Genomic DNA, 49,523 nt, shown 5'->3' with positions numbered 1-49,523 from the left:
TACGGTACGATTTAAAGTCGGTGTATGTATGCATCATGTTGAATATGCTGAAATATCAAGAATTTCAGAAATGAAGTGGAGCAGACCAGGGGATATAAATAGTATTTGTAATAATGCGCATGTAGTTTTTATTAGGCGGATAAGATTTATAGCTAGCGAGATTAATTTGCTAATCTAGCTAGCTCATCAGTAAAAATTTAATTATGAAAGATTTTGTCAGCAGATTGAGACAGATAATTTTATCTGCCTTTTGCTATTTTTACATAAGCCTTGTTATATAAAGCAATGTCCTAAATTGATTTTGAAAAATTACTAATTGCTTTTATAATTGCTTGAGCCATTTCTTTAGGGGATTCTCTTTCTTTATTGTCTATCCATTTAGATAATACATTCCAAAGACCACCTATGTTATAAAGGCCTATATATTCTTCTTCAATATGGTTATCGTAATCGTGCCATTGAACTTCTGAAAATTTATTTATATCAGGTATAAATGAATTTATTTGTTCCATGATCAAGTAAAATAAATTATTTTGTTTAAGTAATTCTAATTCCTTAATATGTTTATTCCAAAATTCAAAATAATGAATAAGTGTGCTATTAAAAGAGAAATCAGTATTTTCTTTTATAGATTTTATATAGTCTTCGAATAAATAATAAGTATATTTAGATAGTAGATCTTCTTTAACTTTAAAATTGCGATAAAATGTTCTTCTTGATAACTGTGCTTTATCGGCTATTTCTTTAACTGTAATAATAGAGTATGGTTTTTCTTTCATTAAATCAAATAGGGCTTCAATTAACCATTTCTTAGATTGTTCAGCAATTCGATTTGTTTTTTGTTTCAAAGTATCCCTCCTAAAGTGTCACAATTTCTTTTATATGTAGCACTTATCTAAATCGTATTGATATTATTTATAAATGTATTATACTATATTTAAAGTTACATGTCACATGTGTGCATTAGATTCTCATGTGTGACTAAATACTAAAATTAATTTAAGGAGTTGATTTATATGAATAGTATGAATGTTATTGTTTGGCTATTTCCTATTATCTTTATGACCCACGACTTTGAAGAAATTATATTTATTTCAGCTTGGAGGGAAAAGTATAAGCATTACCTTGACACTTGCACAATGAAAAAGAAACCATTTGCAGATTTTAAAAGTACAGATTCTTTCTCAATTGGAGTAGCAATCCTATTTCTCATTTTTTCGTTTGCTGCCTTGTTTTCAATCATTTTTAATAGCTATTATATTTGGTATGGGCTTTTCTTTGCCACTACAGCTCACTTTATTACAGCTCATTTTAATTTGACCTTAAAATTTAAACATTATGTTCCAGGTATTATAACTGCAATTTTATTTTTACCTTTAAGTATCTATATTCTTTATACTGCAACATTAATATTAGGATTTAGCGTAACTGAAATAATCCTATCTTGTGTTGCTGGTTCGTTATTTGGATTTGTAATTTATGTTTTCCTTCACAGTGTAGAAAAAAACTTTGAAAACCAATTATGTAAATTCTCAAATAAATGAAGTATTATAATTAGTTAATCTACGAAAAGTCAATAAGATGGGCATATACAAAAAAGACAACCATAAATAGATAATAATAATAAAACAAATTTTTGATTTTGAAAAAGCAAATTCAAGTAAACATAATTCTTAAATTGTTCACAACAAGAGTAGAAATGTTCTTGTTGTATTCTTTTTAAAGGTACCATAAACGTGCGTTTTATAGACTATAGTAAATATCAGCATTCTAAGATCAAAAAGTTTGAAAAACAATCCTAAAACTCATATTAAAATCAAAGTCTATAAATATATAATGCTAAATGAGTTGTCGGACTATAAGCAAGCAATTTCAATAATTTCAATTCAACTTTGCACTTATAGCAGCTTTGCTGGTTCTACGCCAAGAAAGATTAGGGACAAGTTCTTCAACTGTTAGTCGAATTGTTAGAGGCTTAGTTGACAAAGGTGTTATTGTTAGAGCTAATGGCCATAGACAAGAAGGAGTAAAAGCTCGTACATATGCTTTATTTATTAATTCAAAACCATTGTTTAAAAACTTTCCAGTAACTCTTTTTTAGAGATACTTTGTTTTGATTTTAATAGTTAAATCTACATAGAGAGTGAAAAGAAAAAGAAAGGGCGAGAAAGGGCGTTGCCTTCGTCTACGCCTTCACCCACAAGCCTCTTTTAAAGGGGTACCGCCGAGATACCTATAAACTGTATTTGTCTCCGACGGCACTCGGCATGAGCCCAAGGGAGTAAATTTATTTTTTCAGATTACAAATTTCTACTCTTTTCACTCGTTTAATATGTTAAAATTACCAAGATATGTCAAAAAAACAAAATCAGAATACAGAAGGGTTTTTTTTTATGAAAAAATTTGCAACAATTTTAATGATTTTTTGTATGATATTTAGCATGAACTCAATGGCTTTTGCAGCAGATAATGAAGCCATTGAATTATCTAAAAGTCAAGTTGAAGAAGTGAAATTGAAACTGTCAAAAGTAACACCAGAAGAAATGGAAAGAGCTGTAAAGCAAATTGATAGAACAAAAAAAGGAATTCAAAAAATAAAAATTAATAAAGACTTTTTTTTAGAAAGTGAACTAACTGAAACTTTTGTTGGTAGTGTTAGATTATTTAAAAGTTCAAGTTTACCTGATCACAAATGGGCTACAAGACAATATGTTATGAAAAGTACTATGTGGCCAAATCCTAAAATATGGACATCAAAAATAGAAGCTTATTTTGAATACGATGAAACAACTGCAGAAGCTAAAATTGTATCAGCTAAAGCAGAAACTCATTTACCAGGTTTATCGGGTACAGAGTATAATATACAGAAAACAACCCTAACTAACAACAAAGGCTACAAAATGGGTGTAGCAGGGGTATGGCCACGATTCGTGTAAAAAACTATAGTAGGAGTAAAAATTTTACATTTACTATGGTTTTTTAACATAACTAAAGTCTCTATGGGTAAGAAAAGTACACATGAATAAACTAAGTTTTTCTAAACTTCTATATAAAATTTCAATTCTGGGATTTTTATATTCTTATCAATACTATACTTTCCAAATCTATTAATATGACTCGTCATATACGGCGCTAATGACGATATAATATCCTCATTTATATCATAACCTTCTGATGAAAGATCTTGTAGAATGGCTGACATATGATAAACATTATAAAATATAATAGTATTTGCAACTAAATGATTATACTTTATCATTTTTCTCTGGACTTCACGGTTATTTGATCCAATAACTCCATTATTACCGAAATTTATCCACTTCGTAAATCCATTAAAAGATTCATTCTTATTTGTACATCCTTGAATAATTCTTCTTAAATCAATATCTGATATATACCTTAAAAGGAATCCAGTCCTTACAGCTTTTCCGAGCTCACTAAATGCTTGATATAACTTGTTTTTCCTACTGTAACTACCAAGCTTACGGAGTATGGTAGAAGGGGTGATTCTTCCCATTTTTATTGAAAGTGCAACTCTGAGCATGTCTGGAAGATATGTTTTAATTAACTCCCAATCAATGTTTTCTGTAAAAAGGTCGTCGATGTTTTCATAAGTGTTTGTTTTATCAGGTTTATAAGACTTTAGATGTTTCCAATTACGTATACGTGGCATGAGTTCTATTCCTAGTAAAAAACATAAACCAAAGATAGTTTCATTTTGTCCCTGAGTATCTGAATGAATAATGTGAGGGTTTATATCCACATTCTCATTCATCAACAAATCTAGAATATATACGCCTTCCCACACTCCACAAGGTATAAACTTACTAAAAAGAGCTATATACAAATCAGATATATGATAATAACCAATGGCACCGTTTACTCCATATCGGATATGTCGTTCTGATAATATATTTCGTTCAAATATTTCCCATATTGTTCCGTCAGCAGCCACTCTTTCTCCTGTTCCCCAATATTTCAAAATAGAAAATTTTTTATATAGATTGATGATATGATTTGTTGTATTATCTATCTTATCGCTACTTATATGCCATTGATTTATGTATGAAACTTGCTTTCGTGTAATGGTATCTAGAGAATTTGCTGTTTGAGAAGGACCTAAGTTGCACCCATAGCAAAACACTGTTGTTAAATATCTTTCAACTGGATCATCTAACTTGGAATCGAATCCAGACAAGGGTCCGAAGAACTTTGTCCAGTTATACCATTGCTGGGAGGTATATAGAATATCGAGAATGCTAACCTGTTTCATTCTGTCTTCCAGTAAAGATTTTATTAAATTTAAATCTTTTGGTTCCTCTTTCTTTTTTAAGCGGGTTAAAATTGGTTCGCCCTTTTGTATCCTTAAATATTGGTTAGAAGGAAAAGATTTAGACGTATTATTAGCTGCTGTATTTAATAATGTTTTAACATGCTCAATGAAGTCTACGCCTGTGATTGGAATACCTACCTGCTCACCATAAGTCTTGATTTCTTGATCGTATTCTTCTAGGCTTATAAGTTGTTCCCTATAGTCTGAATATTTATCACTTCCCTTAATACAAAGATCGCCAGACTTTAAATCCTGCATCATTTCATAAAAAACACATACTTCAAAATGTCTTCTGTTTATAGATTCATTATTATTTACTTTACCAGTATGACCTGTAAGTAATTTTGTCCATTTTTCTGAAATCCAGGATAAATCTATATTTTTAAATTCTTCCTTCAGTATTTTTTCTAAACGAGCTGATTTTCTATTTTTCTTAATAATATTTATTACGTCTTCCATTGTTTTATCTTGATTTGTAGAATATAACTCTACATTATCTAAAACTTTAAAAAGAGTTACCCTACACTTTCCTTTTATGCAATCCCATGCAAATGGAAAATAGTTATCTCCCGCGTATGTATTATGAATTTCACATTTATATATAATTTCATCTGGATTTACTGTATTCTGTGCTTTTAAGGCTTCAGCTATTGCGTCAAAACGCTCTTCTTTATTTCCTTCTGTTGTATATGGGGTATCGCCACATACCCATCAAGCTAAGGTTCTAGATAACAAATTCATTGCCCCCATTCGACAAAAAATAGTATACTAATGCTACTTACGTATCTAAGGAGGCAATGACATAGAATGGCAAAAGCAAAAGTCCTAAAAAATATAAATACTATGAAAAGCAGCATGCAGCAAATGATTAAAGAAATACTTAAAATAATCTCAAAAGAAGAAATAGAAAAAATCGCAAGAGACGTTGGTTTTGTTCAAAGGCAGGGGAAAATTCAAGCATGGGAATTTCTTTATCTATGTGCATTTTCCGGACTAGATGTATCTAAAAACACACTTGTGGCAATGAGTGCTAACCTAAATTCAAAGATAGCTACTGAAGTATCTACACAGGCTATACGGGGTAGTACCAGCGAAGCTGTCACCAGGGGCAAAGTAGCTTACATAAAATGTAAAAATGGTCTCCAGATATTTCGGAGACCATTTTTATTTCTTAGCTTGCCAATATATCCAAAGGTAATCGATCATTCATATTTAAATCAAAATTACCGTATGGATTGATATGTGAATAGATCAGTGGTGTTAATGCTCTAAAATCTTCTTTTTCCATGATATTATACCACTTCTTTTGTGATAATACTTGTTGGAGCATCAATGTGTTTATATATACTAAGCAGTTTTGAAGTAGATGTAAACAAAGTACAGATACTTCTTGGTCCTCAATGCGATTTGTTGATATTTCTCCACCCTTACCATAGAAAATGAATGAATTCGCACTATTCCAGTTTTCAACTGTATTGAGCCCTTCATGAATTTCTCTTCTTAGATCTTCAGAATGTAGATATTCACATAGAAAGATTGTTTTCACTGCTTTTCCTAATTCAGCCAAAGCTTGGTATGTAGGATGCTTTAAGTTATTCCTTGTAAATCTTTTCATAATAGCTTCCGTTTCAGCAGTACCTAAACGCAGCGCTGTAGCATATTTGATCATCTGATCATATTGCTGCCGAATTAAATCCCATTTGATGGGTTTTGTTAGCACAGGTTGTAAATTTTGATAGGCTTCTGGCATGCCTGTGTCGGGTCTGTATAGTTTCTTTGAATGGAGAGATTTGAATCTAGGCATAAGTTGAAATCCTAGGAGATTACAGAATGCAAATGCTACTTCACTTTGTCCATGAGTATCTACATAGTTTTTTTCTACTTCCATATCAGTACAATGTTTTAATAACCCATCTAACATAGACGCTACTTCAGAAGATGAACATGCTTTTAATTGTGAATAGATGCATGTAGAATTTTTTTCAACGTGCCAGTAGATCATTACACCACGGCCGCGATAACGAATATGCCACTCTGTCATTAGATTTTGATCCCAAGCACCAAATTTTTTTGAATCTGAAGCACATGTTGTTGTACCATTACCCCATATCTCCTGCATACGACACTTAAGTATGGCATTAACTACTGAAGCTGTAGCATTTCTTAAATTATCTTTATTGATAAATTTACGCCTAATGTATAAAAGATCCTGATAATTTTCTCCATGATTCCCTGTTGAGATACGTTTCAAGCCTGTATTGGTTCCTAACCCATAAAGAGATAGAATCAGTCGTTTTTGGATAATTGATCGATCTAATTGTTCTCTGGAAGCCATTGTTTTGAAATGATCTGTAAAAGACAATCTTAAATCAGTTTCTTTTAATACATCCAGTAGATTTGTCATGGGCCATATGCGAGAAACTTCTGATTTTAATCGAAAAAGATTTTGAGGTTCTGGCTGCGCATCTAATGGAGAAACTGTTATTCGCCCCCCTGCTCTATCAGAAATTTTAACCTTTGGGTTCTTAGGTAATCCATTGTTTAACTTACTAAGGGCTTCGTGCATGGATTTTTTTAAGCTTGATATAAATGATTCTGCATCTAATGGCTGTTTCAATGCTTTATAATTTTCTTCTCTACGCGCTTCAAAGTCAGTTGGAAGATCTTCGTCAGGATTTCTATATTTATTAGCTCCCTTAACCCATATTTCTTTGCATCTTAATTTATCCCGCAGAGCTTGCAATGTAACAATTTCATAGTTTATTCGATTAATCCGTTCTTCACCATTATCATCTTTTTCGATTACAGCTTCTCTCAGTACAGGACGTATAACACCATCAATAGGCATGTATTCAGAACTAGGAAAGTAATGTATGTTTGTAAAAGAATATGTTTGTATAATTTCTAGAGCTTGTATAACAGGTTTATGCACATCATTGTTGGAACAAAATTCTAAGGTGTTCAGTAATCCAGGTACCATTCTTCTATAATGATTTCCGTAACTTCCGCGCATTACAGTATATACTTTTTTTCGATAGGCTACCCCGGTGTTTTTAAATTCTTTAATCAACGCTTTTAAAGTTTGTTCACTAACAACAGGGAATAGCACATCCTTGACAATTCCATCTGGATTATTCAGCACAGCTTCAGCCATATTAAATAATATTCCGTTTTTTCCATTAATTTTTTTAAAGTCATTTAATAATTCTTTGTCTACTTTTCGTTCAGCCCTTACACTTATCCGATGAATGATTTGTGTTAATAATTCAATGAGATTATCTGTAATTTCTTGACCTCTCAAATAAAAGAATGCAGCAAGAAGGGTATAGCGTATAGATTCAGGATGCCTTCTTAATTCTCGAATATCTTCTGTAACGGCTCTGTGCTTATATTTTTTGATAATCTTTTGTGGAATACCCCTAAATAAATCTGGTGGTAGATTGAGTTGTTGTATTGTCTTTAGCTTAGTAATTTCTTTAAAGACACTCTCAAGGCCAATGCGTCCTGGGTCTGCTCTTAATTGACTAAAAGAAAGCGTATCATCTTTTGAATTATCAAAATTAGATTCTTCATACTTAGTCAGATCATTTATTAGTAAGTCAATTTGAGATAATGATTGCTGGGGTATCTTTTGGAAGGATTCCTGAAAGAATTGATTTTCATAGGCATGAATTGCAGATCTAACCAAACGATCAAAACGGTCAGTTGTAGGAGGTTCGATCTGGAGTTCCCGAAAACGATTGTATGCTTCTACTTTTACGTGTTCGTACTCAGTATCATAATAGAGAACGTGCTGCTGAAGCCAAGAAGTAACAGCTTCCATATTTTCAACTGTAGATTCCTTAAATCCAAAGTATTCTCTTATTTGAGCACGATGATATTTAATTGAACGACCATTCCAGTTATAGCCATCAAAGAGTTTACTATCAAGGTTAAACTGCTTAGATATATAATGTATTACATCCTTGGGTATTTCATATTTATGGTTTGGAAATCTGGCTTTATATTGAAAAAATTTAAATAAAATTGCAAAACCTAATCGAGTCGATCCTGTCTTATTGCTTAGTAAAGCATGTTCATTGGGTAAAAAAGTAAAGTACTCGATTAACTCATCCACTTCCCAGTTACGTTTCACAAAGCATCTCCCCTTAGCCTATTATAGTTTGGTATTTATAATGTTTTCGGCTTTTTCCGACAGGATGAATATACCTTTTAAATTTGAAAATATGTTAATAACTGGAATGGGTTTGTGATATAATTAGATATTGATTATTCGCTAAACTAATGGGTAATGGATAAAACAGCATAGAAGAACTCACAGAATATGTTTTATTCACTCATGGGAATTGCATTGAGTAAGGTCATAACCAAGACGAAGATAATTTAGGTAGCAATGGAGATGTTGGGAATACTCCACAGCTACCTACAGAAAATCCATACAAAATTAAGGACGGTGAAACTTGTGAATTATGGGAAAAAATATTATATAATAATAGGGTTTATTACGACTATATTGATAATTTTAACCATATATAAAAGTACATTCAATAAATATAAATATGAAGATGCTAAGACTTTTTTGCATGGACTTGCAGCCGTTAAAATAGATGGTAAATATGGATTAATAAATAAAAATGGTAAAGTAGTTTTAGATCCTCAATTTGATGAAGTAATTTTTTTCTCAGGAGAATACTTACAAGTAAAATCAAAAGGTAAATATGGACTTATAGATAGAAAAGGTAAACTAATAGTAGAACCCATGTATGATGAAATAGCAAGTTTTTTTAAAACGGATATTGCAAGAGTAAAATTAAATGGAAAATACGGATATATAGATAAGAAAGGAAAATTAATTATACCCTTAATATATAGTACTGCGGACATGTTTTTTAGTGAAGAATTTGGCAAAATAAAAATGAATGGTAAATGGGGTTTTATTAATAAAACAGGAAAAATAATTGTAGAGCCCAAATATGATAACACTTATGGATTTCATGAAGGGCTTGCTTCTGTAAAAATCAATGGTAAATGGGGTGTTATCGATAAAAAAGATAAATTGATTATAGTGCCTAAATACGATGAAATCATTGATTTTCACGAAGAATTTGCTTCTGTAAAAATCAATGGTAAATGGGGATGCATCGATAAAAAAGGAAACATGATTATAAAACCAAAGTTTGATTCTGATTTTGTTTTTTCAGAAGGGCTTGCCAAAGTAAGGATAAAGGATAAATTGGGGCATAAAGAAGGATATATAGATAATACAGGAAAAATCGTGATAGAACCAAAGTTTATTAAAGGTCATAATTTCCAAGATGGAATTGCACAAGTATATTATAACTATAAATGGGGGTGTAAGTGGGGATATATAGATAAAAAAGGTAAGATCATAATTGAACCCAAATATGACCAAATAAATAATTTTGATGAGACCTCGGCAAAGGTAATGATTGATTCCAAATACGGCTATATAGATAAAAAAGGAAAAATAGTCATAGCGCCTAAATATGATGAGATTTTATTTTGGAATGATATTGGAAGAATCAAATTAGACAATAAATATGGATTGATAAATAAATATGGAAAAATTATTCTAGAACCACAGTTTGATGAATTCAAAGGTCATATTTCAGAAGAATATATCAGCGTAAAATTAAATGGCAAATATGGATATATAGATACACACGGTAAGCTTATAATAAAACCTAAGTATGATAAAATAGGAGTATTTTCAGAAGGATTCGCAAATGTAAAAATTGATAATAAATGGGGATTTATTGATAAAAAAGGCAAATTAATTATAGAAGCAAAATTTGATGAAGTAAAATTTTGTTCAGAAGGTCTAATTCCTGTAAAAATCAATGGTAAATGGGGATATATAAATAAAGCGGGAAAAAAAATTTTATAACTCTAGTGGATTTACTAATAAAATAGGGGTAATACTCAGAACTTTAATATAAAGTTCAAACAATCTCAATGTAAAGTAACAAGTCAATAATATGGGGAAAAATCCCCTATTTTATAATACAATAAGGTGCAAATATATTGTTTGATTTTCATTCCCTCCTTAGACTGGGGGGATGTTAATATGAGAATAACAAATAGTGCTCACCATTAGGTAAACACTATTTGTTTTACACTAACATAATTGTTTTATATTAATGTTGGTTTATTTGTCCAGTTGGAAGTTTTCTAGGGACCCATCCATTATAACCGTTACCAGAAACAGATTCCCATTCAATAGTAATTGTAATTGATTCACAAATACCATCTTGTATATAGTCTTTATACGTTTCAAATTGTCTTTCGTAGGCTCTACACATTCCTGCTAAATTACTTATTTTATTGCTATGATATGTAGAAAATGCACCCAAAGCAGTTCCAATAATTGGATTAACAAATCCTACGAGTAAACTAACACCTCCAATTATTGTCATTCCTTTTGAAATTGAATCTGATTGGTCTTGAGCTCTTTTAAGCTCTTTTAGAAAAGCGTGAATTTCTTGACGTCCTACAGTATCTATAGTTGTTTTCCTTGGCATAAAATTATCCCCCTTTTATTTTTAAAATAATTTTTAATACTTTGATTTTGATAAATTAAACTATCTTACATTTCATTCAACTACATCAGTTTATCAACTGACATGTTAAATGATTTTGCGATAGACCATAGCGTATCTCTTTCCTTCACAGTATAAGTATCAAAGTTACGATCGCTACCTAAGTTACTTAGTACTGTATTTTTAACCTCCACTAACGGAAAGTTTTGTCCAGGACACGTTGTTGATCTTAATTCCCTATGGCCTTTTATAGTGTTTATACCGTATTTGTTACATAGGTACTGGCATAGTTGTATAAGAGCTTCTAATTGGATCTTATTTACTTTTTCTACTTCAAAGTTACCTTGTAGGCATATACCTAAAGAACTTTGATTGTAGCCTTTACAATGAGCTCCTATGGTGTTTTCAGGCCTGCCCCTGTAGATTTGTCCATCCTTTGTTATTAAAAAGTGATAACCAAATCCACGGAATCCTTCTTCTTTATGCCACCTATGTACATCATCTACAGTCGCACTACTATGTGCTGCATGATGAATAATGATCATAGAAGTCTTATTCATTTTTTTAAGATCATTTAAGCAACGGAAATCAGAATTGATTTCGTTGGCGCCATCCTTTTTAAATGTTAAGTTTGTTTCTATAATCTTCATCCTGCTCACACACCTTAAAAATATATCTTGAGAATTTTTAACCGGTTATTTACTTCTCACTATATATAAGCGAATTTAGTACCCAAAATGTAAACCTGTAATTTGAATTTTTTTCAAGAAAGTTTTTTGAAATTTCCTAAAACAATGGAATTTCAAGTGTTCAAGCTTCTTTTTTGAACACATAATTTTTTATTTCTTCTACATCTTCTTTTACATCTTCAATAATATTTAAATTTTCTGTTAAATTAGATATAATGGTTTGATACTTTACTTCTCGTTCTTCTTGGCGCAGATCTCTTTTCTCTTGGTTCTTGAGAATATAAAATATTAGTGCTACTGTTAGTACTGTCCATATACCTTGACTGGAGGCAAGTTCTATTATCTTTTCTTCCAACTATTTCACCTCCATCTTTTATTAATATCTTTTTCAAATTATCTAAAGCTCTATTTTTAATTCTATTAATAGCTTGTCTAGATACGCCTAATTGCTTTGCTATTTCAGCGTCTGAAAATCCATATATGAACTTTCTAAGAATAACTTGCCGTTGAAGTGGAATTAAAGCGTTTAGTAACATAGATATAAAAACTGTACTTTCTATATCTGGTGTGTTTTCATCACTTAATATGTCATAATTCATTTCAATCCAAGGCGTATGTCTTAATTCATATTTTCTAAATAAATCTAATGATCTATTTCTTAAATACTTATGTATAAAACTAGCAATTTGTTTATCATCAGCATCGTAAAAATTTTCAATATTTATGTTCTTTATCAATTCTAAGAAAAGTATAATCATATCTGTTTCTGCTTCTTCATAATGAAGCCCTTTGCTAAGTTTTTTTATGGTTGGATGAAAATGAGAAAATATATTAGCAGTAGATTCCTTATTTTCTTTTTGAGCCGCTTCGATTAAGGCATATAGTTCCATAATAATCCCCCTTTTGTGAAAAATCTGTCAAGCTACAATAAACTTAAGCGAATTTAAGGGTGAATTTGTAAACGGGTATTTTTTGACTTGTTTTGTAAAAATTTGCTAATTCAGAATATATCTACACGGTAGCTGAAATTTATTTATGAATTAAATATGTTTTTGTCAAAAAACGAACAAACATCATTATACTCCACATAAGATAACTTATGTTTAACTAAAGGGTGGATTATGCTATAATTTAGGTATTAAGTTCTACATAATTTAATCGAAATGGGCGTTTTTATGTTAAACATAATTTATGGGAGGTATTTATGTTAAATTCATTTGAAGAATATTTAAGGAAAGATGGTAGAAGTGAAAACACCATTAAAAGTTATCTAAGGCATATGAATCTTTATTTAAATTGGTTTATGGAATCCTTCGAAGTGAGATTTCAGCAATTATACAGGGAAAATGTTTTAGATTATAAGAGTTATTTGAAAAATATAAAGACAGATTCTGCTAGAACTATTAATGCTAAACTAGCAGCGCTTATTAAATTTAATGAATTCTTGGTAGATGCAAATATTCAAGACAATATTGTTGTCTTAAAGAAAGATCACATAAAGATCCAATCCACCGGAGCTAGTCCTACGGATATTAGTAAAAAGGATGTAGAAAATTTTAGGCAAACTATATTAGAGAAAGGATATAAAAGAGATTATGCCATCGTTACGCTACTAACTTACTCAGGACTTAGAATATCTGAAGCTTTGAACTTAAAAATAGAAGATGTAAATTTGACAGCAAGAGAAATGATTATTAGAAGTGGGAAAGGAGATAAAGAAAGGCTTGTATATATTGGTGAAAAAATAGTAAATGCTTTAAAGTCATATCTTAGTGAGAGAGTAGAGCATGGAAACTATTTATTCAATAGTAGGCAAAGCGAAAGATTAAATCGAAGTAGGATCAATCAAGTATTTAATAAATTCAGCAATAAAATAACTCCCCATAAGCTAAGACACTTTTGGTGTACTCATGCCTTGGAGAGTGGATATTCAGTCCATGAGGTAGCTAATCAAGCAGGTCATAGCAATATTCATACAACTTTGCTTTATACGAATCCTTCTAAGGAAAAAATGAAGGAGAAGGCTAATTTGTTATAAATTTAGATTTTTACATTTTATGTAAGCTACTTTGCCCCTGGTGACAGCTTCGCTGGTACTACCCCTATCCGAAATAACCTCTTATCCTCTGTACCCGATACATTAATATATAAGTCACTATATGAAATACGTTTGGCGGTTCGTAGGTTTATCAACATGATAAACCTGACTACTGTATTTACCATACAAAGGTTATTCTTCAGAATGTAAATTACTTAGTACAATTCATATATTTCATCTCTTTAAGTATCTCAAGCAGGAACTCCCATACCCTCTCGGCTGAAGAAATGCTTAAATGTTCATCTGGAGTATGTACATCGAACAGATTCGGGGCAAGAGAAATAGCATCCAGTTCCTTTATTTTACTCATAAAAACGCCGCATTCCAGTCCGGCATGCATCGCTAATATTTCAGCTTCCTTACCATACATCCTTTTATATACTTCAAAACAAACAGACCTCAGTTTTGAATGCGGATTATAGGTCCACTCAGGATAGTCTGAATCGACTTCTACGCTTCCGCCAAGTTTCCCGGCAATTGTCCTGACCTGGTTGAAAATGTTGAGCTTCAGACTAATAACAGAACTTCTTATTTCATTATAGAAAAATATCTCATCCTCATTTCCTGACCCCCTTGGAATAGCGGAAATTTCTTCAAAGTACTAAAAAATCTCTTTGTGTTTTACTCCATTCCAAATACTCATTTTTTTCTCTCCCTTCTATTTTTATAATACTGCTGCATAGGATGATGTGAAAGACCTTTTGCATAATTTACAAATAGAAAATCATCTTAAGCAGTTTTATGAATAGATACCCACACCACCTCTTTACAGCATAAAAATTTAAAAAGTGTTTCCTATAGTATGATTTATTATTTCTACAACTTCTTTTGCGGTTTCTTTTATAAAGAAATGTCCCCCTTCAAACGTATAAAATAAACATTTCTTATTTGTATAATCCTTCCATTCCTCAGGATTGAACTTCATTGCAGCATCATCCTGGAGTCCGTTTAAAATTGTAATATCACATCCAAACTTACTATCCTTCGGCTTATAATTATAGGTACTAAGCAATTTATAATCCTCTTTTAGTATAGGTAGTAAAAAGTCCAATAATTCTTTTTCTTGCACATCTTGTTGTGTAAATCCCCCATACTTGAAAATTTCTTTCATAAATTCGTCATCATGCAGCAGATGCAGCTTTTCATTATCTATAATATGCGGAGGGTATCTACCAGAAAAAAATATGTGCTGGGGCTCTTCATATCCAAATGCCTTTAATGCATGAACAAGTTCATAGACGATAAGACTTCCCATGCTGTGTCCGAAAAAAGCATATTGTGAGCCGTCCAGACTATCGACTATTTGACTTAACAAGTCCTCAACCGCAGCAGCCATATCTTTATAAAAAGGTTCCGAAAAGCGGCTCCCCCTGGCGGCCATTTCCACAGGACAAATTTGTATGGAACTATGCATATACTTCTTCCATTGCCAGTAAATCGTAGCTGATCCACCTGCATACGGCAGGCAAAATAATTTAATTTTATTTATTCCTCCCTGCTTTGCTTGAAAAGTATACATTCCTTACATCGACCTCTCTTCTTTGGATTTGTATAAACCGCACTAAATAATGAATATCCTATTGTATATCGCGATTGTGTCTGGTTATATACTTTTCCGTTCTTTAACCCATCTTCCCTTTTTTTCATGATACTTGAGGTTTGCTGTTTGTTGTTTTCTGTTTCTGTAAAGTATACTTTGATCCAAAAGCATCTGCCAACATTCTTCCATAGACCTTGTTAAACCGAATATAGAGTACTAAACATGTACTTGCCAAACCAAGTAGCTGCCCGATCCATACGCCCAGCCCTTCAAGATGGAAAATAAATGCTAACACATATCCTCCGCCAATACCGACAACCCAGTACAAAACCAAGCAAATCCACATAGGAACAAATGTATCCTTCATACCTCGTAAGCTGCCGTTAATAATACTCACAAGATAATCCACCAATTGTATAACCGCACCGATATATATGTAAATTTTTGACAGACGCAACACTTCTCCATAAGAAGCTTCACTTTGGCTTATAAACAAATTGACAATCTGTACGGAAAACGTAGCAAAAACAATTCCCAAAATGATGCCCATCACTGATCCTAAAAGTAAGTTTGCCTTGAGGGTGGCGCGCACGCTTTTATATCGCTTCATTCCAACCTTTTGGCTCACCCGGATCGCCGAGGTAATGCCAAAAGCCATTGGAAACCTACAAAGTATAGTCGTTGAAACAATTATGATTTGATGCGCTGCTAAGGTAGTCGTACCAAATCTCCCCATCATCAGGGCTGCTGCAAACATCATACCGGTTTCAAGCAGATTTATAAACCCTGCTGGCAATCCTATCTTGATAATCTCTCTGGCAGCATCCTTTGAAAAAAAAGTTTTAGCTGAAAATTTAATATACTCCCTTAAATCTTTATGCCATAAAACATATAGGTAAAAACCGATACAAATCATCCATTGTACCAAAGCAGTACTAAGACCAATGCCCACGATCCCCATTTTTGGCAAGCCCAATCTTCCGTATACGAAAATATTATTGGCAATTGCCACAAGAGGAATGGAAATGAACGAAAAAACCATGGCAATCCTCGGATGCTCCAAGGAAGATGAAAATTCCAGCAAAGCAAAGAAAGCCATTAGTGCCGGCAATCCCCAAATAACGGTATGCATGTATTCTATCGTTTTCCCAACAACTCTGGGTTCTTGCCCAAAAGAAACCAAAAAAGTGGGCGCAAACCATAAAATTATAATTGTCAGCACACAAAATACAGCCGTAATACACACACTGCTGTAAAAAACAATCCCTGCTTTCAAACTGTTTTTCTCTCCATAAGCCCGTGCAACCAGTACCCCCACTGAACTTAGAATACCTAACCCCACCGTAGCGAAAAAGCTATACAGGGAATGCGCAAGAGAACTTGCGGCTAAAGACTCGGGACCTAAAGAGCCCATAAACAACGCATCTACCAGCGACATGCCTTTTTGCGATAGTAACGCTGCTAGCAACGGACCAAAGAGCATCAATGTTTTTTTAAACTCAATAAAATAAATTTTTTGTTTATAATTCAGTTTTATTATCATTGTTACACGATCCTCTCATTCTAAATTATATCCAGTAAGACTGCCGTTGCCATGCATAATTGGGTAATTTCACAAAGGTACCTTTCTGAAAAATATTTTCCCATTTTAGCGGATATCCCCTAACATATAGCTCTGCAATCCCCTCCTTTATACTATCCTCCAAGGATCTGCTCTTTTTCAGCGAACTAATTACTGCTGGGCTTAGACATACGTCCTCCAAATGCATCTGGTCCCACGTATCGGAAATATAAAAGCTCAGCAAAGACCCATCGCCAATCTCAATAAATTTATCACTGCCCGCTTCAATCCGTTCTCTAATTCTTCCTGCAAAATCAATCCTCCCTGTAATCTGCTGCTCCCAATACCCAGGTGAATATTCCCGGTAGACTCCCGAAGAATCAATAGCAGTTGAATAGAGCGGGATTTTTGCTTCACCCATTTCCACACGAAGGACTTCGGCAAAAGATTTTTGATTGCTCGCCATAAGAGGGCAATACATCCCCCATTTTCCGGGTAATTCTCTGAAGAAATAGCCTTTCCTTTCCATTTGTTCTGCAACCTTTTCCATCTGTGCCACTTCACCGGAGAGGGTCAATACCGTCGGTGAATTTGCTGCTGCAATATAGACATTGCTATGATACGCATCAATAAATTCCTTTATTTCTTCCACTGAGGCCATAACATTAAACATCTTCCCCGATGTCAAAACAGCATCCATACGCTTTGCCCGATCGTAAACCAACTGCACAGCAGTATCAAGCGCCAACATCCCGGATAAATATGCCGCCGCTATCTCCCCCTGTCCGTAACCTAATAGTCCGCCAGGAGACACGCCATTTTTCTGCCACAACTTGTACAAGGATACTTGAAAAGCAAAATATAAAACATCGGAAAGTATAGCATTTGAATAGATCCTTTCCAAAGTATTCGCTGCTACGACAGCCAGGATGGAAACTCCTGTAATTCCATTATATACCATATCCATTTGCTGCAAAACCTCTACAAACAAAGGAATTTTAAATAACTGCAGCAAATCGCTGTTGAGCCACTTTTCATGGCTGTCCGAAAATACAAATACAACCTTCGCCGACTTTCCGTTAACGCTTTCGCCATAAAAAACATCTGTATTATTCTGCTTTTGAGAAATACATTCGCTTAATTTATTCATTAAATCTTTTTTATCCCTGCAAAGAATCGCAAGACGATGCCTCAAATGATCCTTCCGTTCACTCGCTGAGTAGCACAAATCATAGAAGTCAATCTCCGGATTCTTTTCAATAAAAGAAAGATAATTTTCAACATTTTCCGCTAGGGCATCTAAGTTATGTCCTGAAACAGGAAAGATACTGCCCTGAAGCTGTTGTGTATCTATACGCTTTTTACTGTTGACAGTCCGTGTTGTTGCAAAATTCTCCACACTTTCCAAAACCATGTGCAGATTGGCACCACCAAGACCAAACGAGCTGATGCCCGCAATGAGCTTTTTGTTCTCAGGCCACGCTTTCAATTCGGTTTGTACCCGTATCGGCATGTTTTCTACATCGATATTTCTGCTGAACTGCTTAAAGTGCAAACTTGGAGGAATTTGTTTCTCCTTGATGATTAAACAGGTTTTAATAAATGCAGCAATACCTGAAGCACTTTCCAAATGGCCTATATTCGTTTTTACCGTGCCGACCATACAGTAATCTCCGCTTTTACGACCTTCAGATACTACGCCATTGATTCCATTCAACTCAATCTTATCACCCACCGGTGTTCCTGTTCCATGTGTTTCAATATAGTGGACTTCACTTGGCAATACACCGGCATTTCTGTAGGCAGTCTTCAAGAGTTCCCGTTGCGCATCGGCATTCGGATAAGTAAATCCTCTGCCATTTCGTCCACCGTGGTTGAAAGATGCACCGGAAATAACAGTCCAGATGTCATTGCCATCCTCTATCGCTTTTTCAAGAGATTTCAGTATAACTACACCTATTCCTTCACCACGGACATATCCGTCTGCATTTTCATCAAAAGCTTTGCACAAGCCATCTGGAGCAATCAGACGGGCCTTTTGAAAAAGATCTGTAAAATCAGAGGAAAGCAATAAGTTGGCACCACCCGCCACCGTAACAGAGCATTCACCGCTGCAAATCCGTGTGTATGCCTCATTGATCGCAATCATTGATGTAGAGCATGCAGAATCAACCGCAAAACTTGGTCCTCGGAAATCAAAAATATAGGAAATACGATTTGCCGCAGCAAATGGTTGTGCACCCGACACTGAGTAAATATCTGCCATATTTCCGGAAAATTGATGCTCGAAATAGTGAGAAAACGAAATCCCTGTTCCGATAAAAACACCCGTATCGCTTCCTGCAAGTTCTTTTACTGCTATTCCCGCATCCTCAAAGGCCTCCCAAAGTACCTCCAAGAGTAACCTATGCTGCGGATCCATTCGTGCCGCCTCTCGGGGCGTGATGCCGAAAAAAAGCGGGTCAAACATATCAATATTATCTAAATAACCGCACTTGTACCTTCTATCGGAATCTTTTGAATGCCGAAAATCCAACTGCGTCCGCGATGCCGGTAATTCGCCTATCGTACATTTCCCCTTCGCTAATAGATCCCAGAATTCCCGCCAGTTCTTTGCACTGGGAAAGCGGCAGCCGATTCCGACAACCGCCACTTTATTTTTTAGTATATTATCCATCATATCAACCCTCATTTTTATACATTATTAGTATAATGTTTATTTTCCAAGTGTTTAATATTCCCATCACCCATTTAAACGGCAGATGAGGACAAATGTTTAAAACAGGCGCCCCATCTGCCATATCAAAGGATATCCTAAATAGTTCATGCCGCTTAACAAGCATATTGAAGACCTTCTAGCGCTGTTTTATTTAACGTATAGCTTCTTTTCTAGCTGAACGATACGTTTTCTTTTTCAGCCGGCACTATATCTTTTTGCGTGTGGCCAGATAAACTTTCAATATAACGAGCCAGTCCACGAATACTTGGGTTGTTGAATATCTCCTCTAGCGGAATATTGATGTTGCATTCCTTCCGCAATCGCATCATCATCATTATTGCGTTAATGGAATGACCGCCAATTTCAAAAAAGTTTTCCTGTACCCCGATCTTCTTATGCCCCAATAAATCCCGCCATGTCCCTGCAAGTTTTTGCTCTGTCTCACTTTCTGGAGCTGTATATGCTTCCAAAGGAACGACCGTATCGGAAATCTTGTCTGAAGGCTCCGGAAGCTTCTCAATATCAATTTTACCGTTGATCGTTTTTGGCATCGTTTCTATAAAAACAAAGTGGGCGGGAATCATATACTCAGGAAGCTCACTGGATAGATATGTCCGCAATTCGTTTACCGGTATCTCCCCCTCTGCGGATAAATACGCACACAGGTATTTCATACCGTTTGTATCTTCCAGCACCTTTACCGCCGCCTCTTTCACTGCACTATGCTGTAAAATCCTGACCTCGATCTCCCCAGGTTCAACCCGGAAGCCTCTTATCTTAACCTGGCGATCCTTCCTGCCCAAGTATGCTATTGTACCGTCCGGCATCCACTTCCCAATATCACCGGTTTTATACATCCTTTCTCCACAAAGAAAAGGATTGGATACAAATTTTTCTGCCGTAAGCTCCGGATTATTAATATAACCCCTAGCCAAACCTATTCCCGATAGGCAAATTTCACCCGCAATATTGATAGAAACAAGGTTTTGTGACTTATCCAGAATATACACGCCCATATTGGCAGCAGGCGTTCCGATTGGAACCTTACACTGCACTTTATTTCTGTCCAACTTATAGGCGGTTGCATACACCGTTGATTCTGTTGGACCGTATTGATTCACCAAAAGCGTTTTATTTGTAAGCTTATGGAATTTATCAACTGTTGTAGCACTTAATGCCGCTCCGCCCACGATGGTATATTTTAGGTCCTTCAAAGCATGAAGGTCCTGTTCTTCTATTACATCTAAAAATGCATTAAGCATAGAAGTGGGCAAGAAAATGTAAGTTACATTATATTTTTCGATAGCTTCCAAGATTCGCAGGGGATCTTTCTCTGCCCCCGGTTCCAATATTGCAAGCCGCGCACCCTCAAAAAACCAGCTATATATCTCCAGTGCCGTACCATCGAAGCAATAAGCTCCCTTTAAAAGAATGGTATCATTTTCGTAAGTGGGACATTGTGCATGTGAATATTCTATAATATTATATAACGATCTATGCTCAACCATGACCCCCTTTGGCTTTCCTGTCGAACCGGAGGTATAAATAACATAGGCTAAATCATGTCCGTCAATCTCCACTACTAGGTCATTATCGTCATACTGCAAAGTTTCTGTGCTGTCTAAAACAATCGTCCTGACCGGTTTTGCAGCATTTATACCTGCCAAATCTTCAAATTTCTTCTGCACAAGCAACACTTCTACACCGCAATCTTTAAGCATGTACTCTATTCGATCCGCAGGATAACCAGGATCAATCGGCAAATAGGCACTGCCTGCCTTCAATATGCCTATAAGACCTAACATCATTTCAAAAGAATGTTCCATTATAATGCCTACGACACTTTCTCGTTTTACACTGTGGTCTAAAAGCATTCGTGCTATTTGATTCGTTTTTTTGTTAAATTCTCGATAGGTAATCACGCGATCATTCGAAATAAGCGCCGTATTATCCGGTGTTTTCTCCGCCTGTTCATATAACTGCGTCACAATATTTCTTCCTGTACTTTTCTCTTCCCCTTTTGAACGGAGATACGGCATGATCGCCGGGTTAAAGTTTTCTAAAATCTTCTGTTTTTCCTGTTTGGTTATTATTTCTAATTCTTTTATTTGTTTTTGAGGATTTTCCACTCCGTCCTCCATATAAATAATGAAGGAGTCCAACATGCGGTTTATAGTCTCAGTCGTAAATAACTCTGCACTATATTGACAATCAAGAACCAATCGATTCTGTGTCTCTATAAAATTGAAAAATAGGTCTTTATCAACATAGTTGACTACAGATGACATGTAAATAGAAGTTTTTGCATCCGATAAATCAGGAATATGCCCCATTTTGTCATAGTTAAACAAAATAGGCGTAATAGGAAATTTATTGACATTTAATAATTCTGGCCAAAGACTCTTTATACTTTTACACAGCTCAGGAAAAGAAAAATTCTGGTATTCAAAAGCTTCCATAAGGTCTGCCGCAGTTTTCTTTAAATGCGCCTCAAAAGAACTCTCAGCATCAACCCCGGCGCTAACGGGAAGAATCGATGTATAGTGACCCATAAGCCTCTCCGATTCGTCAGTATATCTGCCTGAGGTAGGCATTGCCACGATAATTTCATCACTTTTGGAAATCCGCTGCATAAAAGAAGTAAACAGAGAAAACAAAACCATATAAAGCGAAACATTGTTTTTCAATGCCAATGCAATCAATTTCCGATAGAGTGATTCCTCCAAAATAATTTGCTTATCCGCACCGCGCTGAACCCTGTTTTTGGGTCTTTGATAATCATACGGAAGGCTACAAACAGGACCTGGCGTTGAAAACCTGTTGATCCAATAGCTCAAATTGGTCTTTCTTTTTTCTTCCTCTTGTTCATCAAAGGCTAAAGCATTGACACTCTCAAATAACTGAGGGGTTCTGATTTCACAACCCGCCGAATATATCTCCGCTATTTCCTCCAAAATGATTCCTAAGGAAATTCCATCCACAAAAATATGATGCGCTTTTAATACCAGAAGATGCTTCTGTGGGGAAAGCTTTAAAATAACCGCCGCAAAAGCAGGTTTTACAGAAAGATCAAAAGCTTGTTTATTATACGCCAATATCCACTGATCCACTGCTTCTTTTTGCCTTGCTGCCTCGTAGGAAGTAAAATCCACCACCGGAAGCTCACTTTTAAAAGTCGTATGTATCTTTTGAACAATCCTTTTCACATCAATCGTACTTCTTAATACCTCGTAGCGGTCAGTTACCTTTTGTAGCGCATTCTTCATCACTGTATAGTTGAGATCACCATCTATCTGTAAATTGAAAATAACATTATACGCACTGGCACCTTCTCCGTTCATACCGATTTGCGAAATCGCCCATAACTGCTTCTGTTCTTCGGTTAGGAATTTAATTTCTTCCATGGGGCTGTAGACAAGATTCCTTGGAACCGGTGTATCCTCAGGTAAAAAGCCTCCTCTGCGCAAATCCTCGGCACTTTCCTTGGCTGCCTGAATAATATAATCAACATCTTCCTCTGTATGAGCCGTTGTAAGGAAACAAAGACGCCATTCCCAGATATATACGCCTCTTTCGATCATATGATAATAGAAAAGATCCAAATTTCCAATCATCTCAAAACGGAAAACCGATGCAAAATTAGCAATTCGAATGGGAATCTTGTTTTCTTCAAAGTATGTATTTAACGTTTTGGCCATGCGATCCGTCTTTTTATTCAAATTCTCCTGCAATTGAGGCCCCTGCGCCTTCATATACTTCAATGCTGCATTGGCAACAGGAATCACCATTGGATGCTGGCAAAAAGTTCCTCCAAAAAATGTCCGTTCCGCCTGTGGGAACGACTGGTCTCCATATTGCCAAAACCCACCGTCAATTCCATCCAAATATTTTGCTTTTCCGGCAATTACGCCAATGGGTAGTCCACCCCCGATTGCCTTGCCGTATGTAGTAATATCTGCTTGAATGCCAAACAAGCCTTGTGCGCCTCTAGGATGGCAACGGAATCCTGTTATCATTTCATCGAAAATCAGCGGAATATCTAGCTTCAAGGTTATTTCCCGCAGCTTATGCAAAAATTCAACGGGCTGTAGCAATGGGTTTCTGCTCTGGACTGGTTCTACTATGACACCTGCCAATTCGTGGCGATGCTCCATAATCTTATCTAGTGACTCTAGCTCTCCATATTCAAGAATCAACACTTCTGGAAGAACACTTTGGGGAATACCGGGCGTCACAGAAATAAGTGTCCCGTCGTCCATCTCAAATTGCCCTTCTGCTAACGTATAATCGGAATGTCCGTGATATGAATGCCGGAACATGGCTATTCGAGATTTGCCTGTAGCAGCCCTTACTAGACGCAGCGCTGCCATATTTGCTTCCGTTCCGGTATTCGCAAATGCCACACGCTCAAATCCGGTAAAGTCGCAAATCATTTGTGCAGTTTCGCCTATCATGGAAGATCGGGGACCCATCTGTGCACCATTGTCTACATAATCTTTGAGAGCATCCATTATAAAATCTGGTCGATACCCAAACATATGTACACCAAAGCCCATAGTAATATCAATATATTCATTGCCGTCGATATCCCATAGTCTGTCACCTTCGGTTTTAGCCCCGATAATTGGATACAGCATTTCCTTGACGGACATTCTAAATCCCACAGTAGCCTTACTGTCTGCCAAAACAGGTCTATATTTTTGTGTAAGGCTCTTGGATTTTAACGTTTTACGGTTATAACGCCTGATTAAAGCTTCCGAGTGCTGCTGCTGCTCCAAGGAATAATCTCTCATGGTCACTTCCGGCTTAGCCGTTTGCCAGGATGCTTTCTCCTCTTTCTTCACAGGCGCCTCTTTTACCTCACGGTGCACCTGTTTTTTCTGCTCTTTTGATATTTCTTTCACAACAGGCTTTTCTTGCATGGGTACCGTATGCGTTTCACTTTCGCAGTGTACTTTCTGTGCAGAATGTTTGACAATGTGTTTCGCCAGAGCACTTAGATTGTTATATTCTTCATACAATGTCCGTATGGTAATTTTAACACCATACACTTTCTCAATTTCACGGATAGCCCTAATCAAAATCATGGAATCTGCTCCCATTTCTAAAAACGGAACATGGATATTGATTTGCTCTCTGCTAAGTCTTGTATATTTACCGATTAACCCACAAAGTTCTTCTAAAATAATATTTGCAGTTTTCATAACTCTTTACACAACACACTCCGGTTGAGCCTCGGAGTGTATGTGCCACACCTCCCTTACTTTTATGTATGATCTGTTTTTATTTAAAAAAACTATTCCAGTCCACCGGTACACCATTACCCCACAGCTTACAAAGGATATGCAGCAGATAAACAGTATCGGGCGTACTATCATTCACATTTTTTAAGGCTGAATGAACCATTACATTGGAATTGTCATCTTTAAAAGGATGTTGATAGACAAAACCTGTTAAAGTCTGTCCAGGACCGATTTCTACAAAGATACAGTCTTTAATATCCAACAATTTTTGAATTCCTTCAGAAAACCGTACTGTTTTACAGGTATGTAAGAACCAACTGTGTGCATCGAAAATCTGACGTTCTGTCGCCCAATCCCCAGTAAGGTTTGATAAATAAGGAATTTTCGGCAAATGAAACGCGATATTTTCAAACGTTTTTTCAAACGCATTTTTAATGGGTTCCAAAAGAGGCGAATGAAATGCTCGATCGGTCGGAAGTCGGAAAAAAACCACATCTTTTTCCTCTAATTCTTCCTCCGCCCAGACAATATCTTTTTCAGAGCCTGAAATCGTACAAGAAATGGGACTATTTTCCGTTGCCAGAAATAAACGATCATTGGCGTTCAAAAGCGGTTCAATCTCCTCCTTGCCCGCAAGTACCGTAAGCATACATCCGGGCTGTAGTTTTTCAATCAGCAATGCCCTTTTGGCAATGAGCAGCAATGCATCCTTTTGCGATAATACGCCTGCCACTGCTGCTGCCGCATATTCACCAACACTATGGCCTATCATCGCCTTCGGCACAATCCCCCATTTCATCAAAGTTTTGGCAAGACAGTATTCAACAACAAATAACAAAGGATGTAAATACTTTGTCTTATTAATCAGGATGTTTTCTGCTGATGCAGTTTTTGACTTGGAGAGAAGTATTCGTAAATCAGCCCCCCCTTTTTTGCAATCTCCCCCTGCCATGTCAATTTTGAGGTCCTTTTCCTCATCAAAAACAATTTTCTTTAAATCTAATTCAAGAATAGGCTCCAAAAAGCAACAGCATTCATCAAACAAGTCTTTGAAAAACGGAATTTGCTTATATAATCCCGCCGCTATATTCTTGTATTGGTTACCTATACCGGCAAACATAAAAACGACAGGGGGTTTTTTCAGTTCCCCCACTTCGGATAATATAGAACCTTCAAAGAGCATCTCTGTTTTTTTTGTTTTTTCATTAAAAATAGCAACGCCCCTGTAACAGCCAGAATTATCTCGTTCCGCCAGTTCAAGCGCCAGCTTTTTTATATTGTGATGGATTGATAGCGTTTTGTTTAGTGTTTCATATTGTCGATCTATATCTTCTTTACTATCCGCCACAAGAAGCAGCGGAATGAAAGGATAAGTAGAATATGACATCTCTGTCCTCCCCTATATTTAGTTGTACAGTATTTTATATTTTTATATAGCCCTTAAACCAACCGCTTCGTGCAGTAGCTTTCATGCTAAAATGCTAAGTTTGTAGCCTCTTGTCTAAATATCAGCTCGATATAATCAGGATAAGGCGGTATATTTAAAAGATCGTTTTCAAATATTACCATGTCTCCATCTTTATGCATCTCTTTGAATCCTGCAAATTTGTACGTAATATACATCATGCGGTTCCGATCCGTTGGAATAAATTCCGCCTTCAGTTTTTTATTTGCAGCTTTTGCCTCACGCATAATATGGTTGAGCATAATTGTTCCTACTCCCCTTGACATTACACGGCAAGACATCAGCAATAGCTTCAATACCCATTCATCCTCCTTACATTCAACAAGCGCTAATCCTATTTTTCCATAGATCCCGTATGTATCTTCTAGCCCTGCAATAAGTAGCTTATGGTTGCTTGATTCTTGTAGGGTCCTCAACGCTTCTAAAGAATAAGTATATCCCGTCGAATTAAGCTGGTGTGTTCTTACTGTAAGTTCCTCTGCCCGCTCTAGGTCTCCTTCTTGAGCACTAGAAATCGTTAACACCATTTCTAGTGAAGCAAGGAATTCCTCTTGCGTCCCAGAAAAAGATTCTTCCTTATTTTTTCGCAATATATCATTTTGGTACATAGATCTTCGGAGTTTTGAATCTTCCGTAATAAAGCGGGGATTCAACTCTGGCATATCAAGAATAGTGCCTAAGCATCCGGCATCAATACATGAAACCTGGGGTAAAACAAAGCGTACCTCGTCCCGCTCAGCAGGCTGATCATCAATAAATGCAAGTGTATCAATACCAATGTTAATAAGCTGCGCAATCTTTTTTATGGAATGGGACTTTGCATTCCAATTAATTTGCGGATATATAAAATATTCATCCAGATTGAATTCCTTCAATTTTTCCATTGTATCTTCATAGTTGTTCTTGCTTGCAATAGATTGAAGAATTCCTCTTTCATCCAGTGTTTTTATTACTTCAACTACGCCTTTGCGCAAAGTAACCTGCTTGTCTTCTGATAATATTCCATTCCACAAAGTATTGTCTATATCCCATACAAGACACTTGATATTTTTGCCTGTTTCCTCTTTGTTTTTACAGCTCCCGTCTGCCATTTCTTTCACTCCCCGTCTATTAATAATTTCTAACTGCATTGCTAGAAATCAATATCTCATGCATTTGGGTTGTACCCTCAATGATCTCCGCGATCCTTGCATCCCTCAGATATCTTTCGATAGGGTATTCCCGGCTGCATCCATTAGCGCCATGGATTTGTACGGCATTATTAGCCACTTTATTTGCCATAATAGAAGCAAAATATTTAGCTGTCCATACTTGCATAATGCTGTCGGGATCACCAATATCCCTAAGATATCCGGCCTTTTGGCACAAAAGCCTGGCCGCATCTGTATTTACCACCATCTCCGTTATCATTTTTTGAATAGCCTGGTATTTCCTGAGGGGTTTTCCAAACTGTATCCGATCCCTTGAATATCGGATGCTTTGCTCTAGGCAAGCCTGGGCAATTCCTATACAGCCGCACGCAACGGTATAACGGCCGTAATCCAAGGAAGACAGCGCTATATGGGATAGTCCCGTACCGATTTTTCCAATTATATTAACTTCATCTATTGAACAATCTTCCATTTTGAGTTCAGTCGTCATCGAAGCTCTCATACCGATCAACCCGCCTAATGGCTTAATCAGTAAGCCAGGTGCATCCCTCGGTACCAAAAACGCCGTAACTTTTCCTTCACACTGGGCAAAAATCAAAAATAAATCGGCAATTTGGCCCATTGTAATCCATTTTTTAGTTCCATTCAATATATATTTACCATCAGTTTTAACTGCTGTTGTCTCAACACTTTTGGCATCGCTGCCCACTTGAGGTTCTGTAAGTCCAAAGGCCCCAATCACTTCTCCCTTTGCCATACGCGGAAGCCAATAGTCTTTCTGTTCATCACGCCCCCATCTTTGAATAGCGAGTGCAACCATACCATGTACCGTAAGAATACTTCTTACGGAAGAACATGCTTTTCCAAATTCTTCGTTCAGCAATCCGATAGTAATTGAATCCCATTCCATTCCGCCATACTTACGGGATATCATGGACCCAAGATATCCTTTTTCCGATATTTTCTTTATTACCTCATCAGGTATTTTCTCCTCCTGGTCAAACTGCTTTGCACCCTCTGCAATTTCAGCACTTACAAATTCTCGGAACTTTTCCTGATGCTCCATTTGTTCGCGAGTTAATTCAATTCTCATCCTACCACCCCCGCCTTCCGTCTTATTACGCCACCCTCTTATCTTGAATCAATTGGCTAATACTATTGATGGAACTGAAATTTTTCAAATCCATATCATTATTATCAACCTGAATGCCAAATTCCTTCTCAATAAACAACACCAATTGCATGGCAAATAATGAATTTACAAACCCAAGAGAAAATATATCCTCGTCATCTAGTAGTTCGCGTTTCCTGAAAAACCGGCTCAAAAATTTCCTTATTTTTATCTTATCTTTTTCCATGCTGCAACCCCCCTCTTAATATTCATAAAAACCTTTACCAGATTTTTTTCCATGCAAACCCGCATCCGTCATTTTGCGAAGCAGTGGGCAGCACCGAAATTTAGAGTCCTGATAACTTTCATATAGAACTTTCAAAGACTTTACAACCGTATCCAATCCGATTAAATCGGCTGTTTCAAGCGGTCCCATTTTATGACCATAGCACTTTTTAAAAATTTCATCTATTTCCTCTGGGGCTGCTATTCCATCTTGGACGATAAATGCCGCTTCATTCATCATCAGATGCGAAATACGATTGGAAACAAATCCTGGATAATCATTGATTACAATGCTTTCCTTACCCATTTTTTTCAACAGACATTCTGTTTCCTGTATTGTCTGTTCCGAAGTATGGTACCCTCTAATCACTTCAACTGCCGTCTTTAATGGAACTGGATTCATAAAGTGCGTTCCTATGACCCTTTCCGGATGATTGTATACCGCGGCCACTCTTGTAATAGAGATACAAGATGTATTTACTAAAATATTGCAATTTTCAGGACAAATACTATTTAACATCTTGTGTACCTTTTCCTTTTTACCCCAATCTTCTGTTATATTTTCAATGGCAAAACTTGCATCGTTCAATAAAGTTATATCTGTAGTAAAGAAAATTTTGCCAAGCACCTCTTGTGGACTTTCTGTCACTTCTGCTTTCTTAAAAAGGGATTGCAAGCGGACGGAGTTGTAGATTTCTTCCTTTGCCGCCTCCAAAATTTCTTCGGACAAATCCACCAAAACAGTGTTCACTCCTGATTGTGCAAGGTTCTGCGCTACCCCCCTTCCCATTACGCCTGCTCCGATAACTCCAACTTTTTCCATAACCACTTCACTCCTTTATTTTGTTTTCAATATAGTCGATTTTCAAATAGCATAAGTATTGAAAATACTGACTTTTAACAGTTAAACTTTATTATTTTACTTCCCTTATGGGTATATATATAATATGTCTCACCAAATTATAAATTCTACCGAATCCATATTCTCTGCTCTGCTGCTTATGCACTTTTGAATATTCCTACTTTTACTTTGTTTTGGCATTTTCTAAGCTTTTCAAAAGAGTTAGGAGTCGAATTCTGTGGATTAGGGACAGTTATCAGCAAAGCTTTCACCAGGGGAAAAGTAATAGAAGCGTAGTTGTGATGCAACTTACACAATCATCGAACAAATCACACGTGTCATTTGGCATCAGATTATTTAAATTTAAAATGTATTATGCATAATAGTTCTCCATTTTTTTTATTTAACCTATAAATTTTCCTTATTTAGCCATATATATAATCCAAATAACCATATTTGTTACACGAATAACCAACCGAATTAAAAAGAAGATTGTCACTTATTTTAAAAAGTGACAATCTTCTTTTTCAATTCTTCAAATTTATATCTACTCATTAACGCTACTTTTTTAGAACCTATAAATTCAATTTGATAAGATCTGTTCCCCATGTTTTTAATTGTTTTTATTTTTTCTATATTTATTATAAATGATTGGTGTACTCTGAAAAAATTACTATTGAGTTTATTTTCTAGTTCAGCTAATGTTTTATCTAGCGTATAAATTTCTTTATTTGTATATACTGATACATCCCTACTCACCTTTTCAAAATATAATATATCTTCTAGTGGAATAACAGATATTTTGATTTTATCTTTTATAATAATTTTATCAATACCATTCTCTTTTAAATTGTCCATACTAATTGTTATAAGGTTATTCAATGTATCTTTGAATTTTGAAATATCTATTGGCTTTAAAAGATAATCATATGGATGCACACTAAAAGATTCAATAGCATGCTCCATATAAGCAGTAATAAAAACAAATCTAGTTTTAGAAGACAGCTTACTCATTATTTTGGCTGCATCTATTCCATCTAGATTAGGCATACCAATATCCATTAATGCAATGTCAACTGATTCTTTTTTGATAATATCAACTGCTTGCACTCCATCTTCTGCAGTAAATACTTTATCAATAAAAGGATTTTGTGATATTATTTTCCCTAGCATTTTTCTTGTATATTGATCATCATCACATATTAATATATTCATCATATCTATTATAAATATTAAAGCTCCTTTCTAAGACTTTCAGGTATTTCAGGTTCGAAAAGTCCCCATGTACATGCAGAACTTACGCCACTCATTGCTACTACCGTAATGAGTGCAGCAACAAGTGCTACTAACTGTCTTCTTATTGATTTAAACATTTTGTTCATGACCTCCTTTCATTAAAGAATTTAAGTAAACTTCTAAACTGTTAATGATTCTATAACTAAAAGGGGTACTAAAGAAAAATGCAGCAATAACCCCTAATAAACTAGAAAATATATGGTTTGGAGAAAATCTATCTTGTAAAAATATAATGATTACTATCCAAAGATTTAAAAGTATCATTGTCTGTATTTTTATTTTCAAACGTGTAGTTGTATTTTTTATCATTTTTTTTTCTGTTCCCATTGGAATATATACAATGGTTTGTATGATAGTAAAGATATAGGTCATTCCAATCATAATGAATAAGATTTTAGGTTGTAAAATCAATTTAGCACCTAAAAAACTCACTACGATTATCGTAAATCCACTAGCAAAAAAACAATGATTATAAGTGCTGCAATGGGTACCTCCTATTAAACGTCTAAACATAACAAAAGATATGAATACAATGAGTGTGGATTTTAAGATATTGAGAAAGCAAGCAACAATGATAATTGCTATTATTTCAAATACTGTTCCTAGCAATATTTGTAACCCATATGAAAATATCTCTGTTTTATCCATGTCACTTTGTAACTTTTCGCTTATATAACCAGCAATTACATCAGCTAATTTTTTCAACATCTTCTTTTACCCTTTCTGGTAACACCAATGTCACTAATACAGTTTTATTTTCTGTTTCTTCTATGCTTACAGTGCCATTATATTTTTCAACGATTTGTTTTACTATATGTAGACCATACCCACGACCTACTGCACTTTTGGTAGAAATACCCGGCTTAAATAAATCTGCTATAGCAATATTTTTATCTAATTTCCCTACATTCTCTATTTGTACTACATGCTTATTTTCAGACCTATCTATCTTAACTTTTATCCATTTTTTGGAATTCGTAATGAACATAGTAGCTTCAATTGCATTATCTATTAGGTTTCCAACCATATCACAAAGATCCCAGGGTTTAATCCATTCAAAATTTGATTTGTGTTTACACTTAATATATAAATTGATGCCTTTTTTTTCTGCAATTTCCTTTTTTATATTCAGTAGAGCTGTAAGGGCTGGATTCCCTACTCTGATTAATTCAGAAACGCTTCTATATTCTTGTGAAACACCTTCTAAGTAATCTATTAAATCATCATATTCTTCTAAATAGATCATGGCTTTTATCGTCTGGATATGGTTGATATAGCTATGTCTTTGTGTCCGAAATAAAGTAAGTAGGCTTTTTGTATTGTTTAAATGATTTTTTAATAGTTTATTTTCAATTTCTTTGTACCTATATTCATTTGTTTTTTTTATAGAAAAAATAACAAAAAAGGTTAAGAGCATTATTAATAAGTTAAAAAACGGTATGCATCTTTTTAGCCCTTCAAGGGATGTAGCAATTACAATAGATGTATTAAATATTAGAATCAATGTTAGTTGTAAAAAAATGGTAATAATAAGTGTATTAATATTAAATATTTTCAATATAACACCTTCTATTTTTCAACATCCCATATTAAGATGTTGAATTTTTTAATAACCAATATAAATAAACATGAAACAATGAAAATAGGTATAAAGCAAAGGGGTACATATTTTGAATTTTGTGCCAAACTGGATGCATCAATGCTATAGAAATTAAAAATGCATGGTAACATGATGCTTTGAACCATCCCTTCTAATACTGTACCGATTAGAACAGATATCACAGCTTTATGAAAACTTATATTTAGGATAAAATAAACCAATAAACTTAGCGTAACCATATGTATAAGGGTATGTATTCCAAATACTAAGGAGAATTTTCTTGTCTCATAAGTGATTATAGCTTGTATACATGCAATTAATGTTATTTTATATATATTTAATTTTCTTATATTCGATAAGTAACATCCCATTAGAAGTATTATAAATACTTCAGGCCAACCTACCACTACAGCAGTTACCAATGGTATTGTGAACATTAAAATACCCCTTTCTCATTATATAGAGAGATAAAAAAGTGTGTATTGCTATTACTATATGATAGTACAAATTATTTGAAAATAATGTAATATATTGTAGGATAAGTAAAATTTTTATATTTAAAATATTCCGACTTTTTCATTGCTGTGACCAAATAGTCCATATGCAGAATTAACATTGTTTTTTATTATTTCATATACATCTTCCAATTTATCATATAACGTTTCATTAAATATTTTTCCTCTTTCCGCTAAGTCTACAGGAACTATCTCTATTCTATCATCAATATTTTTTCCATTTATTGTATATAATAGCCGAACCTCCAGCATAAGGCGAACAAAATAAAGTGATTTTATCCATGCTCATTACCTCCTTGAATTTATGGAATACTTTCTAAAGTCCTTAAGCTCCATAATATTTATATCCATTGGAAAATTATTATTCATAGCACATACAGACAGTTTATAATTTTCTGCAATATCATATTGTTTAAAGTAATAGCTTTTATCAGCACCCTTTATGCTAATCACCTCACCTTTTTTTCTGATAGTAAATGAATCTAGTGGTATAGACATCCCCTTTCCTTCCGCTTTAATATAGCTCTCTTTTAAAGTCCAAAGATCAAAAAAACGACCTAGTCTATGCTCTTTATTTAGTTCCAGTAGTTCACTATATTCATCCTTAGAAAAAAAACGATCTGCTATATCTAAATCAATATCATTTATCTCTTCTACATCAATCCCAATGGAACTACGATCTATTGCATATACAACCCATTCTCCAGAATGTGAAATGTTAAAGTGTAAGTCTTTAACACCTTTAACATAGGGCTTACCAAATTTATTTACTGAAAAATATATATCTTCGTTTTCAAGTCCATAACTGTTACAAATTAGACTTTTAATTGCTATTTTTCCAATTAAGTATCTCTGGGCATCCTCCCATCTTTGATATCTTTTTATCTTATCCCCTTCTTCGTAGGAAAGAAAACGCATTAAAGTATCAAAGTAATATGAATCCATTCTATAGCTACTTCTAACAGCATGTATCTCCATATTATCACTCTTTCTTTATATACAAACCATCCGCTGACTCATTATCAACGATTATTATATTTTTTTCTTAGATTTCACGTATTGCTATATCCTCTATCATCTCAATTTTTCCTAGATACATCTTAAAAATTTTATCTGCTACATCAAAGTAATGATCATCATGGGTAACAGCTATAATTATTTTCCCTTTCTCCTTCATCTTAGGAAGTAACTTTCTATAAAAGAATTTTCTAAACTGTGGGTCTTGGTCTTCTACCAATTCATCGAATAGATATATAGGTCTATTTTCTAAATTGGCGCTACCCCTAAATAACATCTTAATAAAGCTAGTCTCTTTTTCTGCCCCGTAGACAAATCAGTTGTACTGAAGCAGCCTTTTCTTCCCTTCTAAATCCAAAAGATTTAAATACGCTTTTATATCTTCTTCTCTTTTACTACAGTCAACATCATATAATCTTTCAAACAAATGAAAATCACTGAATATTACGGATATATATTCTTCAATTTCAAATCTTTTATGTTCTTCGCCTTCTTCATATTTGAAAATAATATTTTCTAGTTTCATACTCTCTATGCTATTGAAAATTTCTCTCTGGGTTCTCTTCTTCTTGTCTTGCTGGAATTTCCTTTGTGAGTTTCTCTATACGCTTCCTCGCAATATTCATTTGAACGATCTGAGGTACTACCCTTAATATCGCATTTATCGGCCCGAGTATATATAGCAGTACTATTATAAAGTTTACTAGTATTTCAGCCCTAATATTTGGAAATGTTATTGGAAATCCAAAGCCAATTGTCTCCAACACTACTATAAATAAGGATTCTCCTATTAAGAATGCATTGATGAAGTTCCTCATTCCAGATATACTTTTATTTCGGAATTCTGCACTAACTCCCTCTACTTCATTTACTACGAATAAAACAAGTTTTAGATGTTATAAATTTCAAATTACTTATTAGAGTATAATTTCCGCATTTTGATGCTGATACCCCTTGTATAAAACATGGCCATCTAAATAATTAGAAATCATATCTAATGGAATGAAAATTGTGTTGTTATGAATGATAGGTTTTTCAGTTAGTATAATAGGATTTTGATAGTTATAAGCTGTCCCTTTATCTATATATACTTTGATTTCTTTACTTCCATCATGAAAGAGAAAAGTAATGGTTCTTTCTTCTGGCTTCCAACACATAGTAAATCCTAAATATGCACACGTAGATCTAGCTGGCACAAAAATTTGATTCTTCTCATTCATAAATGGATGAAAATCTTCTGTTTCAATAATTCTATCATTAATAATTAATTTCATATTTTGATCTTGCGCATATGAAAAAGAAATAGAAAATGAAAGTATAATCATAAGTAGAATGACTTTTTTAAAAAAATAATGCATAAAATTTAACGCTCCTTTCTATCTTTTGAAATTGAAAAAATAACACATCCCATTCACCTAAACATTAGTTTAGCGTATAAATTATTTAGGTCTATTTTAACATTATTTAGTAAATATGGATATAGTTATATGTTTTCATTTAACTTTCAGCTATTCCTCAAATATATGTTTAGCCCATAGTTAAGCTCCTGGATCACACCAGGAGCTTTTTAAAAACGTTCTTAGTATTTATATGAAATTTTACTTACCAAAAATTCTGCTCCAAAATCCTTTTTAAATCAACACTGATATACTTAAAATTTCATATAAATTCATCGGTATTTTGGAAATCTATCTTTACGATCTCAAATGTAAAGCCTGTGAAAATAGAGAGATTCAAATGTCAGCTTTATCGAAAGCTTATTTTATTGGTATTAAGTTCAGCAATAATGTTTAAAATAAGAAATGAACGCCTACATAAAGAACAGCTAGAAGTAAGTGAAATCAAAAGTACTGAGATCATAAAACAGTATATTGAAAAAATATATTCAAATCGCATAAAAGCATCGTCAAAGGTTTATAAACTATTGATAGAAATATTTAATTGTATAAAAAAAAAATGGGCGAAAATCACACCGTAAAGGCATGTAGATTCGCCGCATAAAGCAATTTAATTATAATCTATTTTGAGCCCTATGTCTTTAAAAAACCCAATTTTTCCGTAGGTTTATTTGTTGTACAATAAAACAGATGCCCTTTTTAGACCCATGAATAAAAACAACCTAAATTCACTTTCTACCCCAAACGGCGATTTCTCGGATATCCTGTGGCGTAGTTCTGCAGCAACCACCAATTAGTTTAGCTCCCTTTTCAAACCACTTCTTAGCACTATCCCCATAGCAAAGACCAGAAGAACAACCGTGCCAATTCTTAGTTTGAGCATCGTAATGCTCTCCAGAATTAGGATACACCAAAATGGGTTTATCAGTACCCTTACGGATCTGGACAATTAGGGATTCCATAAATTCTGGAGGCGTGCAATTGACACCAATGGCTACCACTTGAGGATGAGTATGAAGCCAACGGGCACAGTCTTCAATCCGTTCCCCACTGTTGATGCGTTCCCCATCCTTAGCACTAAAGCTAATCCATGCGTATACCTGAGGGTGTTCCTCCAAAACATTTACAATGGCTTTCGCCTCCACTAGGCAGGGAATAGTTTCGCAGGCCAATATATCCGGCCCAGCCTCAATTAACGTATTCATCCTTTCTCGATGAAATTCCATCAACTGGACTTGCGTTAAACCGTAATCCCCTCTGTACTCAGATCCATCCGCCATATAAGCGCCATACGGACCCACTGAAGCTGCCACAAGAGGTTTTGGTCGGTTTATCCTATTTTCAGGGTTTTCCCAGAAATGGTCTCTTACTTGGGCTGCAATGCGCACAGAAAGCTGAATAAATTCTTTCGCTTCTTGCTTGGTGAGACCTCGCTTCATAAAGCCTTCGTAGGTAGCTTGGTAGCTAGCAGTGATGACACAGTCAGCTCCTGCCCTAAAATAATCTTCGTGTACTGCCCCAATAATCTCAGGATTTTCCATCAGAATCTTAGCCGACCAAAGAGGGTCGTTTAAATCACAGCCTCGACGCTCTAGTTCTGTGGAGAAGGCACCATCTAGTATCATCAATGGATATTTGTACAAAATCTGTTGTATTGGATTCATAAGTAGTCTCCTTTTCAAGTAAGTTTAAAATACCGTTGAAAATATATTTTTAAAAACCAAAGAGGTCAAATAAAATTCCCCCTATCCAAGATTTATAGCGCCTGTGGTTATCTGTCCCAACAGGTAGGCAGCCCCTATGATGAATAAAACAACCCCAACCCATTCGAGGGGTTTATATGAGGATTTATTTTCTATTTTTGCCATATGAAAGGGAATAAGGCCAATGGCAAAGAAAGTAACGGTCAATGCCAAGTACAGCCACCCTACGGCATAGAGCACAAAAACGGAGTACAAGGTGGCCAAAATCCCTGTTACCAAATTCAGCCCTTTCCTATTTTCTTGTAGCGCAAGTTTGCAGGCGAACAATCCAGAAAAAATGTACGGAATCAACATGGTGCTAGTACTCATGCAATAAATGGTATTATAAGTGGACTGAAATTGTTCTGACAAAAGAGACAACAAAAATATCTGAATCAAGATATTCGTTACGATAAGAGATCGGATAGGTACTCCTTTGTCATTTTCTTTAGCAAACCAGCTAGGCATTACGCCATCCTTCGCTGCCAGCCAAGGCAATTCCACTACCAACAAAATCCAGCTCAAAGTAGCGCCCGATACAGAAATCAAGAGTCCTATTTTCACCAAGGTAGCTCCAGCTGCACCGATAAAGGTTTTTCCCAATACGTCAGATAATGGCGTAGCGGCTTCTGCCAATAATTTGGTGTCCACTACCCCCATGGCGATGGTGGAGACTGCCATGTAAATAAGCAAGGTAATGAAGAAAGCCCAAATCGTTGCCTGGCTGACAACCTTTTGAGAGACTGCCCGACCCGAAAGGACAACAGCAGCTTCTACCCCTAAAAAACACCATAATATGGTGCCCATGGCACCTTGGATTTGCTTAAAGATTGAAGTAGGATTTCCTGTAGATACCAAGGTAGTTTGCCAATCGGGTACGAAGAATAACTCACTACGAAATACGCTAATCCCTAGAATTACTACCAATGCCAAAGGAATCAACTTAGCCATGGTAACCAATGCATTTACAATCCCTGCATCCCGTACCCCCATGGCAATAACTCCCGTAATAATCCAAAGGGCCACCGATCCACAAATAAAGGCCCACATCGGAGTAATACCATGGCCTTTTGGCAACAAGCTGTTAAGGGTTTTAAAAAATAAAGGAAAAAATGCCACAATCCCCAATAAACCTCCAATCCAATAGCCAAAAGCACTGAAAAACCCAATAAACTCTCCAAAACCTTCTCGGGCATAGGAGTAAATACCGCCCTTTAGCTCTGGTCGTTGGAATGCTAGGTCTTGAAAAACCAACACCAAGGTGAATACTCCAAAGCCCCCGACCAACCAAGCGAATACAGATGCCATAGGATTGGCATTGCCGATAAGGTCTGTAGGGCTGTTAAATATCCCCCCACCGATCATAGATCCAATGCCTAGCGTAATTAACAAGAACAAGCCTAGTCTTTTTTCTTTCATTCTGCACACTCCTTTAACGAACAAAAAACCTCTTTCACACGAAAGAGGTTGAGTGCTATGACAGCAATCCAATCCTCTCTCATCTTCCAGTGTATTCCACTGCTGAATTTAGCACCTTGTAAGATTTCTTCAGGTTGCTGGGCTTCGTTGGGTCAGTCCCTCCGCCACTCTTGATAAGAGTTTTTTGAACGATTCAATTTTAAGTAGTGTATCATGGAAAATAGTCCTATGTCAACAAAAGACAAAGGACTATTTTCTATGATGAAAACTAAAATATTTCTATTCTTCAAAAGCTTCATAAACATTCCATTATTTACATACTCTACCTACTAAATGTGGTCCTGGCTTCATTGTTTTTTTGCCAGGTTTCCCTCCTGAGGAAAGGCGCCTAAAGTTGGTGGTTGAGGTCGTTCACCGTTTATCTCGCCGCCTGGCCTTTCTGACCTATCACCTGTGGGGCGGTGACCCCTATTTTCACCATCGGGTCTCTTAGGTCTTCCACCGCCCATTCCACCGCCTGAACCGTAAATCAGGTTTGTCATTTCAATAGTTTGGCTGTCAGAACCCATTACTATGGTATATGTTTCACCTTTCTTAATATCTGGGCTGCTGATAACAACGCAGTTATACTCTTTTTCAGGCGTATAGTTGACAAGTTCTTTTCCACTGCTGTCCTTCAATGTTATTGCACCATTTTGCATACTTTGCGTGTTTACAAGGATAGATCCTTGTGTAGATTCATTTCCAAAGTTCTGCGCCATACCACTTGAACCTACAGCGATAAATATTCCCCCTGAAATATCGGCCGTGCCGTTATAATCAATCGCACCATTTCCGTTATTTGTTGGACCTGAAACATAGGTTTCTCCGCCTGTAACATAAAGATGGCCGTTGGAGTCTACGCCGTCACCTCTGGCATTAATTTTAATTATACCTCCGCTTATTTTGATATAAGCATTTTCATCTGTCGCAAAAGTATCTTCATTTCCTCCTGCGGCGTTAAAACCGTCATCAGAAGCCACGAGTGTAATCTTACCGCCGACAATATCAATACTTTGTCCCTCTACCCCTTCGTAGCTTTTTAAAATGTTAATATTTCCGCTGTTTATGGTTACATTGGAATCTGCGTGAATACCATCATTTCCAGAAGATAACTCAAATGTAGCACCATTGATTATAATATCACTGTTTGCGTGAATACTGTCGTCTGAGGAATTCACATTAAAAGTACCATTATTCACAATGATATTGCCATTTGCTTTTATCGCTTTTTCACTTGGAGTATCATTTGTTTCTGACTGTTTATCCTGTTTACCCAAATCTGGAGGGAATTCGCCTTTGCTTTCAGTACTGGCGTTGCCGCTTCCGCCTCCTGTGATAATATTAAAGTCCCCTGCGTCAACCTGTATCGAAATAGCCCCGTCAATACCGTCTGTTTCTGATGTTATATTAAAACTGCCGTCTGCGATATAGATAAACCCCAAAGAAGGATCATCTGAATTTTCGCTGTGAATACCATCTTGCCCTGAAGTAATTTCAAAGCTACCGTTTGCAATTCTTACACTATCATTGCCCTCAAGCCCATGTTCACTTATTTTGATTTCGTATTTTCCGCTTGTAATCACTAAATCGTTTTTAGAGGTAATCCCGTTTCCGTATTCAGTGGATATTGAAAGTTCACCTTTACCATTTAATGTCAAATCGTCTTTTGAATAGATCACCGCATCAATATGGTTGTCATCTATTTTAGTAAATTCTCCGTTTGTACAAAGCGTGTTCATCGTTCCACTAGCAAGTGTGATAAAAACCTTATCTGCCTGCTTTACATAAATCGGAGCAGAATAAGTGTTACCAATGCTTACACTGTCTAAAACCAATTGGATTTTATCTGTTTTTTCAGCATCCACTATAATCTGACCATTTGTAAGACTACCCTTTAATAGGTATGTACCTTCATCTGTGATTGTAACGGTTGTGTCGTTGATTTTTACACGGCCACTTGATTGTATATTGTCGTCGTTTAACGTAATGATTACGCACTTTTCTTCATCGTATCCGATTTCTTTATCCCTGTTTGAAAACATTTTAGACGTATCGGTTATAGTCACTGAAGCATTTGTATTGTCTTTTGTTTGTGAACTGCTTGTATCGGATAGATTGTTGCCATTTGCTGAAACCAAATTCCCTGCACATCCTGTAAAGCAGCCTACAATAATGGCTATACAAAGCAATATAGTAATGATTTTTTTGAATTTCATGTTATGCCTCCTTATAATTCTCCGGCAATGCTTGATTGCTTTGCCATCATAATTTCCAAATTTCCATTTCTACATCGGATGTCATCAATAAACTGTTTTTCTTCGTTTAAATTGTTTAGTGTCACATCATAGGTGAGTTTGAATAAACTGCCCATATTTGTTGTTTTTACATTGATCAATTCACATTCCTTTGTGTATTGTTTGAACAAATCATCAAATACACCCGTATAATCCAAATCTTCTGGAATGGTAATTCGCATAGTTCTTTGTGTATTTTTGCTGCTTCCTATGCCGCTGTTTGTATAGAGTACGCTTACACCCCCTAATATGAGGGCAAACAAAACACCATAGCCTAAATACCCCATACCTGTTGCAAGTCCAGCACCCATAGCAAGAAAGATTGCGCCGATTTCTTTGGCGGTACCGGGTACAGAACGGAAACGAACAAGGCTGAATGTTCCTGCAACTGCAACCCCTGCACCTAAGTTACCATTTACCATCATGATGACAACACACACCACTGCGGGAAGTGTTGCAAGTGTTACAACAAAGCTCTTAGTATATTTGCTTTTGTAGGTATAGGTAAGTGCCAGAAATAGTCCGATTAAAAGCGATCCTGCTATACATACAAGAAAGTTTGATAAAGAAATAATGGATTCAGTAGAATTTTGAAAAACACCCGAAAATAAATGATCAAGCAACATTTTTTATACCTCCTAAGAATTTTGGCAACATTGAATATTTGTATGCGTTGCCATATTTTGAAAAAGATGTTTTATAGATTTTGTTTTGGCTGAGAAAATTCAAAAGCCATATGGGCATACCAAGTGACGTTTTTACTTCCATAAGTACCATACCCTGTGGCAAAATAGGCTCTCCGTAAATACTGCTTGTAAGAGATAAATCATCATCTCTGTATAAAATGTTCTCATCAAAGGTTATACGAAAATTGCTGTCCGTCTTGCTAAAAAATGCCTCACGGGAATAGGATAAAAATACAGCAGGTTCGATATTTTGATACAGTTTCATAAAATAATCAATTTCCTTTGATATTTGCGTTGGATTTTCAAGTGGAATATGCTCACAAAGATAATTTGACGCTGTATGCTCAAGCATATCCATTCGGCGCTTATAAACTACACCTTTATATTTCTTTTTAATTTCTACAAAAACCGTACTATAAGCATTTGCTATACCGTAGCTTCTAACTCTCAGTTTCTCCTTATAATCAGGTTTTTCGATAGAGCGTCTGATTAAAAGTTTATCGGGTGTATCAAAGTAAATATTGCTGATTGTATTTTTCCCAAATTTATCATGATGCATATAGTCACGCATAATTTTCAGTAATATTTGCTGCTGTTCTTTTGTAAGAAGGTATTTAACCTCATATCTTTTAAATATATTTTGATAACCCATACGGTCATCTCCTCTCTGAATGCTTGTTAAGTTCTTTTATTTGACTTCATTATAAAAAACGAAACTAAAATGAACTTTAAATTTTACATTAAATTAACTTAAAATTTCTTCTAGCGTGAGGAAAGTGGTAGGAGTTCACATAAGTCCGTGATTTTGAATGTATTTTTTGTATATCCCATGATATAGAAAAGTCTTAACTCTTTTAAAGTTAAGACTTTTAAAATATTGCGGTAATAATAAGATTTTTCCCATCAGGACTTTGTGCGGTTATTTTCCCTTTATGCTTTTTAACAATTGCTTTGGCAATAGACAAACCTATGCCATATCCACCTGTACTGCTGTTTCGTGAACTGTCAGCTCTGTAAAAACGCTCAAAAAATATATCGAGATTTCCTTGTTTCAAATGCTCTGATTGATTTGTGATTTCCAAAATATATCTTTTCCCTTGTTTTTTGAGGGATAACTTTATCTCACTGTTATCCCTTGCATATTTTATCGCATTATCCAACAGAATTGAAACAAGCTGACGCAATAACGGTTCATTTGCGCAGTAAGAAATATTTTTTTCAATTTCAAGTTCAAGCCTTTTGCCGTTCGCTTCTGCAACGCGCTTAAAAGGCGCTGCATTCTCAAATACTGCATCTGACAATGAAAAATCAATTTTTTCAAGATTATTTTTTTCCTCGTCCATACGGGTGAGGGATACAAGGTTTGAAACAAGATCTGACAATCGATCTACTTGATTTCGAATGCTTTTTGTCCATTGATTTTCCCCATAATCCATTTCCAAAACCTCGGTGCTTGTACCAATAATGGCAAGGGGGGTTTTCAATTCGTGACTAGCATCGGTTATGAACTGTTTTTGCTTTTCATAGCTTTCGGCAATCGGTGCAATTGCTTTTTTTGAAAAGATAAGCACAAGCACAAAGACAGCGCTAAGTGCTGCAATAGAAATATAAATACTGTCTAAAAGAAAGAAACGAAACATTTCAATATCACGTTCGCAATCCACAAACACGATAAGCTTTCCATAATCCTTCTCTGTAACCACATATTTATAATTCTGAATCAAGCCTGTTTCTTTTCTATTTTTCAATACTTTTTCTGCAGCTTTTACCGCTTTTGATGCAGAGATCGCAGATATTTTTCCTGTATCCACAGAGATCACATTTTCGTTGTCATCAAGCTTCACGATAAAAAAGCGTGTTGAAAATGGGACTTCAGGAGACATTTTGGGTGGCAGCTTATAATCATTCTTGTGTTTATTATGCTTTGGAAAATGTCCGTCATTTTCTGAAAGAACCGTCAATATCGCATCAGCATGTCTTCCAATTTGACCATAGTTTAAAACATTTATAAAGGTTGCTATTACTAAAATAACAAGGACTACGGAGCTGACAGCTATAATAATAAATTTTCTTTGCAGTTTTTTTATCATTGTTTTTCCTCCAATGAATAGCCCATATTTCTGGTAGCCTTTATCTGTACAGTTGCACCAATAGCGGTAAGTTTTTTTCTGAGATAAGAAATATATACCCACACCACATTGATTTCTGATTCACTGTCATAGCCCCAAATTTTTTCCATAAACCCTTCGGTAGCAATCAAATGCTTTGGATTTGTCATCATCATTTCAAGCATTTGAAATTCTTTGTTTGCAAGTCGAAAACAACCTTGCGTGGATTTTAGTTCAAACGTTGCCCGATTGAGGGTGATATTCCCAAAGGACAGCACTGAATTTGTGATCTCAGTTTGTCTCCTTGTCATAGAACGAATACGGGCAAGGAGTTCTTTTGTTGCAAAGGGCTTTGTTAAGTAGTCGTCTGCACCACAGTCAAGTCCAAGCACCTTATCATCAATTTCAGATTTAGCAGTAAGCATCAGCACAGGAATATTTTTTCCATTTTTACGCAAGGTTTTTAGTACGGTAATACCGTCAACCTTTGGCATCATAATATCCAAAATGACACCATCATAATTTTCAGCTTCCAAATATTCAAGTGCTTCTTCGCCGTCATAAACGGCATCAACAGAATAATGATTGTGTTTCAGTATCGCAACAAGCGCATTAGAAAGCTCTTTTTCATCTTCAGCAAGCAATAATCTCATAAAAACACATCCTAAGTTTATTTTTATTATAAATAGCATACCTTAAAATAAGTTAAAAATCATCTTTAAGCAACCTATTAATCATTATTTTCCCAATCCTTTTTTAATTCATAAAATGTATTTCTTTTCAAATCAAGTAATTCAATAGCTGTAGAACCTGTTATTTCTCTCATTTTATATTTATTATAAACATCTTCGCAATCCTTTGGGAAGTCTATTTTTGTTTGAGACAGTTTACATATAAAGTCCATATTCATATATTCTATAAGTTTGTAAAAATGGTATAATATTGATAAAAAATAAGTCGCATAGGTAAAATATTACGTAACAAAGATTATTTATATAAATAATAGGGGGTAAAACAATGCTTGAAGTTGTATTTAGTGATAGCGTGAAAGGTTCTATGAAAATAGCAAAAAACTATGATGAAAAAAGTATGCTTAGTGGCGCTATCGGGTATATTGGAAAAAAGCCATCGAAAACTGAATTAAAGAAACACTTTGAAGGATTAAAGAAACACTTTGAAGGTCAGGCTGTTGGCGGAGATTCACAAGATGTAGCTTGTATAGGATTTGCATTGGATATTGGGGATATATCCGGTGAATTTGATGGCATTGCGCGTCAAAATTTTTTTCAAAAAGTATGGGGACGATTTGATTTTGACGATAATGAACAGGAACATTTTTTTCATAATCAACGCAAAGATATGGAAAAACTTTTGTCTGCTGCAATCAACGGCACTCCAATACGAATTTGGAAGAGCAACATCCCTTATTCGACTTGCGGATTTTACTTCATTTGCAATGTATTAAGAAATATTGATTGTGAAATAAGCGTTGTTTCATTACCGGAGTATAAGCAAGTATCTGAGAATGAAATTGTTACTTATAGCGACTGGAGGCAAATGGAGCCAGGGAAATTTTATCAATTCTTGCCTTTGGAAAGACAATTATCTCAATCTGAAAAACGAATGTTTAGTAACCGTTGGTGTGACTTGATAATGGAAAACACCCCATTAAGAGCTGTTGTAAACGGAAAGTTGATTTCTGTTCCCGAAGATTATTATGATTACATTATTACCAAAAATATTCCTGACGATGATTTTCTTATGGCTCGTTTAATTGGTGAGATTATGGGAAATTACAAGTTAGGTGTTAGTGATAGTTGGTATGCTTTGCGTATAGATAAGATGATTGAGGAGAACAAACTGATTATTGTTGAGAATAAGGATATGTCAAATCCTTATGGAAAAATTTTAAAGAAAGTGATGGTATGAACAATAGGATCATAATCTTTAGCAGATTACCTCGCAATATTCTTAAAATATGACGCATGGAATATTGCTATCAAAATAAGAAAAGCCATGTATTGGAATTAATAACCATCCTATGGCTTATTTTTTCACGTATGTCATCTGTACCCGTCATACAGTTTACACCTCATAATTTGAAATAGAAATGAGTATACACAGCACACGGATTACCTAAATAGATCAAATTATGAGAAGAGAATTCTTGCGATAAATTTTTTATTAAGGTAAAGTTGAGTTTACAAAAGAGGACATGAATAGTGAGGAATAAAATTGCTTTATGATATATGATTTTCTCAGGAGGTGAAGAAATGAAATGGTTGGAGAAACTAAGTAGTGCAATAAATTACATAGAGAATAATTTGGATAACAAAATTTCCTATGAGGAAGCGGCAAAGATTGCGTGTTGTTCCACCTATTACTTTCAACGTATGTTTACGTATGTTGCAGGAATCTCTTTGTCAGACTATATACGACGCCGAAGAATGACACAGGCCGCATTTGAATTGCAGTCTACTAATATAAGAGTTTTAGATGTTGCGTTAAAATATGGATATAATTCTCCAACATCTTTTAACCGAGCATTTCAAAACGTTCATGGAATTTCTCCAGCAGCTGCAAAAAATCAAGGGAGTATGCTTAATGCTTATGTCCCTATTAAGTTTTTAGTACAAGTTTTAGGAGGCAGTGCTATGCAATATCGAATTGAAGAAAAAAAAGCTATGCGGATTGTGGGTGTTCGTACAGCATTATCGGAGGATATGGAAGAAAATCATGTATTGGTTCCGAAATTTTGGAACAAAACATTACAGAGCAATAGGTTCTCTGAAATCTGTGCTTTGTCAAACCAAATTCCGTACGGTGTTTTAGGTGTTACCGTTTATCACAACCCCAATAATATTTTTTACTATATCGCAGCGGCGACGAATGCTCCTGTGCCAACGGGAATGCTTGAACATGAAATTCCTGCTGCAACATGGGTAGTCTTCGAATGTGATGGATATTTTAAAGAATCCATACAAAGTATTTTTAAACGTTTTCTAACAGAATGGCTCCCATTTTCCGGGTATGCTTATGCAGAGTTACCAGATATAGAAGTATATCCTATTGGCAATGGAAGCTTGAGGTGCGGTCACTCGGAGGTATGGATTGCAATTAAAAAGGAAAAGGAGAATTGATTTATGGAATACCAAATAGAAATTAGAGATATTGAACCAATCAGAGTTGCTTATATTCCTTACAAGGGCATTGTGACAGAAGCTAACAAGGTTTTCCCAGATGTGTTTAAGGCGATCCGTAGTAAAACAAATGGTGCACCTTTTTTTAGTTATCTTTCTATGAACCCGGAAACAAAAACAGGTGTAATGGAATTATGTGTGCCAACTGCACAAACGCCTGTTGGAAAAGGCATTGAAGTTAAGGAAATGACACGCATAAAGGCTATTTGTGTTACGCACATTGGTTCTTACGAAACCATGTATAAGGCTTATGCAACTATTGACAAATTTTCTGCTGAAAATGGGCTAAAAATAACACCACCTTTCCGTGAGGTATTTATTAAAGGGCCAGGAATGTTTTTGAAAGGCAATCCAGACAAATATATTACTGAAATCCAATTTCCAATAAAGGAGGAATAATGTGATTGCAATTAATGTTGAAAACCTCGTAAAAAAATACAGGAATGGCGTACAGGCATTAGATGGTATTTCTTTAACGGTTGGAAGTGGAGAAATCTTTTCATTACTAGGTCAAAATGGCGCTGGTAAATCAACGCTTATAAACGTACTCACAACGTATTTGCGTCCGACATTTGGAAAAGTTACGATGTTTGGAAAAGACGTTTACGAAGAAGCTACTGAGATTCGTTCGAGGATTGCGTGTGTTGCACAACGTACCTCGATCGATTCACATTTATCCCTTAGTGAAAATATGATGTTTCAGAGCAAACTTTATAAAATTCGTAAAATAGAAGCAAAACAACGAATGGAAACTTTGATTGCGTGTTTCGGTTTGGAAAGATACTTGAAATACCCCGTTTCATCTTATTCTGGTGGAGTAAAAAGACGCCTAGATATTGCACTTAACATGATGTCAAACCCAAAGATATTATTCTTAGATGAACCTACTGTAGGCATGGATATACAATCTCGTATGGCGATGTGGCAAATGATGAAGAAAATTCGTGCTGATTTTGGAACCACCATTTTTCTGACAACGCATTACTTAGAGGAAGCCGATCAATTAAGCGATACTATCTGTATTATGAAAGATGGAAAGGAAGCTGCACAAGGGACACCACATGCTTTGCGTAATTATCTACGGCAGGATGTAGTAGAAATCAGCTTTGATAGCAAGGAACGTGCAAAAGATTCTTTCAGGCGGATAACAAACACCTTTGGTTTAGAACGGACTAATTTACGGAGTGAAAAAATCATTATTAATTCCCCAAAATCGGGTGAAGATTTAGTACATGTAAGCCGTTTCCTATTGGAGGAACAAATTACCTTTATGGGAATAAATATCTTACAGCCCTCTTTGGATGATGTTTTTATACGATTGACTGGCAAGCAAATGGGGGTGTCCTAATGAGTATTTTTCCTATTTTATGGCGTAATATTAAATGGCGCTTTCATAATTCCTTTACAGTTGTGATTACTATTTTACAGCCCATGCTTTGGTTGATATTGTACAGTGCCGTTGCCGGACAATCTATGCAGGGCATCGGAATTGAAAATTATACTGCATTTATCTTACCTGGACTTATCGTGCTGGTATGCTTTAGTGCTTGTAGCAGCGGTGGAATAATGAATTATCTTATGAAAGCTGATGGGAGCTTTTATAGAGTATTGATTGCCCCTGTGAAAAGAAGTTCTATCGTCATTGGGCAAAACTTAGAAGCTGTTTTATGCACATTCCTTGAAGTTAGTATTATGTGTGTTGTCAGTCTATTCTTTTCAGTCAAAATTGCTTCAGGCTTTTGGGGGATACTCCTTATCATTTTAATTGTATTTATGGTAGCATTTTTTATGGCAGGAATGGCCTATGCAATCAGCCTTAGTTTGCCAAATGAAGTGATGTATGAAACTGTAATGAACGCAATCGTCTTGCCTGTGTTTTTCCTTAGTACTGCTTTATTCCCGGCAAATACTGTATCGGGTGGATTAGCATTTGCTGTGAATCTGAATCCATTTACTCATGTCATCAATGCTTTACGGATGCTTATTTTGAAAGGAAGTATTGTGAAAAATGATATTTTCTTTGTGCTTCTGCTACTTTTAATAATGTGCTGTATTAGCTTTTCATGGGCATTATACAGATTAAAAAAAGAAACGAATTTATAAGAATATAGGTAAGCGTAAAGCCTACCACACATACAAAATTAAATTTTTAAGTAATAAAATCATCTCAAAAGAAATTGAGATGATATACATATGGATCATAAAGAAAATCGGAAATATTGGGAGAACATAGTCCATAATCAAATAGAAAGTGGTCTTTCTCAAAATTTCTAATAACCCTTTAGAAAAATAGAAAAGACTACTTGGACTATGGTTACACCAATAACGGATACGCAACTTTGTAGTAGTAAGATTGAACTTCGCAAACGCAATAAAGGGGGTACCGTCAGGAAAATGCGGATTTACAACGATAAGGAATTTTCATTACCCATAAGCATTTTTAAGTTATATTCAAAAACCATGCTTTGACATCGTCTAAAGCATGGTAATTATTTAAACTAATATAAATCTGCTACGTTGATTTTTTTAGCTCATTTATTTATTGAATTCATTAACTGGAAGAAGTATTCAGGTTTGTGCGTCTTATTTAGGTTATACCATGAATGTAATG

At 35.3% G+C, this 49,523-nt stretch carries 45 protein-coding genes, 1 pseudogene and 1 riboswitch; of the genes and pseudogenes, 11 read left to right on the top strand and 35 right to left on the bottom strand.

Annotation, left to right across the window (positions count from 1 at the left end; genetic code table 11):
* Positions 1-290 precede the first annotated feature (290 nt).
* Positions 291-848: a TetR/AcrR family transcriptional regulator gene (locus EV214_RS14800; RefSeq protein ID WP_132247127.1), complete on the bottom strand. Its 558-nt coding sequence runs from the start codon at positions 846-848 to the stop codon at positions 291-293.
* A gap of 168 nt (positions 849-1,016) precedes the next feature.
* Here EV214_RS14800 and EV214_RS14795 point away from each other — a divergent pair, with 168 nt between their 5' ends.
* Positions 1,017-1,544 (top strand): HXXEE domain-containing protein, encoded by a 528-nt coding sequence (locus EV214_RS14795; protein ID WP_132247125.1) that lies wholly within the window; start codon positions 1,017-1,019, stop codon positions 1,542-1,544.
* A gap of 849 nt (positions 1,545-2,393) precedes the next feature.
* On the top strand, positions 2,394-2,936 hold the full coding sequence (locus EV214_RS14785) for a hypothetical protein (protein WP_132247123.1): 543 nt from the start codon (positions 2,394-2,396) through the stop codon (positions 2,934-2,936).
* 101 nt (positions 2,937-3,037) lie between these two features.
* On the opposite strand, the gene EV214_RS14780 is transcribed toward EV214_RS14785, so the two are convergent.
* A complete protein-coding gene (locus EV214_RS14780) occupies positions 3,038-4,792 on the bottom strand; it encodes a Tn3 family transposase (RefSeq protein ID WP_132247121.1) in 1,755 nt (584 codons plus the stop codon).
* A 348-nt stretch (positions 4,793-5,140) separates the two neighbouring features.
* On the opposite strand from EV214_RS14780, the gene EV214_RS14775 reads away from it, so the two are divergent.
* The gene (locus tag EV214_RS14775; RefSeq protein WP_132247119.1) at positions 5,141-5,572 is read left to right on the top strand and encodes a hypothetical protein; all 432 of its coding nucleotides are present in this window, start codon (positions 5,141-5,143) and stop codon (positions 5,570-5,572) included.
* On the opposite strand, the gene EV214_RS14770 is transcribed toward EV214_RS14775, so the two are convergent.
* Positions 5,505-8,468 (bottom strand): Tn3 family transposase, encoded by a 2,964-nt coding sequence (locus tag EV214_RS14770; protein ID WP_132247117.1) that lies wholly within the window; start codon positions 8,466-8,468, stop codon positions 5,505-5,507. The genes EV214_RS14775 and EV214_RS14770 overlap by 68 nt on opposite strands.
* Positions 8,469-8,795: 327 nt before the next feature.
* Between EV214_RS14770 and EV214_RS14765 the strand changes: the two genes are divergently transcribed.
* Positions 8,796-10,241 carry a WG repeat-containing protein gene (locus EV214_RS14765; RefSeq protein WP_165916398.1) on the top strand — a complete coding sequence of 482 codons (1,446 nt, stop codon included), beginning with the start codon at positions 8,796-8,798 and terminating at the stop codon, positions 10,239-10,241.
* A gap of 250 nt (positions 10,242-10,491) precedes the next feature.
* Here the strand turns inward: EV214_RS14765 and EV214_RS14760 are convergent, their stop codons facing one another.
* From EV214_RS14760 to EV214_RS14745, 4 genes and pseudogenes are all read right to left on the bottom strand, one after another.
* The gene (locus tag EV214_RS14760; RefSeq protein ID WP_132247113.1) at positions 10,492-10,875 is read right to left on the bottom strand and encodes a hypothetical protein; all 384 of its coding nucleotides are present in this window, start codon (positions 10,873-10,875) and stop codon (positions 10,492-10,494) included.
* 80 nt (positions 10,876-10,955) lie between these two features.
* Complete coding sequence (locus EV214_RS14755; RefSeq protein WP_243116683.1) at positions 10,956-11,543, bottom strand: N-acetylmuramoyl-L-alanine amidase; 588 nt, start codon at positions 11,541-11,543, stop codon at positions 10,956-10,958.
* Positions 11,544-11,703: 160 nt separating this feature from the next.
* A complete protein-coding gene (locus tag EV214_RS19565) occupies positions 11,704-11,937 on the bottom strand; it encodes a BhlA/UviB family holin-like peptide (RefSeq protein WP_132247111.1) in 234 nt (77 codons plus the stop codon).
* Positions 11,938-11,971: 34 nt separating this feature from the next.
* Positions 11,972-12,472: pseudogene (locus tag EV214_RS14745) on the bottom strand (RNA polymerase sigma factor); the annotation flags it as partial.
* A 314-nt stretch (positions 12,473-12,786) separates the two neighbouring features.
* On the opposite strand from EV214_RS14745, the gene EV214_RS14740 reads away from it, so the two are divergent.
* Positions 12,787-13,620, top strand: a complete 834-nt coding sequence (locus tag EV214_RS14740; RefSeq protein WP_132247107.1) for a tyrosine-type recombinase/integrase — start codon at positions 12,787-12,789, stop codon at positions 13,618-13,620.
* A gap of 211 nt (positions 13,621-13,831) precedes the next feature.
* Here the strand turns inward: EV214_RS14740 and EV214_RS19190 are convergent, their stop codons facing one another.
* From EV214_RS19190 to EV214_RS14635, 20 genes are all read right to left on the bottom strand, one after another.
* Complete coding sequence (locus EV214_RS19190) at positions 13,832-14,050, bottom strand: hypothetical protein (RefSeq protein ID WP_330571320.1); 219 nt, start codon at positions 14,048-14,050, stop codon at positions 13,832-13,834.
* A gap of 411 nt (positions 14,051-14,461) precedes the next feature.
* Positions 14,462-15,199: a thioesterase II family protein gene (locus tag EV214_RS14730; RefSeq protein ID WP_132247103.1), complete on the bottom strand. Its 738-nt coding sequence runs from the start codon at positions 15,197-15,199 to the stop codon at positions 14,462-14,464.
* 124 nt (positions 15,200-15,323) lie between these two features.
* Positions 15,324-16,763, bottom strand: coding sequence for an MATE family efflux transporter (locus EV214_RS14725; protein WP_132247101.1), 1,440 nt, complete (start codon positions 16,761-16,763; stop codon positions 15,324-15,326).
* Between the two features lie 25 nt (positions 16,764-16,788).
* Positions 16,789-19,461, bottom strand: coding sequence for a type I polyketide synthase (locus EV214_RS14720; RefSeq protein ID WP_165916397.1), 2,673 nt, complete (start codon positions 19,459-19,461; stop codon positions 16,789-16,791).
* A gap of 1 nt (position 19,462) precedes the next feature.
* Positions 19,463-19,624, bottom strand: a complete 162-nt coding sequence (locus tag EV214_RS18815) for a hypothetical protein (RefSeq protein ID WP_165916396.1) — start codon at positions 19,622-19,624, stop codon at positions 19,463-19,465.
* A 46-nt stretch (positions 19,625-19,670) separates the two neighbouring features.
* Entirely contained in the window at positions 19,671-24,704 is a 5,034-nt protein-coding gene (locus EV214_RS14715) for a non-ribosomal peptide synthetase (protein WP_132247097.1), read from the bottom strand.
* 79 nt (positions 24,705-24,783) lie between these two features.
* Positions 24,784-26,130, bottom strand: a complete 1,347-nt coding sequence (locus EV214_RS14710; RefSeq protein WP_132247095.1) for an acyltransferase domain-containing protein — start codon at positions 26,128-26,130, stop codon at positions 24,784-24,786.
* A gap of 86 nt (positions 26,131-26,216) precedes the next feature.
* The gene (locus EV214_RS14705) at positions 26,217-27,299 is read right to left on the bottom strand and encodes an HAD-IIIC family phosphatase (protein ID WP_132247093.1); all 1,083 of its coding nucleotides are present in this window, start codon (positions 27,297-27,299) and stop codon (positions 26,217-26,219) included.
* A 19-nt stretch (positions 27,300-27,318) separates the two neighbouring features.
* Positions 27,319-28,452 (bottom strand): acyl-CoA dehydrogenase family protein, encoded by a 1,134-nt coding sequence (locus EV214_RS14700; protein WP_132247091.1) that lies wholly within the window; start codon positions 28,450-28,452, stop codon positions 27,319-27,321.
* Positions 28,453-28,477: 25 nt separating this feature from the next.
* Complete coding sequence (locus EV214_RS14695; protein ID WP_132247089.1) at positions 28,478-28,717, bottom strand: acyl carrier protein; 240 nt, start codon at positions 28,715-28,717, stop codon at positions 28,478-28,480.
* Positions 28,718-28,732: 15 nt separating this feature from the next.
* On the bottom strand, positions 28,733-29,578 hold the full coding sequence (locus tag EV214_RS14690; RefSeq protein WP_132247087.1) for a 3-hydroxyacyl-CoA dehydrogenase family protein: 846 nt from the start codon (positions 29,576-29,578) through the stop codon (positions 28,733-28,735).
* Between the two features lie 522 nt (positions 29,579-30,100).
* Complete coding sequence (locus EV214_RS14685) at positions 30,101-30,811, bottom strand: LytR/AlgR family response regulator transcription factor (protein ID WP_165916394.1); 711 nt, start codon at positions 30,809-30,811, stop codon at positions 30,101-30,103.
* 17 nt (positions 30,812-30,828) lie between these two features.
* Positions 30,829-30,969 carry a cyclic lactone autoinducer peptide gene (locus tag EV214_RS14680; RefSeq protein ID WP_165916393.1) on the bottom strand — a complete coding sequence of 47 codons (141 nt, stop codon included), beginning with the start codon at positions 30,967-30,969 and terminating at the stop codon, positions 30,829-30,831.
* Positions 30,962-31,600 carry an accessory gene regulator ArgB-like protein gene (locus tag EV214_RS14675; RefSeq protein WP_132247081.1) on the bottom strand — a complete coding sequence of 213 codons (639 nt, stop codon included), beginning with the start codon at positions 31,598-31,600 and terminating at the stop codon, positions 30,962-30,964. Before EV214_RS14675 ends, EV214_RS14680 begins: the two co-directional genes overlap by 8 nt.
* Positions 31,581-32,450: a sensor histidine kinase gene (locus tag EV214_RS14670; protein ID WP_132247079.1), complete on the bottom strand. Its 870-nt coding sequence runs from the start codon at positions 32,448-32,450 to the stop codon at positions 31,581-31,583. Before EV214_RS14670 ends, EV214_RS14675 begins: the two co-directional genes overlap by 20 nt.
* An 11-nt stretch (positions 32,451-32,461) precedes the next feature.
* A complete protein-coding gene (locus tag EV214_RS14665; RefSeq protein ID WP_132247077.1) occupies positions 32,462-32,929 on the bottom strand; it encodes a hypothetical protein in 468 nt (155 codons plus the stop codon).
* A 366-nt stretch (positions 32,930-33,295) separates the two neighbouring features.
* Positions 33,296-33,985 carry a 4'-phosphopantetheinyl transferase family protein gene (locus EV214_RS14655; RefSeq protein WP_132247073.1) on the bottom strand — a complete coding sequence of 230 codons (690 nt, stop codon included), beginning with the start codon at positions 33,983-33,985 and terminating at the stop codon, positions 33,296-33,298.
* Between the two features lie 67 nt (positions 33,986-34,052).
* Entirely contained in the window at positions 34,053-34,301 is a 249-nt protein-coding gene (locus EV214_RS14650) for a hypothetical protein (RefSeq protein ID WP_132247071.1), read from the bottom strand.
* Between the two features lie 39 nt (positions 34,302-34,340).
* Positions 34,341-34,550: a hypothetical protein gene (locus EV214_RS14645; protein WP_132247069.1), complete on the bottom strand. Its 210-nt coding sequence runs from the start codon at positions 34,548-34,550 to the stop codon at positions 34,341-34,343.
* A 391-nt stretch (positions 34,551-34,941) separates the two neighbouring features.
* The gene (locus EV214_RS14635) at positions 34,942-35,382 is read right to left on the bottom strand and encodes a copper amine oxidase N-terminal domain-containing protein (RefSeq protein WP_132247065.1); all 441 of its coding nucleotides are present in this window, start codon (positions 35,380-35,382) and stop codon (positions 34,942-34,944) included.
* Positions 35,383-35,741: 359 nt separating this feature from the next.
* Between EV214_RS14635 and EV214_RS14630 the strand changes: the two genes are divergently transcribed.
* Complete coding sequence (locus tag EV214_RS14630) at positions 35,742-36,002, top strand: hypothetical protein (protein ID WP_132247063.1); 261 nt, start codon at positions 35,742-35,744, stop codon at positions 36,000-36,002.
* Positions 36,003-36,149: 147 nt separating this feature from the next.
* On the opposite strand, the gene mmuM is transcribed toward EV214_RS14630, so the two are convergent.
* The 8 genes from mmuM to EV214_RS18810 all read right to left on the bottom strand — a co-directional run bounded on the left by mmuM (position 36,150) and on the right by EV214_RS18810 (position 44,616).
* Positions 36,150-37,085 carry a homocysteine S-methyltransferase gene (gene mmuM / locus EV214_RS14625; protein ID WP_132247061.1) on the bottom strand — a complete coding sequence of 312 codons (936 nt, stop codon included), beginning with the start codon at positions 37,083-37,085 and terminating at the stop codon, positions 36,150-36,152.
* Positions 37,086-37,166: 81 nt separating this feature from the next.
* Positions 37,167-38,582, bottom strand: coding sequence for an amino acid permease (locus EV214_RS14620; RefSeq protein ID WP_132247059.1), 1,416 nt, complete (start codon positions 38,580-38,582; stop codon positions 37,167-37,169).
* Between the two features lie 76 nt (positions 38,583-38,658).
* A riboswitch (SAM riboswitch) is annotated at positions 38,659-38,762 on the bottom strand.
* Between the two features lie 167 nt (positions 38,763-38,929).
* Positions 38,930-40,840, bottom strand: a complete 1,911-nt coding sequence (locus tag EV214_RS14610) for a carbohydrate-binding domain-containing protein (protein ID WP_132247057.1) — start codon at positions 40,838-40,840, stop codon at positions 38,930-38,932.
* Positions 40,841-40,851: 11 nt separating this feature from the next.
* Complete coding sequence (locus tag EV214_RS14605) at positions 40,852-41,544, bottom strand: DUF4956 domain-containing protein (RefSeq protein WP_330571319.1); 693 nt, start codon at positions 41,542-41,544, stop codon at positions 40,852-40,854.
* Positions 41,534-42,256 carry a polyphosphate polymerase domain-containing protein gene (locus tag EV214_RS14600; protein ID WP_132247055.1) on the bottom strand — a complete coding sequence of 241 codons (723 nt, stop codon included), beginning with the start codon at positions 42,254-42,256 and terminating at the stop codon, positions 41,534-41,536. Before EV214_RS14600 ends, EV214_RS14605 begins: the two co-directional genes overlap by 11 nt.
* Positions 42,257-42,473: 217 nt before the next feature.
* Complete coding sequence (locus EV214_RS14595) at positions 42,474-43,694, bottom strand: sensor histidine kinase (RefSeq protein WP_132247053.1); 1,221 nt, start codon at positions 43,692-43,694, stop codon at positions 42,474-42,476.
* Positions 43,691-44,365, bottom strand: coding sequence for a response regulator transcription factor (locus tag EV214_RS14590; protein ID WP_132247051.1), 675 nt, complete (start codon positions 44,363-44,365; stop codon positions 43,691-43,693). The genes EV214_RS14595 and EV214_RS14590 overlap by 4 nt, the downstream gene beginning before the upstream one ends.
* A 77-nt stretch (positions 44,366-44,442) precedes the next feature.
* On the bottom strand, positions 44,443-44,616 hold the full coding sequence (locus EV214_RS18810) for a hypothetical protein (protein ID WP_165916392.1): 174 nt from the start codon (positions 44,614-44,616) through the stop codon (positions 44,443-44,445).
* A 113-nt stretch (positions 44,617-44,729) separates the two neighbouring features.
* Here EV214_RS18810 and EV214_RS14585 point away from each other — a divergent pair, with 113 nt between their 5' ends.
* The 5 genes from EV214_RS14585 to EV214_RS14565 all read left to right on the top strand — a co-directional run bounded on the left by EV214_RS14585 (position 44,730) and on the right by EV214_RS14565 (position 49,015).
* Entirely contained in the window at positions 44,730-45,641 is a 912-nt protein-coding gene (locus tag EV214_RS14585; protein ID WP_132247049.1) for a DUF3658 domain-containing protein, read from the top strand.
* Between the two features lie 344 nt (positions 45,642-45,985).
* Positions 45,986-46,852 (top strand): AraC family transcriptional regulator, encoded by an 867-nt coding sequence (locus EV214_RS14580; protein ID WP_132247047.1) that lies wholly within the window; start codon positions 45,986-45,988, stop codon positions 46,850-46,852.
* Positions 46,853-46,855: 3 nt separating this feature from the next.
* Entirely contained in the window at positions 46,856-47,311 is a 456-nt protein-coding gene (locus EV214_RS14575) for a GyrI-like domain-containing protein (RefSeq protein ID WP_132247045.1), read from the top strand.
* A 1-nt stretch (position 47,312) separates the two neighbouring features.
* Complete coding sequence (locus EV214_RS14570) at positions 47,313-48,260, top strand: ABC transporter ATP-binding protein (RefSeq protein ID WP_132247043.1); 948 nt, start codon at positions 47,313-47,315, stop codon at positions 48,258-48,260.
* Positions 48,260-49,015 (top strand): ABC transporter permease, encoded by a 756-nt coding sequence (locus tag EV214_RS14565; protein WP_132247041.1) that lies wholly within the window; start codon positions 48,260-48,262, stop codon positions 49,013-49,015. The genes EV214_RS14570 and EV214_RS14565 overlap by 1 nt, the downstream gene beginning before the upstream one ends.
* The last annotated feature ends 508 nt before the right edge of the window (positions 49,016-49,523 follow it).

This window comes from Marinisporobacter balticus (genome assembly GCF_004345705.1).
Classification (GTDB): Bacteria; Bacillota; Clostridia; order Peptostreptococcales; family Thermotaleaceae; genus Marinisporobacter; species Marinisporobacter balticus.
The sequence above is the reverse complement of the archived record's forward strand: the minus strand, read 5'-3'. Positions and strand labels throughout refer to the sequence as shown.

Bases quoted from the DNA above. Each gene is read 5' to 3' on its own strand.
- EV214_RS14680 (WP_165916393.1), bottom strand. From the start codon at position 30,969: ATGTTTAAATCAATAAGAAGACAGTTAGTAGCACTTGTTGCTGCACTC.
- EV214_RS14575 (WP_132247045.1), top strand. From the start codon at position 46,856: ATGGAATACCAAATAGAAATTAGAGATATTGAACCAATCAGAGTTGCT.
- EV214_RS14610 (WP_132247057.1), bottom strand. From the start codon at position 40,840: ATGAAATTCAAAAAAATCATTACTATATTGCTTTGTATAGCCATTATT.
- EV214_RS14600 (WP_132247055.1), bottom strand. From the start codon at position 42,256: ATGGGTTATCAAAATATATTTAAAAGATATGAGGTTAAATACCTTCTT.
- EV214_RS14690 (WP_132247087.1), bottom strand. From the start codon at position 29,578: ATGGAAAAAGTTGGAGTTATCGGAGCAGGCGTAATGGGAAGGGGGGTA.
- EV214_RS14775 (WP_132247119.1), top strand. From the start codon at position 5,141: ATGGCAAAAGCAAAAGTCCTAAAAAATATAAATACTATGAAAAGCAGC.
- EV214_RS14720 (WP_165916397.1), bottom strand. From the start codon at position 19,461: ATGATGGATAATATACTAAAAAATAAAGTGGCGGTTGTCGGAATCGGC.
- EV214_RS14705 (WP_132247093.1), bottom strand. From the start codon at position 27,299: ATGGCAGACGGGAGCTGTAAAAACAAAGAGGAAACAGGCAAAAATATC.
- EV214_RS14585 (WP_132247049.1), top strand. From the start codon at position 44,730: ATGCTTGAAGTTGTATTTAGTGATAGCGTGAAAGGTTCTATGAAAATA.
- EV214_RS19190 (WP_330571320.1), bottom strand. From the start codon at position 14,050: ATGTATGGTAAGGAAGCTGAAATATTAGCGATGCATGCCGGACTGGAA.
- EV214_RS14760 (WP_132247113.1), bottom strand. From the start codon at position 10,875: ATGCCAAGGAAAACAACTATAGATACTGTAGGACGTCAAGAAATTCAC.
- EV214_RS14730 (WP_132247103.1), bottom strand. From the start codon at position 15,199: ATGTATACTTTTCAAGCAAAGCAGGGAGGAATAAATAAAATTAAATTA.
- EV214_RS14780 (WP_132247121.1), bottom strand. From the start codon at position 4,792: ATGGAAGACGTAATAAATATTATTAAGAAAAATAGAAAATCAGCTCGT.
- EV214_RS14590 (WP_132247051.1), bottom strand. From the start codon at position 44,365: ATGAGATTATTGCTTGCTGAAGATGAAAAAGAGCTTTCTAATGCGCTT.
- EV214_RS14645 (WP_132247069.1), bottom strand. From the start codon at position 34,550: ATGAAACTAGAAAATATTATTTTCAAATATGAAGAAGGCGAAGAACAT.
- EV214_RS14685 (WP_165916394.1), bottom strand. From the start codon at position 30,811: ATGAATATATTAATATGTGATGATGATCAATATACAAGAAAAATGCTA.
- EV214_RS14695 (WP_132247089.1), bottom strand. From the start codon at position 28,717: ATGGAAAAAGATAAGATAAAAATAAGGAAATTTTTGAGCCGGTTTTTC.
- EV214_RS14655 (WP_132247073.1), bottom strand. From the start codon at position 33,985: ATGGAGATACATGCTGTTAGAAGTAGCTATAGAATGGATTCATATTAC.
- EV214_RS14700 (WP_132247091.1), bottom strand. From the start codon at position 28,452: ATGAGAATTGAATTAACTCGCGAACAAATGGAGCATCAGGAAAAGTTC.
- EV214_RS18815 (WP_165916396.1), bottom strand. From the start codon at position 19,624: ATGCTTGTTAAGCGGCATGAACTATTTAGGATATCCTTTGATATGGCA.
- EV214_RS14635 (WP_132247065.1), bottom strand. From the start codon at position 35,382: ATGCATTATTTTTTTAAAAAAGTCATTCTACTTATGATTATACTTTCA.
- EV214_RS14605 (WP_330571319.1), bottom strand. From the start codon at position 41,544: ATGTTGCTTGATCATTTATTTTCGGGTGTTTTTCAAAATTCTACTGAA.
- EV214_RS14785 (WP_132247123.1), top strand. From the start codon at position 2,394: ATGAAAAAATTTGCAACAATTTTAATGATTTTTTGTATGATATTTAGC.
- EV214_RS14795 (WP_132247125.1), top strand. From the start codon at position 1,017: ATGAATAGTATGAATGTTATTGTTTGGCTATTTCCTATTATCTTTATG.
- EV214_RS14650 (WP_132247071.1), bottom strand. From the start codon at position 34,301: ATGTTATTTAGGGGTAGCGCCAATTTAGAAAATAGACCTATATATCTA.
- EV214_RS14580 (WP_132247047.1), top strand. From the start codon at position 45,986: ATGAAATGGTTGGAGAAACTAAGTAGTGCAATAAATTACATAGAGAAT.
- mmuM (WP_132247061.1), bottom strand. From the start codon at position 37,085: ATGAATCCAATACAACAGATTTTGTACAAATATCCATTGATGATACTA.
- EV214_RS14675 (WP_132247081.1), bottom strand. From the start codon at position 31,600: ATGTTGAAAAAATTAGCTGATGTAATTGCTGGTTATATAAGCGAAAAG.
- EV214_RS14755 (WP_243116683.1), bottom strand. From the start codon at position 11,543: ATGAAGATTATAGAAACAAACTTAACATTTAAAAAGGATGGCGCCAAC.
- EV214_RS14715 (WP_132247097.1), bottom strand. From the start codon at position 24,704: ATGAAAACTGCAAATATTATTTTAGAAGAACTTTGTGGGTTAATCGGT.
- EV214_RS14665 (WP_132247077.1), bottom strand. From the start codon at position 32,929: ATGTTCACAATACCATTGGTAACTGCTGTAGTGGTAGGTTGGCCTGAA.
- EV214_RS14620 (WP_132247059.1), bottom strand. From the start codon at position 38,582: ATGAAAGAAAAAAGACTAGGCTTGTTCTTGTTAATTACGCTAGGCATT.
- EV214_RS14740 (WP_132247107.1), top strand. From the start codon at position 12,787: ATGTTAAATTCATTTGAAGAATATTTAAGGAAAGATGGTAGAAGTGAA.
- EV214_RS14725 (WP_132247101.1), bottom strand. From the start codon at position 16,763: ATGATAATAAAACTGAATTATAAACAAAAAATTTATTTTATTGAGTTT.
- EV214_RS14710 (WP_132247095.1), bottom strand. From the start codon at position 26,130: ATGTCATATTCTACTTATCCTTTCATTCCGCTGCTTCTTGTGGCGGAT.
- EV214_RS14595 (WP_132247053.1), bottom strand. From the start codon at position 43,694: ATGATAAAAAAACTGCAAAGAAAATTTATTATTATAGCTGTCAGCTCC.
- EV214_RS18810 (WP_165916392.1), bottom strand. From the start codon at position 44,616: ATGGACTTTATATGTAAACTGTCTCAAACAAAAATAGACTTCCCAAAG.
- EV214_RS14565 (WP_132247041.1), top strand. From the start codon at position 48,260: ATGAGTATTTTTCCTATTTTATGGCGTAATATTAAATGGCGCTTTCAT.